Below are 57,671 nucleotides of genomic sequence, written 5' to 3'. Positions count from 1 at the left end.
TATTTTGTGGGGAGGAATGGAACATCTTTCAAACCCATGACAACATCGCGATCTCGAGGCTCGCGAGGCACGGCGCGCGCTGAGCGCTGCCACCATCGGGACCATGGGCATCGACATCGTTCCGCAACCGCTCCGCCGTCGTCTTCGCCGTGCGGTGCCGCCGATCGCGTGGCGGGATGAGGCGCTCGCCGTCCAGCGGGAACGCCTGGACGAGCTACGTGCGCGTGTGGACGAGCGCGACGGCACGATCGGCGATCTTCGTCGGAAGTTGCGCGAGCTGGAGCGCGAGCGGGTCGCCGAGCGGCCGCCGTCGTTCTGGAGCCTCCTCGAGCTGCTCCGCGCCGAGGCCACGTACGCCCCGGCCGCCGACCCGCACCGGTTGACCCCGCTTCGGCAGATGCCGTTCAAGCTGCGCAACTACATGCTGGCGCAATCGCACGGGATCGCTCACGCGGAGGTGCTGGGGGTGTGGAGCACTGCCGCTGAGATCGATCTCGCCGATCTCAGCGGCAGGATCGTGGTGAAGGGAGACGGTGGTGCCGGCGGGCAGGGTGTGCTGCTCCTCGACCGTGCCGGCGATGGGGGCTTCACAGAAATCGGAACCGATCGGACGTACCCGGCCGATGAGATCGGCCCCATACTGGGTGCTCGTCACGGTGTGCGTCCACCGTTCTTCGCCGAGCGCTTCATCCAGGCGGGGCCGGGCGGGCCGACGGTTCCCGTCGATGTGAAGTTCTTCAGCTTCTACGGAGAGGTCGGGCACGCGCTGTTGCGGAGGGTGTGGCCCGGCGCCGAAGGCACGACTGTGGAGTACCGGTACGTCGCAGCGGACGGTACGGACCTGGGTGAGGTCATGCCGGGGCAGCGGGTCGCTCCGGATGTTCCGCTACCCCCGGACTTCGCGGAGATGGTGCAGGTCGCGCGCCATCTCTCTCGTGCCGTGGGCCTGCCGTTCTGCCGGGTCGACCTGTACTCCGGCACTGATGGTCCGCTGCTCGGGGAGATCACCCGAGCACCCGGCGGGCGCCGCATCTATGAGCGGCACCACGATGAGCGCCTCGGCCGGCTATGGGTGGCGGCCCGCGCCCGGTTGTCGACCGACCTGGCCCGGGGGCGTCCGTTCGGTGCGCTGCACGGGCAGTACCCGGTCGAAGCGCTCTACCCCACGAGGAGCGCCGAGTCGCCCGCGTTCGTCCCGGGGGAGTGGCCGCTGGTCGTGGCGGACTGCCAGGACTGGTGCACACCGCAGTCGTGAACCTCGACATGCTGCCCGACGGCGGCCCACCGCGAGTGCTTGTGACATCGCCCACGTGTGTGAGTTTGGGTGCGAGCACGGAGTTCCGGTACAGTTTCACGTCGGCACGGCGTTCGCGTGACGAGTCCTCAGAGCACCTGTGAGGAGCCTCGGCGAGTGAAGGCCTTGACACCATGGGGTATGGTGTAATCGGCAGCACGACTGTTTCTGGTACAGTTAGTCTAGGTTCGAGTCCTGGTACCCCAGCGGAGAATCGTCCCGGGTCACTCCCCGGAGTCCGGTACGATTCTTTTTGTTTGCTCGGCCCCGTCGTCTAGTGGCCTAGGACGCCGCCCTCTCAAGGCGGTAGCGCCGGTTCGAATCCGGTCGGGGCTACATCCGAAGGCCCCCGCTCATCGAGCGGGGGCCTTCGTCGTCTCCTCAGATCCCCGGGCCCTCAGATCCCCTGCCGAACGCAACTCTGTGCGGCGTCAGAGCGCGCTGATGCCGCACAGGGTTGCGCTCGGCAAGAGGTGGGGTGGGTGTGTGGGGTGGGGCGCTGGTCAGAACTCCGAGAGCCGCGGCTGCGATCGGTCCTCGGTGGCTACCAGCACGTCCAGCAACATCCGCTCGAGCTCCAGGCGCTTCTCAGCGGCCTCCGGGGTACGCCAGAGGTTGATCTGCTCGTGCGGGTCATTCGCGAGGTCGTACAGTTCGCCGTCGCGTTCCCGTGCGGTCGAGGGCGGCCCATGATGCACCACGATCTTCCAGTCACCGCGGCGCAGCATGGTGGTGTGCACCGGTGGGTCGTAGGGCCAGCAACTGTCCCGATACTCCGAAAGCACCCAGTCCCGGTCCTCCCAGGCATCCTCGTCGGGCTCATCGTTGCGCCACAGGGGTGCCAGGTCCCGGCCCTGTTGCCGCGGCATTGCCTCCACCCCGGCGGCAGCGAGCAGCGTCGGAGCCAGGTCGATCCATTCCACGAGCTCATCTCGGACGGTACCGGCCGGGATGTGCTCGGGCCAGCGCACCAGCAGCGGCACCTTGAGCGAGCAGTCGAACATCATCGGGCCCTTGAGCAGCATCTGATGATCACCGAGCATCTCGCCGTGATCGCTGGTGAAGATCACGATCGTGTCCTCGGCCAATCCCTCCGCCTCGAGCGTGTCCAGGATGCGCCCCACCTCGTCGTCCACCAGCGTCACCATCGCGTAGTAGTGGGCGATGATGTCCTGGATCTCGTCCTCGGTATGGTCGACGAACCCGCGGGAGGATCCCGCATAGGAACTCTTCGACGCGTCCGTGTAGACCGCCGGCTTCGTCGACAGGTCAGACGTGACGGGCCGGGGGATCGAAGCGGCGTCGTACTGCGCGCGGTACTCCGGCGGCGACCCGAACCCGTGGTGCGGGTCGAAGAAGTTCACCACGAAGCAGAACGGCTTGTTCTTCTCCCGCCCGGTGGTGAGGTACTCGATCGTCTCCTCACCGATCCAGTGGGTGTAATGCTGCTCGGTCGGCAGATGATCGATCGCCGAGGCGCCACCGGTGGCTATCGTCTCCTCCAGCACGCCAGGGAATTTCTCCTCGAGCCAGCTGTGATAGTGGTTCGCCTCGCTGCGCACGTACGGGTCGTGGGACCACCGGAACACGCGGAACCCGTCGTCGATCCGCGGCTCGATGCGTCCGTACTGGGCGGCTCCGAGGTGGAACTTGCCCACCAGTCCGCAGTCGTACCCGGCATCGGTGAGCGACCGGGTGAAGAGCTGCTCATCGGGGTTGATATCCACCCCGTTCGCCCACAGTCCGTGGTTGTGCAGGTAGCGGCTCGTCATCAGGCTCGCCCGGGACGGCGCGCACACCGACGACTGCACGTAGCAGTTGGTGAACCTGGCGCCCTGGGCGGCGAGCCGGTCCAGGTGCGGGGTCCTGATGTGGGAGTTGCCGGCGGCGCCGAGAGCGTCCCAGCGTTGCTGGTCGGTACTGATGAGCAAGATGTTCGGGCGAGTCATTGTTCTCCGTGGTCGAGAGGTCGCATCGGTAGATGGGGCGGCTGGACTGCTAGTTCTTCACGGCACCGGCGATCCCTTCCACGAAGTGCCGCTGCAGCACGATGAACAGCAGCAAGATCGGCAGCAGCGAGAGTGAGGCGGCGGCCGCGAGGCCGGACCAGTCGGTGGAGTTGGTGCCCTCGAAGGCGAGCATCCCCACGGCAAGCGTGCGGTTCTGCGGCACCGAGAAGGTGAACACCAGCGGCAGGAAGAAGTTGTTCCAGGTGGCCAGGAATGTCAGCACCACCACGGTGGCCGTGATCGGACCGGACAGCGGCAGCATGATCCGGAAGAAGGTCCGCAGGAAACCGGCACCATCCATCAGGGCTGCCTCCTCCAGCTCCTTGGGCACCTGGGCGTAGAACCCGGCATAGAGCAGCACCGCAGCCACATGCCCACCACCGGCGAGGGCGAGGATCAGCCCGAGGTGGGAGTTGAGCAGCCCGAGCAGATCGCTGAGCTCGACCACGGGCACGATGAACAGCCCGGTGGGGATGAACATGGTGGCTGCGAGCACGCCGACGAGCAGCCGCCGTCCGACGAACCGGTACCGGGCGATCACGTAGCCGGCTGCGGCGCAACGCACCACCACGATCGCCACCGTGCCGACGGTCACGATGATCGAGTTCAGCATGTAACGGGCGAACCCGGCCTCGTCCCAGGCGCGGGAGTAGTTGTCCCAGTGCCACGTCTCAGGCCACAACGACAGGCCCGAGGAGAAGATGCCCATCGCGTCTTTCACCGAGGCCGAGACGATCCACAGCAGCGGGTACACCCAGGCCAGCGCGACCACGGCCAGGATCACCGTCTGGATCCACCGCGTGGTGTGGCGCGACAGGCCACGACGTCCGGGTGCACCATCCGTGGCGGAGGCGACCTCCGCCGTCGAGGATGTGGTGCGTTTCATCGGCGGGCCTCCTGACGTGCGCGAGCCAGCCGTGCCAGCAGCAGCATCGTTCCCACCACGATCACGGTAAGGATCCCGAACATCACACCGAGCGTGGCGGCGTAGCCGAGATTCGGGTTCGCTGCGGCGAACGCCTGCTCGTAGATGTAGACCTCGGTGACCAGGGTGGAGAAGAAGGGGCCGCCGCCGGTCATCGTGAGCACCAGGTCGAAGATCTGCATCGTCTCCACCACGGTGAGCAGCGTGATGATCACCACGAACGGCATCAGCAGCGGCAGGGTGATGTGCCGGAACCGGCCCCACGTTCCGGCACCGTCGATCTCGGCGGCCTCGTACAACTCCAGCGGGACCGTCTGCAATGCGGCGAGCCAGTAGATCAGCGTGATCCCCAGCCACTTCCAGATGTGGACCGCCATCACCGATTGCAGCGCCGTGTCCGAGCTGCCGAGGAAGTCGATCGGGGTGAGCCCGACCAGTTCCAGCAAGGCGTTCACCGGACCGGAGGAGGGATCGAGCACGAAGCCCATCACGATCCCGACGATCGCTGTGGTCGCCACGACGGGGATGAAGAACGCGGTTCGCAGAAGAGTGGCCAACGGCAGCTTCGGGTTGTTCAGCATGATCGCCAGCACGAGGGCCAGCGCCACGCGCACGGGCACGGTGACGGCGATGATGAGCATCGTCACGCCGACCGAGCGCCAGAACAACGGGTCGGCCAGCGCGCGCTCGTAGTTCGCCAGCCCGGTGAATGTGCGGTCCACCCCGAGGCCACGCCACTCCAACATCGAGTAGAAGATGCTGGAGATGCTCGGCCAGACGGTGTACATGCCGAACAGCACCACGGTGGGCAGCACGAAGACGTAGACCCACCAGCTCACCCGGCGGCGTGGACCGGCCGGGCGAGGGGCCGACGGCGTGGCTCGCCTCGGCGTTCGTTCTTCGGTGAGCAGTGTGGCCACGTCAGTACTGCTCCGGGGTGAAGTCGGTGCCGAGCTGGTAGTCGGCGAACACCCAGTCGTCGAGGGAGACCTCGACACCCTCGCCGGTCACGACGTCCAGCGCACGGTCGCGCTCGGCCGTGAGGGAGTCGCTGAAGGTGCTCAGCGCGTCGCGCGCGTTGTCGATATCGCCACCGAGGTAGCCCTGAACGATCTCGCCGAGGGTGGGGCGCACCTCCTCCATCTGGGCGATCACCGCGCCGACGCCTGGATTGCGCACGGCCGGGCTAGGGGCGAGGTGGCACTGCTGGGAGAAGATCTCGATCGCGCGGGTGTAGACCGGGTCCACGTCGGCCTCGGCGACGACGGACAGGTCTGCGGGCGGCTGGTCCATGTTCAACGCCAGGGCCTGCGCGAAGTCCGGCTGAGCGAGTAGGGAGAATAGTGCACTGACGTCCTCGGGGCGCCCCGAGGCAGCGGACTGCCAGAACTGACCTGCTGAGGGTCCGCGGGCAGTGACGCCGGCGCCGTCGGGCGTGGGCAGATTGGTCACCGCCACGTGGGGGAGGAATTCCGGGAACTGACCAGCAAGCACGCCGGCGTTCCAGGGGCCGTCGAAGAAGATCGCGGCCTCCCCGGCCGCCCAGCGGGCGCGGGCCTCGAGTGCGTCCAACGATGTGGAGGCCGGCAGCATCACACCGTCGGTGATCAGCGACTTGAGAAACTCGAGTGCGTCGAGGAACCCATCGCCGTGGTAGAGGTACTCACCGGTCGCAGCGTCGGTGACTTCCGCGGCACCCACCCCTGCGGTGTTGAACGCCAGGTTCGCACCCGCGCCCTGCGCGAGGTCGACGAGCTGCTCCTCGAGCCGACCGGTGAAGGCGAGAGTGCCGACCCAGGCGGGTTGGCCGGAGTCGGTGATCGCCCGGCACACCGCACGGAAGTCGTCCCAGGACACACCTGTCGCCTGCGGGTCACCACCGGCCGCCTCATAGGCATCAGCGTCGAACCAGCTCAGGCTCGAGTGCTGCTGGTGGGTGAAGATCGGCACCGCGTATACCTCGCCGCCGAAGGTGTGGACGCCCTCGAACAGTCGTCCGTCGGTCGCGGCTTGGGCATCGGCGTCCAGTGTGACCGGTGTGATCAGCTCCTGGTCCACGAGCGCGTTCGGTGGGATCCCGGTCAAGTTGCTGAACACGGCGGGCATCTGGTCGCTGCCGAGCGCGAGCTGGAGCGCCTGCCCCATTTCGTTCGGGTTGTAGACCGTGCGTTCCACCTCGCCGCCACCAGCATCGGCCCAGGTGTCGAATACTCCCTGCATGGCGCCCTCGAGCGGCTGGAAGTGGTCCCACCATTGCAGCGGCCCGCTGGTACCGCCGGACTCGGATCCGCCGGCAGTGCCGGATTCACTGGTGTCAGAGGTGGAGGAGCGGCTGCAACCGGCCAGGGCCGCAGCCAGCGCAGCAGCGGCGGAAGCACCGAGGACGGTGCGTCGGCTCGGGGTGATCATGGAATCTCCTTCGATGGGTACATCGTTGTACCGGTGGACGGTAGTCATGCCGAGATGAGTGGTCAACGGTGCTGACTGGGTGCTGTGAGGGTCTGCCGTATCGAGTGGAACTGCAGTGGAACTATCGATTGTGGATCATCGACGCGTCCTGTGTGGCGTGATGGAGCGGCTTCGATTGTGCCGCTTGCTAGCCTGATCCAGGATGAACTGTGTCAGTAATGGCTGGACGACAGGAGGGCTGTGGTGACCCGAGCGTCGACCCTGGTCATCAGACCAGGGGAGCATGACCGGGTGCGGGAGCTGGCCGAGAGCGGGCGGACCGCACAGGCGCTGCGTGCCCGCGCTGTCCTGCTTGCCGCGGAGGGTTGTTCGCACACCGAGATCGCGCAGCGCCTGGCCGTCTCGCGACAGAGTGTGGTGACGTGGCGTCGGCGATACGAGGAGTCCGGCCTGGCCGGGCTGGATGATCGGGACCGCTCCGGGCGCCCTGCAGTGATCGATCCGTGGGCCGCCGTGCAGCCGGCGCTCGTGCCCGCGCCGCACGGCAAGCGCTGGAGCTCACGTTCCCTCGCTGCGCACCTGGACGTCAGTCCGGCGACCGTGTCACGAGCGTGGCGCGCGCACGGGTTCACACCCGTGGACGGCGGTGCCGTGCGGCTGGGATCGGCACCGCCGATCCACGCCGCGAAGGTTGAACTGGTGGGGATCCACGCGGCCGGGCCGTTCGGCGTGGCGGCATTCCGGAGTCGGAACGAGCGACGGAGCGTGCCGGCGCGGCGAGGTCCTGGCGACCAGGGGCTCGGACCTGCGGACGTGGAGAGCGGGCGTGCGGATCCGGTGGCTGCGTTGCCTGAGCTGCTTGAGTCAGCTGCCCATGGTGCGAGGGACCCGGAGTTGTTGCACGCGTTCCTGCGCGGGCACGATGACTGCGAACTGCTCGTGACTCCCGGGGTGGCCGCGCTGGGTGTGTACCGCTGCCACAGCGTGGGCCAGTGGCAGGCGATGGTGCGGGTGCTGGCGGCGCTACACGGTCAGTGCGGTGGCCCCCGGTTGGAGCTCTCCACGGCACCGACTGTGCTGGGAAGCACCTCTCGGCGTCCAACATCTTCTGAATCGGCCCAGGTGACACCTCGCGTGACGATGCGCGAGGTGGCAGCGGACGCAGGGGTGTCGATCAAGACGGTCTCGAACGTCCTGACCGGCGCGAAGAAGGTGGAGTCTCAGACGCGGGGACGGGTGGAGGCCGCGATCGACCGGCTCGGCTACCAGGTCAACACCGCAGCACGGCAGCTGCGGACCGGCCGTCGCGGGCAGGTGGTGCTGGCCGTGCCGGAGTTTCGCGTGAACTACTTCGCCGAGCTCGCCGAACAGCTCATCGATGCCGGCGCAGAGCGTGACGTGAACATCCTCGTGCAGATGACGCGTGGGCGGCGAGAGCGCGAGCTGGAGATCGTGGCGGCAGCCCGCGGGCTGGCTGACGGCGTGATCATGGTGGCGCAGGGGATGAGCGAAGGCGACCTGCCCGAGCTCTCCGCGAGCGGTGCGTTCGTGCTGCTCGGGGAGAACGTCAGCGGAGCGTCCGTGGACCACATCACCATCAGTAATGCTGACGCCGCACGGACGGCGATGGAGCACCTGCTCGCCGCTGGTCGCCGGCAGGTGGTGCTCCTCGGGCTTGGCAGCAGCCCGGTCTCGGCGGCGAGAGTGCGAGGCTGCCGAGCGGCGGCGGCCTCATACGGTCTGCAGCTGGACAATCGCCTCCTCGTCCCGGCGGGGCCGTGGCATCGGGACGCGGGGGAGCGGGCCATGCTCGACTTCCTGGATCGTGGCGTGCCGTTCGACGCGATCGTCGGCTTCAACGACGAGCTCGCTCTCGGCGCTGCTCGCGCCCTGCTCACCCACGGTGTGCACGTTCCCAGCGATGTGGCGATCGTGGGATTCGACGACTCCGAGGACGCTGCCTACTCCACCCCGAGCATCACTTCGATCGCCCCCGACATGGCCCACATCGCGCGACGCGCGCTCGAACTGATCGACGAACGTCAGCGCGCGACCCGAACGCGCGCCCCTGTCCAGGTCACCGCGCCGTACACGCTGGCGGTACGGGAGTCGGCGCCGTGACAGTTTGCGGCGATGCGTCACCGCGTGCGGCACACCTCGGCCGCGAACCGCACCGACCGCTCCCGCAGGCCCGCCACCCGGTTCGCGACGAACCGTTCCCGATCGGCGTCGGTACTCGCCTCGGTACGGGTGGGACGCCGTCGGACGTTCTTCGAGCAGGCAAAATCGGTGCACACGAGGGTCCCGATGGTGTCGCCGCGGCGCCCGGCTGCGCCCGCGCGAGGGGCCACGTAGAGGCTCACGTCGTCCACGGCCACGATGTCCTCGCACCAGGCGCACATCGCCTTCCGACGGCGGCCGCCCGGTTCGGGCGCGCGCAGCAGCAGGGCGGTCGGAGCCTCGTCCAGCTCGAGGACGACGTAGGCATTGAGTGGCGCCTTCGGGTCGCGCCAGCCCAGGTATTCCAGGCGGTCCCAGCGGACGGCGTCGAGGTCGGGGAGTACGGCGCGATTGGCCTCGCCGCGGGTGGCGTTGACGAAGGCGCGACGAATCTTCTTCTCGGTCAGGGGATTCATGAGGGTCTTCTCCAGTCGGTGGGCATGGCTCAGCGCCGCGCCGTCACCGCCGGATCGATCTCAGCGGTGGGCGCGGGGACGGGCCAGCCTGGAGCAGGCCATGGCGGCCACCTCGGCTCCCGACGTTCGGCGTCCCATCGAATCCTCTCTTCGTTCCGCACGGGGTGTTTCCCGGCGGCGGTACGAGGCTACGCGCAGCCGCTGTGATCGTGCGAACGTTTTGTCCGGACGTTCGTCATCGCGCTACGCATCGACCCGCGCACGAGGGTTTGGTGCCGGCACCAGGGCGCCCATGTCCTCGCGCATGTGGTGTACCTGGGTGCGGAGGCGGTCGCGTAGTGCCGCGTGTTCGGGCAGGTGGGCGAGGTCGTGCCGCTCACTGATGTCGGAGTCCAGGTTGTAGAGCTCGACCCGGTCGTCTTCGAAGAACTCCACGAGTTTCCAGGGGCCTTCGCGGACGGCGGCCGAGGGTGTTCCGCCTTGGTTGGCGTAGTGCGGGTAGTGCCAGTGGATGGGTCCGCGTTCGAAGGGTTCGCCGCGCAGCAGGGGCAGGATGGATACGCCGTCGGTGTGTTGTTCCGGGTGGGCGGGGAGGCCGGCTGCTTCGAGGAGGGTGGGGTAGAGGTCGGGGGTGGTGGTCGGCTCGGTGGTGACGCCCGGGGTGACCACCTCGGGCCAGTGCACCAGGAGCGGCACGCGTAGGCCGCCGTCGTAGGTCCATCCCTTGCCTTCGGCCAGGGGTGCGTTGCAGGTGGGTGAGCCTTCTGCGGTGGCGAGGCCGCCGTTGTCGGAGGTGAAGATGACGATCGTGTTGGTGCCCTCGACCGCGGCCAGGAGGCGGCCGATGTTGGTGTCGAGGTTCTCCACCATCGCGGCGTAGGTGGGGTCGGACTGCAGGAGCCGGCGGCGCACGCGTTCGGGCTGCTTGTGCCAGGCGGGGTGCTGCTCGCCGTCGGCGAAGGTTTCGCACCTGTCCAGGCCGAGCCGGGCGGCCTTGGCCTGGTACTTGGCCACCAGCTCGGCCGGTGCCTGGATCGGAGTGTGGACGGCGTAGTGGGCCAGGTGCAGGAAGTAGGGGCGGTCTCCGGCGCCTTCGATCAGGCCGATGGCTTCGTCGGTGAGTCGGTCGGTGAGGTATTCCCCGTCTGGTCCGTCGGGCAAGGTGTGCAGCCCGTAGGGGGAGAAGTAGCCCTGGGGTGGTTGTCCCTTGCCGGTGCCGCCGATATTGATGTCGAAGCCGTGCGCCTCGGGGAGGGTGTGCGGAGTGGAGCCGAGGTGCCATTTGCCCACGTTCCAGGTCTGGTAGCCGCCGTCGCGTAGGGCGCGGGGCAGGGAGTATTCGCTGGTGGGTAGGCAGGCGAAGTAGGGCACGTCCTGGAGTTTCCCGACGGCGTGGCCTCCGATGTACTGGGTGACACCCACGCGTGCGGGGTACTTGCCCGAGAGCAGGCTCGCCCGGGTGGGCGAGCACACCGGTGCGGCCGCGTAGGCGTCGGTGAACCGCACGCCCTGGGTGGCGAGACGGTCCAGGACCGGAGTCTCGTAGAAACTGCTGCCGTAGCAGTCCAGATCCGCCCAGCCCAGATCGTCGACGAGCACGAGCACGATGTTCGGTGGGGCAGGGGATTCGGGTGAACGGGCATCGGTGACCATGAACCCTATGGTGCCCGACGGCGTCCGGTGCTCCGGTCAGGCCGGAGGTAGCCCCGTAGGGAAGCCGTCGATGCTGGCCCGGTTCTTGGTCTGCTGGTACTCGACCAGGCCGTCCTCGCCCTTCTTCGCGGCCCAGGAGTCCATCAATGGCCGTTCACTCTCGAACTCGTAGAAGGGCACCCCGTACCCGCAGGAGGTCTGCACCAGGTCGATGTCGAGCACGAAGATGTTCCGGGCTCCGCGCATCGGCGGGAAGAGGCCGTAGAGCTCGTCCCATTCGGCGTCCGGTTCGTGCACGGCGCGGGCGGTGCCGTACAGCCTCAGGATCATCGGCGCTCGCTCGAAGGAACAGAACATCACCGTCATCCGCGGGGTGTCCAGCAGGTGAGCCGCGGTCTCGTTGCCACTGCCCGTGCCGTTCAGCCACACCACCCGGGTCGGGGAGACGATCCGCAACGAGTCCAGGCCCTTGGGGGAGACGTTCACCCGCCCGTCGCGGGCTGCGGTGCCGACGAAGTACAGATGCTGAGCCTCGATGAAACGACGCAGGCGGTCGGTGATCTCGGGGTACTGGGTGGCCATAGGGACATTGTGGGACACAGCGCCGGCGCATATTTGTCTGGTAACTGGGTAACACGTACACTTGCTGGATGTTATGTGGTCGACAACGAGGAGTCGAACTGTGAGCCGTCCGAACGTGCTCCTGATTACCAGCGATCAGCAACACTGGGACACGATCGGGGCGTTCAACTCCGAGATCCACACGCCGAATCTGGATCGGTTGGTTCAGGAGGGGGCAGCGTTCTCGCGGACGTACTGCCCGAACCCGACGTGCACACCCACACGAGCGTCGCTGATCACGGGCAAGTACCCGAGCGAGCACGGCGCGTGGACGTTGGGCACGAGCCTGCCTGAGTCCGAGCCCACAATCGGCGCTCACCTCAGCGAGCGGGGCTATCGGACGGCGTTGGTCGGCAAGGCGCACTTCCAGCCGTTGCGGAGCACGGAGGAGTACCCGTCCCAGGAGGCGTACCCGCTGCTGCAGGACCTCGACTACTGGCGTGACTTCCACGGCCCGTACTACGGCTTCGACCACATCGAACTCGCCCGGAACCATACGGCCGAGTCGCACGTGGGTCAGCACTACGGAGTCTGGCTGACCGAGAAGTGCGGGGACGACTGGAAGCAGTACTTCCGAGCGCCTACAGGGACCATGCCCCACGAGGTCCAGCACACGTGGCCGATCCCCGAGGAGCTGCACTACAACACCTGGATCGCCGAGCGTACGAACGCGCTGCTGCAGAACTATCAGCGGGCCGGTGAGCCGTTCTTCCTGTGGTCGAGCTTCTTCGATCCGCACCCGCCGTACTTGGTGCCCGAGCCGTGGGACCGGATGTACGACCCGGACAAGATCACCATCCCGGATGGGATCGAGGGGGAGCACGAGCGCAATGCCCCGCACTTCGGGCTGGTGCGCACGCAGGAGCCGGACTTTAGTGAGTGGGAGGAGACCGGGCACAGGATCCACGGGTTCGAGTCCCACCTGCGGGACGAGGCTGAGCGACGGCGTCTGGTCGCGACCTACTACGGCATGGTGAGCATGCTCGATGCCTACGTGGGCAAGATCTTGGACGAGCTCGACCGGCTCGGACTGGCGGAGAACACGATCGTGGTGTTCAGCACCGACCACGGGCACCTGTTTGGCCAGCACGGGCTCCAGGCGAAGCGGCCGTTCCACTACGAGGACCTGCTGCGGGTCCCGTTGCTGGCGCGCGGCCCGGGGATCGCATGTGGTCACCAGACCTCGGCACTGCAGTCCCTGGTCGACTACGCGCCGACTGTGCTGGACATGATCGGTGAGGACGTGCCGGCCGAGATGACCGGCGTGAGCCAGAAGGCCGTCTGGTCGGGGGAAGTGGAGTCGGCACGTGAGCACGTGTTGTGCGAGTTCCATCATGAGCCGACCACGGTCAACCTGCGCACCTACATCGAAGACCGGTACAAGATCACCGTCTACCACGGCCGCGAGTACGGCGAGCTGTTCGACCTTGAGCGCGATCCTGGCGAGTTCCACAACCGGTGGGACGACCCAGACCATGCGGCCATCAAGTCCGACCTGCTGCTGCGCTTCGTCTGGGCCGAGATGGGGCGGGAGCCGATGCCGATGCCGCGGATCAGCGTGGCCTGACAGAGAGGTTGGGCGCACCATGCCCGCTGTGGGTGGGCACCGAAGAGAGGGAAGCAATGATGCAATCCAACGACTGGAGTACTGAGTTTCTACGACCCGACGATCAGATGCCCGCGGGCGGCGAAACGAGTTTCACGACGTCGATGAGCCGGCGAACGGTACTTGGTGCCGCCGGGGCGCTCGGCCTAGCCGGGCTGACCGCAGCATGTTCGGGCATGAGTTCGACGAACGACAGTAGCGGCGGTAGCGCTGGTACCGGAACGGTTCGAGTCTGGACCGTTCAGTCCGGACCTGAGACGGAGGCTTTCGAACGCGCACAGTTGGAAGCGTTCGGTCGGCGGAACCCGGACATCGGTGTTGAACTGCAGGTCCTTCCGCCGGAGCAGTTTGCCAACGCCATGCAACTCGCGTTCACGGGAGGTGAGGACATCCCCGACGTGTTCCGCCACTCTGCGGGTCAGGGAGTCCACCTGCGCAGCGCACTCGAACGCGGATGGGTTCGTCCGGTCACCGAGTTCATCACGGACGAGTTCGCGAGCAGGTTCCCCCATTGGGTGTACGACGGCGCGAGCGCACTGTACGTGGACGGGGAAGCGTACGGCGTCCCGCGAGCGGACACCTTTGCCAATGGCTCGCGTATGTTGTATTACAACGTCGACATCCTCGAACGTTTCGGATTCTCCGGGCCGCCTGAGACGTGGTCGGAGTTTCGCGAGATTGCTGCGAAGATCAGCACCGACGGCAACAATGCCGTTTACGGTACCGCGCTCGTGGGCGCGAACATTGCGTCGTTCCAGATCCTGCAGAACTTGGCCGGTCCCCAGCACTACCGCGATGATGCGGAAACCCCCATCAGCTTGCTGACCGGCGAACCGGCGATGTCCGAACCGTCGCTAGTGGAAACAGTGGAGTTGCTCCAGGCCATGAATCGCCAAGGGTCGTTCACGCCGGGGTGGGAGACGTGGGCGCCGTCCGATGCCATCCAGCAGATGGCCTCGGGCCGACTCGGCATGTACATCTTTCCGATCTTTCATGCGGCCCAACTGCGGCAGGCCAACCCTGACCTCAATCTGGGGATCGCCCGGCCGCCTGTGCCGGACGCCGGGCGATCTGGCTCGCGGGCACCCGCCGACACTGTGCTCCCGTGGTGGATGATGAGTGCCGAGGTGCGTGACCCGGAGGCGGCCTGGCGCCTCATGGACTTCTACGGGTCTGTCGAGTACCAACGCGCTGGATTTCTGGAGGAACAGCGGATCTCCATCATGCCGGGTGTCTATGACGGGATCGATGTCGACCAGGACACTCTTGCCATACGAGAGATCGCCCAAGACCTCGTGCGCCAGCGGCCATCCCCGTCTCGTCGCTCGCCGGAGGCCGACACCTTCTACGACACCCTGGTCGCCGATGCCCCTCGGCCCGCGCCGGCAGAGCTGTACGTGAACGCGATCGTCACCGAATCCGACTTTGCCGCGACAGCTGCTGAATACGACGAGGCAGTCACGCAACTCATCGACGAGAAGATCGCAGCAGGAGCTATTGACAGCATGGAGGCCTTCACATTCCCGGACTGGGACCCGCTCGAAGACTATGAAGGGTGACCACACCGCCATGAGAGCCATCGTCGTCATGTTCGACAGCCTCAACCGGCATTTCCTGGAACCGTACGGGACTGACTGGACGCACACACCGAACTTTCAGCGCCTCGCCGAACGTACAGTGACATTCGACCGCTGCTACGCCGGCAGTCTCCCGTGTATGCCGGCCCGGCGGGAGCTGCACACCGGACGGCACAACTTCCTGCACCGCTCCTGGGGCCCGCTCGAACCCTTCGACGACTCCATGCCCGAACTCCTCAAGGAGCACGGCATCTACACCCACCTGGTCACCGATCACCAGCACTACTTCGAAGACGGCGGGGCCACCTTTCACACCCGGTACAACAGCTGGGAGTTCTTCCGTGGGCAGGAGGGCGACCCCTGGAAGGGGCATGTCGGTGGTGTGGATGGCATCCCCACCGGGGACAAGCCGCCCAAACGTCGCCAGGACCGGATCAACCGCGAGTACCTCGTGACGGAGGCCGACCACCCCAGACCCGCACCTTCGACGCAGGCCTGGAGTTCATCGACACCAACAAGAACGAGGACGGCTGGTTCCTGCAGCTGGAGACATTCGACCCGCACGAGCCGTTCTTCTCGCACAAGCCCTACAAGGACCTCTACCCGCACGAGTACGACGGCCCGGAGTTCGACTGGCCGTCCTACGCCCCGGTCGCCGAACCCGGCGACCAGGTCGCTCACGCCCGCTACGAATATGCGGCGCTGCTGTCGATGTGCGACGAGTCGCTCGGGCGGGTCCTCGACGTGATGGACGAGAACCAGATGTGGGACGACACTCTCCTGATCGTCTGCACCGACCACGGGTATCTACTCGGTGAGAACGGCTGGTGGGCGAAGCTGGTGATGCCCTGGTATGACTCGCTCGTGCACACCCCGCTCTTCGTGTGGGACCCGCGATCCGGTGCCCACGGTGAGCGCCGCTCCAGCCTCGTCCAGACGATCGACATCGCGCCCACCCTGCTCGACTGGTTCGGCCTTGAGTCGACGCCGGACATGCAGGGTGTCCCCCTCGCTCGCACCGTGTCCGAGGATCAACCGGTCCGTGAAGCCGGGCTCTTCGGGTCCTTCGGAGCCCATGTCAACGTCACGGACGGGCGCTACGTGTACATGCGAGCCCCCGACGACCCGGCCGGTGAGGCGACTCTCCACGACTACACGATCATGCCGACGAGGATGAGAGGCCGGTTCAGCGTCGACGACCTCGCCGGTCTCGAGCTCGCGGAACCGTTCACCTTCACGAAAGGGCTCCGGACGCTGCGTGTTCCCGCCGAGGCCCACCCCGCCTGCAGCTTCGGCACCCTGCTCTTCGACCTGACCGCCGACCCCCGGCAACAGACGCCCATCACCGACCCCGAGATCGAACACCGCATGATCGGCCTCCTGCACGACCTCCTGGTCCGCAGTGACGCCCCGGACGAGCAGTTCGACCGGCTGGGACTTCCCCGGCCTGGTGAGGATCTGGACGGTTCCCCGCACTGGCTCCGAGCGCACCGCGGCAGGGACCGTGCCGTCCAGGAGGCGACCGAGATGAGCCACGAACGACGCGTGGCGCACGCCTTGGCCCGCCTCGCCCCCGGCGTCCTGGACTACCGATGGCTGAACAGCTCCGTACACCAGCTGACGGCCGACCCGGTGGCGGCACCCGTCATTCAGCGCCATGCCCCAGGAGCGCTCCGTGACGAGCTGCTCACCGTCGGGCCTGACATCACCCTGCTGGATCTCGCAGTCGCCAACCCCGAGTTGGTCAACCTCGAAAGCGTCCGAGCCGTGCTCGACGCCCTGTCCGCAGCATCGACCGCCGCGGTCAGCTGATCAGCCGTCAGCTGATCAGGCCAGGCGGTCCAGCTCGTCGAGGGGGACCGGATGCACGGGCGCCTCGCCTCGTGCGAACGCTGCCAGCTCGTCCAGTGCTGCGTCCGCGAGTCGCCGCACCTCCGTCGTCTGGGCTCCGGCCAGATGGGGGGTGAGTGTCACGTTCGGCAGGTCCCACAGCGGCGACCCGGGTGGGAGCGGCTCGGGCTCGGTGACGTCGAGGATGGCCGAGAGGCGGCCGCTGACGCACTCGCGTTCCAGGGCGGCCGGTTCGATCAGGCTGCCACGGGCGGTGTTGATCACGGTGCCGGCATCCGGAATGAGGGCGAGGCGTTCGGCGTCGAGCATGTGGCGCGTTGCCGGCGTGGCCGGAGCATGGACGCTGACGATGTCTGCTCGCCGAAGAAGGTCGTCGAGCTCGACCAGAGCCGCCCCGGCGTCATGCACGTCGTGGCGGTCCGCATACGGATCGGCCACCAGGACGTTCACGCCCAGGTTCCGAAGCAGGGCGACCACCCGTCGTCCGATGCGCGAGAACCCGATGATCCCCACCGTGCGTCCGTAGGCCGAGGCCAATGCAGTCGGACGAGTCTTCGTGGTGCGTTGGGCGCGGAACGTCTCGATGGTCGAGAAGACGCGCTTGGCGGCCATGATGACAGCGGCGAACGTGAACTCGGCGACAGGGATCGCGTTCGCCGCCGCGGCCGAGGTCACGATGATCCCGCGGTCCAGGCATTCCGGTGTGGCGATGGCCTTGACGGACCCGGCCGCGTGGGCGACCAGGCGAAGGCGCGGGGTCGCGTCCAGGACGTGATGGGTCAACTGCGGAGCGCCCCACCCGGTGATGAGGACCTCGACGACCTGCAACCAGTCCTTGGGAAGTTGGTCCGGGGAACTCACGCAACCATAGCCGCCGAGGTCGGCCACAGCCCGCAAACGTTGCTGTTGCACCGCTCCGAAGCCATTGCTCCAGGCGTGTTCGTTCATCACGACGGCAGTGCGGGGCTGCCGGTGGCCTGCGACCTCACCTTGACCTGAGGTACCCGTCGACTTCATACTAGCCAGGTTATCAGACAAACTGGTGACATGGTGATAGGAGTTCGCGGTTCGGATTCCGTGAGTCGATCGCTACGGCTGATGACGACCCTTCTGGAAATGAGTGTTGTCGGGCCGGATTCCTGAACGCCAGAGCCTTTGTCCTTGATGTCTCGATCTGTAATTGTGAAGACCGGAGAAGGGATAGTGATTACTGTGGAACCGTCCACCACGGCCGAAAGAGTGACGTACGGTGCTGCCTATTATCCAGAACAGCGCGCACAAGAGGAATGGGCTCAAGATCTCGGCCTGATGGCGCGCGCAGGAATGAACGCTGTGCGAATCGCGGAATTCTCCTGGAGCAGATTGGAGCCCCGTTCGGGAGACTACGACTTCCACTGGCTAGAACAGTTTCTCGATCTCGCCGCTGAAGCCGGTATTGGCGTCGTGCTCTCGCCACCGATGCGGACGGCTCCAGCGTGGCTCGTATCGGAGGAGCCAGAGATCATGGCGGTTGATTCGGACGGGACCAGGCTCGCCTATGGCGCGAGGTACACCTTCTGTGTCAACCATCCGCGACTTCGTCGGGCGGGCTGTGCCCTCGCCACGTGGCTCGCACGTCAGTTCGGTAGTCATCCGGCGGTGGCGGCATGGCACCTCGACAATGAGTATGGCGCCGACGTCGACTGCCACTGTGAGGTCTGTCGCGAGACCTGGACAGCCTGGTTGACCGTTCAGTACGCCTCCGTCGGTCAACTCAACGAGGCATGGGGAACAGTCTTCTGGGGACTCGAGTTCTCAGCCTTCGAACAGATCCCTACGCCAAGCCGGACTCTCAAGGAGCGCCGAAACCCTGGACATTGGCTCGCCTGGCGCAGGTTCCGATCGGCCAGCACTGTCGGTACTGTGGCCGAGCATGCGCAGGCTGTGCGAGCAGGTCATCCAGATGCCGTGATCACTACGAACGCCCAACCACCAAATCACTCGCGCGATTTCAACAACGCGACCGACTACTACGAACTCTATAAAGACCTAGACGTTGCGGGTACCAACTACTACCCCCCGTACGGCGACGAGTGGCGCCGATTAGAGGTCGCACTCGCCGCCTGCCGAAGTTACAAGGACGACGGCTTCGAGATATTCGAGCTGCGCAACGGGCCGCATGCAATTCCGGGTAGGTCTGGAAACTCTCCACAGCCCGGTGAGGTTGAACGTCTCGCCGTGCATGCGCTTTCGCACGGCGCCAATGGGCTGTACTTCTTCCGGTGGAATTTCTTTGGTCGGGGATTCGAGCAGTACCAAGGCAGTGTGCTGACGGCCGCCGACCGACCTGGCCGGATCTATGACGAGGTCAGCAGGGTGGGCCAACGGCTCGGAATCACCGCGTCTTCTCTGACGGACACGCGCGTCATCAGCCATGTAGCTGTGATGTACGACCCACAGGCGCGGTGGCTCGCTGAGTATGAGATCGGAGAACGCGGACCTGCGAGTATGTACCTGGACACGGTCCGTGCGTTGTTCAGCTCCATTCGCAACCTACGACGAAATGTGGACCTCGTGCCACCGCATGGAGCGTGGCAGCGCTATCAGGTTCTCGTCCTTCCCATGATGATGCTGATGGATGAGGATCTTGCTCAGCGGCTGACCCGATTCGTGCAGGACGGGGGGACCATTGTGTGCTTACCCCTTACTGGGGTACGCGACCTGGAGGCGGGTATTCATCATGGCCGTATCCAGACGACGATGGAACTACTGCTCGGTAGCACCAGGGACGAGTACGTGACCATTCCCCACGGTGAGGTCGTACTGTTCCGCTGGGCGGGAAGGACGTACCGTGGTCGGCACTATGCCGATCTCCCGCAACTCGAGCGTGCGACCGCCGCCGGAGATTTCGAGGGCGCGTGGTTCGCGGGCACGCCCTGCGTGATGGAAAATCACGTAGGAGGCGGCCGGGTGATGGCCATCGCGACCTTCCCTGATCCTGACTTCTATGCGTCCTTCTTCGAGCGGCTGTTCGAGGATGTGGCACTGCCACCCATCAGAGGAGTCGAAGCCCCACCTCTGGTGGACGTGGCGGAGCGTCGATCCGACAGGCGGCGTCTGGTCTTCCTCATCAACGGCTCTAGTGATGTGCAGACTGTCCATGTCTCAGGCGATGCCGAGGATGTCTGGAACGCCGCGCATGTCAACGGGGTTCTCGAACTTGTGCCCTTTGGGGTGGCAGTACTCGATTTCGGTCGTGCGTGACCGATCTGGTCGCAACTGTCAGCGTCACACGGACCTGGTGTGCAGGGATGGCGGAGATCGGTCTGCTGATCCGCGCTGAGTAGCCGATGCCATCGAGGGCGGCGTGGCGGGTCGTCGCAGGCGTTGCTCGTCCCCGCGCTCGCAAATGGACCCCAGGGCTGTCTGCTTGACCTGGGACGGCGACAGAAGACATACTAGCCCGGTTATCAGACAACCGGGCGACCCTGAGATATGAGGAGATGGTTCGATGAAGAGCCGCACAACCCTCGCAAGTGCAACGATCCTTGCCCTGACCTTCTCTGCAGCGACCGCTTCGATGGCGGGTGCAGATCTTCAAGCGAGCGGTGTGGAGGAAGTGCATGTCGCCACTGACGGCGATGATGCGGCCTCCGGGACGGCGACCGATCCGGTCGCGACTCTCGACCAGGCTCGTGACCTGGTGCGGGGGTCGATCTCGGACGGGATGGACGGTGACGTCAGCGTGATCGTGCATGGTGGTGACTACTACCGCGACGAGCCGCTCGAGCTCGACGAGCGTGACTCAGGGCGGGACGGCCATCAGGTGCTCTGGACCAGTGCGCCAGGGGAGGTAGCGCGGATCCACGGTGCCCGTGAGATTGCAGGTAGCTGGGAAGGTACCGACCACCCGGAGATCGTGCGGACCTCCCTCCCGGAGGTCGCGAGTGGGCAGTGGCGCTTCGACCAGCTTTTTGTCGACGGCGCACGTCAGACGAAGGCCCGGTACCCAGACGTCGGCTATCTCCATGGTCACGGTGGCGGCGAGCGAACCTCCTTCATGACCGACGCAGGTGACCTACCGGACTGGCAGGTCGTTCCAGGGGCGCAAGCGGTCGTGTGGAGCACCCCCTTCTTCGCAGATACGGCACCCATCGCATCGATCGATCCGAGCCAGAACCTCGTCACCCTAGAGTCCGAGACGCTGCGCAGTGGCGGCGGCCGGTACTACCTCCAGGGCTTCCGTGAAGCTCTCGACAGCCCGGGGGAGTTCTTCCTCGACGAGTTGGCGGGCTACCTCTACTACTGGCCGGAGTCTGCGGTGGAGGAGCTAACGATCACCGCACCGACGACGGACCGGGTGTTCGAACTCTCCGGTTCCGGACCGGACCAGCCCGTACAGAACGTCAGTCTGACCGGGCTGGAAGTGAGCACGTCAAGGTTCGCCGAGCGGTTCAGCGAGACGCATGACATCGAGTGGAACCGCCCGGCGCCTGCGAACACTCCTGCCCTCATCTACCTGGAGAACGCTCGGAACGTGACCATTGCGGACAACGTGCTGGAGAACGCCGGATTCAGCGCTGTGACAATGCACCTCTCGGCCACCGACAACGCCGTCTCCGGCAATGAGGTCAGCGGCTTCGGCTATCACGGTGTCCTCCTGATGGGCACGATCAGTGGAACGTTCGACGAGTCCGGTAATCAGGTCTACGACAACAAGCGCAACACGGTGGCCGATAACTACATCCATCACGGCGGAGTGCTCGTTGGGCACGGCGGTGGGATCTTCCTGCACCAGAGCGGCGAGAACGCGATCGAGCACAATGTCATTCACGATATGCCCCGCTACGGCATCGGGATGAAGGGGAACCGCGGACCGCACGTGAGTGACCAGCTCACGAGCCGTGACAACCTGATCCGCTACAACGATATCTCGCGCGTGCTGCAGGACAGTGACGACGCCGGCAGCATCACACTGACCACGGCGGGTACTGGCAACCTGGTGGAAGCGAACCGCATCCACGACATGGTGGCCGCCCGCTCCTCCAAGGGTCAGGCTTTCGGTGTCTATCTTGACAACAATGTGCAGGACACCATCGTCCGTCAGAACCTTGTGTTCGGTGCCGACACGCTGGCGAACGGTCCGGAGTACGGTCCGATCCATGCCAAGGGTCCTGGCAATGTGGTCACCGACAATGTGCTCGTCCAGGACGGCACGTATGGGTCGGGCTTCGGGATGCGTCTGTCTCAGCACGGCAACAATGACGCCGTCGACCATGAGTACTACCGCAACATCATCGTGGTGGAGACGCCCGGGGCGGCCTTCTACGAGTTCCAGAACTTCGAGGAGGAGAACCTGCTCGCATCGGATTTCAACCTGTTCTACGATCCCGATGGCGATTACGCAGTACGGGGAATCCCTGGCGTATCCGACCTGGACGACTGGCGGTTCTTCCTTGACTCCCGGTACGACCAGTCCTCCGTGGCGGCTGATCCCCTGTTCCGGGACCGTGCAGGCGAGGACTTCGTTCTAGCGCCGCAGTCACCCGCCTTCGAGCTGGGATTCCAGCAAGCGGACTACACACGCATCGGGACAACGGACCATGCCTCCTTCGAGGCGGGACCGCTCGATCGTATTGAGGTGAGCTCAGCCGGCAATCCCACTCGCGCCGACGTGCCCATCGGCGGCAGCGTCCCGCTGACAGTGGCGGCCCGGGACGCCGTCGGACTTCTCCTGCACGGCGCGAACGTCACCTACAGCAGTGCCGACGCGGCCATCGCCACGGTCGATTCACAGGGGCAGGTGAGTGGACAAGCGCAGGGGACGACCGCCGTCACTGTGACGGCCACCAGCGGAAGCGAGACGGAACAACGCACGATCCCGGTGTACGTGGGCGATGAGGTGAGCAGCATCGAGCTCCGCACCTCGGCGGCCGATCTGGCGATCGGTCAGCAGGCGGATCTTCGGCCGGTCGCCACGAATGCGTCCGGCACTGTGCACCTGCTGGACGCAGGCGAGGTCACCTTCAACGTCAGCGACGACGACGTGATCACTGTCGACAGCCAGGGGCGGATCGACGCCGTCGGAACGGGTACGGCGACCGTCACTGCCACGTACTCGGCAGGTGCAAGCTCCGTGTCCGGCGAAACCACGGTGCGTGTTCACGACCGGGTCATCGAGTCTGTCTCGGCATCGATGAGCGGACTCGGCCTGGATATCGGGACGACCACGACGCTCGACACCACAGCCACCTGGTCGGACGGGACAGCGATGGACCCGAACGAGGTGACCTACGAGTTCACCAGCCGGGAGCCGGACGTCGCGACCGTCGCCGCGGACGGCACGGTGACTGCTGTGGGTCCAGGCGCGGCACCGATTGTGGTGTCGGCTACCTGGAACGGGGTGGTGCGCCAGACGCAGGAGCTAGTTGCGGTTGTGGAGGATACCGCCTTGCCGGCTGGCTGGAACCGCACCGACGTGGGCACCTGGGCCTCCCCGGAGACCTATGTGGCTCACCACGATGGTGAATGGATCCTGAACAGCAATGCCCGCGATGCGTGGGGGACCGAGGACGGTGTGCTCTTCGTCCATCGCGAGCTCGACCTGGCGGACTATCCGGACGGGTTCTCCGTCACTGCGACTGTGCGTTCGGTTCGGCAAGCGCACCTGTTTTCCATGGGCGGTGTGATGATCCGCAACGACGTCGCCGCCGACGCTGCGACCGCGTCGCCGCGCATCCGACCTGCCGGCGCGATGCCGGTCGGGATCCGTTCGACTGATGGCGGGTCCACCTCCAACATCTCCGGCAACCCGGCGACGACCTTCCCAGCCACCATGCGCCTGACCTACCAGGCTGGCACCGTCACCAGCAGCTACCTCGACGGCGATACCTGGGTCAGCATGGGCGAGCGTGAGCTGGACCTCTCCGGGAGCGTGCAGGTGGGCATCTGGAGCGCCTCCGCGGATTCAACGGTCCTCAGCGAAGCGGTCTTCAGCGACGTGTATATCGAGGCGGGGGAACCTACCCCTGCAACCCCGCAGACCCGAACTGAACTGCGGGACGAGATTGCCGTGGCGATGGCGCGGTATGAGACCAGCACGAAAGGCAGAGCCGCGGGTGACTATCCGGCGCAGGCTCGGGCCGACCTGCTGGCAGAGATCACGGCTGCTGAGAGTGTGGCTGACTCTTCCGGGGCGACCGAGGGGCGCGTGCTGGCCGCGATCTCCGACCTGCAGTCCGCGATTCAGGCGTTCATCGACGCGCGGGTCCCGCCCCAGCTGCACGAGTTGACCTTCATCGACGACCCGATCGGTCAGACGCCGGACTCCGTCACGGAGGCGACGCCCACCCGCGGGACGGCGGTCGTCGAAGACGGCGGGTATGACGGCAGGAACAGCCTTGCCCTGACTGCGACGTCGACCAACTATGTGGTGCGTGCACCCCTTCCGGCACGAGACGGGCGTACGGACTACCTGATGCGTTTTCGTGCGGGACAGACCGATGCCCCCTTCATCGTCAGGCTCACGTCGGAAGACTCCGCTGAGCAGGCCATGCACCTATGGTTCGTCGGAGACGGCACGATCCGGCTCATCAATGGTGATGGAACTCAGTTGCGGCACCTGGGAACGTACTCGGCAAATCAGTGGCATGTGGTCAAGCTAGCCACCGATACCGGGGGCCAGACCTTTGATCTGGCCCTCGACGGCGAATCCCTAGTCACCGACGTGCCGTTCCGCCATGCGGTTGACGAGATCGCGATGGTGGAGTGGCGCGCGGCCCCCGGCCAGTACTGGATCGACAGCCTGGTGATGGCCGAGCCGGAGTCAGACGACGCCCTCGCATCCACCGTGCAGGTCGACGGCGTGACCGTGACGGGGTTCGATCCCCTGACCACCGAGTACGTCGTCCCGCTCGACCCCGGGCAGGAGTTCCCGGCAGTCACTGCTGAGAGCCGGCACGCCGGCGCTTTTGTCCACGTCGAGCCCGCGGCGCTCGATGACCGGCGAGCACGGGTCGTCGTCATCTCCGCCAGCCGCTCCGAGCACACGGTGTACACCGTCGACCTGCCATGCGGTACGCACACGGCTGACGAGGCCATCGTGCTCGACGGCACGGACACCGGGGTGGTCAACGCCGCGCGCGACGACGGCTGCACCTTTCTGGACGTCCTCGAATACGAAGAACCTTTCGATGATCACGGGGACTTCGTCGACACCGTCACGACACTCTCCACCCAATGGCACGACGACGGACTGATCAGCAGGACCGAGCGCCAGACCCTCATCGTCACCGCAGCACGATTCCGCAGCAGAGGAGAACATTCTCGATGACCCACCTACCCGCGATCCAGTTGTACACCGTCCGCGAGGCGATGGCCGAAGACCGGGCCAGTACGCTCCGACAGCTCGCGGACATGGGCTATGGCGCGATCGAGGTGCACCGCCCGACGGACGACCCAGCCGGGCTTCGTGCGTTGATTGAGGACCTTGGACTGAAGGTCTGCGCTGCCCACGCAGGGGACGCCGTCGGCAATCCGGAACCCGGCCCCGTGTTCGAGGCGATCGCCTCGCTCGGCACGGACCTGGCCGTGGTTCCCGGCGGACGACCGAAGGAGGACCGCAGCACCCGGGATGGGATCGAGCGGATCGCGGACGAGGTGAACCGGCTCCTGCCGTACGCGCAGGCCGCAGGGCTCCGTCTCGGCTACCACAACCACGATCACGAGCTCACCCGGATCGATGGGCAGTATGCGCTCGACCGGCTCCTGGACCAGGTTGATGACGAAATGTTCCTCGAGGTCGACACGTACTGGGCCGCCGCCGGTGGCGCTGATGTTTTGGAACTGCTTGGCCGGTACGGCGACCGGGTGAAGGTGCTCCATCTCAAGGACGGGCCCGGTGTGCGTGGTCCGGCGAACGTCGCCTTGGGCGAGGGGAGTCTCGCGGTTGCCGAGTACGTGGCTGCCGCACCCTATGCGTGGCGGGTGGTCGAGTTCGACAAGTGCGAGACCGACATCTTCGACGCCGTCGCCCGCAGCCACGACTACCTTGCTCGTCTGGCGAGCTGAAAGGACCCTCCATGTCTCTGGGAATCGGGATCATCGGGTGCGGGGTCATCTCCCGCAAGTACTTCGACACGTTCGACCGCCTGGATGCGGCACATGTGGCCAGGGTGGCCGATCGTGACGACAGTCGTGCACGAAGCATCGCTGAGCAGCGCGGATACCGGGTGTCCTCGGTCGAGGATTTGCTCGGCGCCGACAACGTCGATGCGGTCGTGAACCTCACGACGCCGAACGCCCATGCCGCGATTGCCCATGCGGTGATCAACGCCGGCAAGGCGGTCTTCAACGAGAAGCCGCTCGCAGCGACAACGAGCGAGGGCCGCGACCTGGTGGCCGCCGCATCGTCGGCTGGGGTCCGGCTCGGATGTGCTCCGGACACGGTGCTCGGTACTGGCACGCAGACAGCGCGGAAGGCGGTGGACGACGGACTGATCGGAACGCCGGTCGCAGCGACGGCGACCATGGCCGGCCCTGGGCCAGATCGGTGGCATCCGAATCCGGAGTTCTACTTCGTCCCCGGTGGCGGCCCACTGTTCGATATGGGCCCCTACTACATCGCCGCCCTCGTGCACATGCTCGGACCGGTCGCCGAGGTGTTCGGTACCGGAACCCGTCCACGGCAGCACCGCACCATCAGCTCGGGCGACCGGGCCGGCGAGTCCTTCCCGGTGCAGGTCGATACCCACGTCACCGGCGGGCTGGTCCACGCATCGGGTGCCGTTTCCACCATCGTGATGAGCTTCGACACGGCTGCTTCGCACGCTGTCCCGATCGAGGTGCACGGCTTGGAGGGTTCGCTCACGCTGGGGCCGCCGAACAAGGTCGCCGAACCGGTGCAGCTGCGCCTGCTGGGTGAGAAGGAGTGGTCGGTTCTGCCTGAGTCGGCCGGCTTCCAGGACTGCGCCCGCGGATACGGAGTGGTCGACATGATGGCCACCCCGCCAGGGAACGAACCGCGTGCCGGAGGTGCCCTAGGTCTCCATGTGCTCGACGTGATGGAAACCCTGCTCCGGGCAGGCGACGAGAAGCGGACACTCACTGTGGACAGCACCTGCGAGCGGCCCGCGCTCGTGCCGCTCACCGAGGAGCTGGCCGAGGCAGTGCCCGCGTGAGTGCACCTGCCTCCGCATTGACCGACGATGCGCTCGCATCCCTCGATCGCATCATTCGGCCCGCAACTGGTGACCTGCGGCATCCGTTCGTCGAGTCGTCGGCGAGCTATGCCAACCAGCTCTGGGACTGGGACTCCTACTTCACCCTCCTGGCGCTGACCCGGCTCGGTGTTCCAGACGTTCCGGTCCGAGCGTGCGTGGAGAACTTTCTTGACGCACAAGGCGAAGACGGGCACGTGCCGTACCGGTTGCTCACTGATTCGACAGCGGTCCGCCATCCTCCCCACCTCTCACCCCGCTCCGGGCCGGGGACCCGGGGACCGGATGCCTTGTACAACCCCGCCAAGCCGATACTCGCGCAGATGGCTCTGCTCGACGAGGCGCTGGGGACAGGCGAGTGGCTGGCCGCAACAGCTCCGAAGCTGGATCGCTACCTGGAACATTGGTCCGCCACGCAGTTCACTGACTGGGGGCTGTATGCGTGGAGGACCCACAAGGGAGATGGACCCGACAATCATCCGGCGCTGTACGGCCGCCCACCGAACTCTGTGCTCGGGGCAGACCTGAATTCCTACTTCGTACGTGAGTTCCGGGCGATGGAACAGATCTGGCGCATGCTCGATCAGCCGGACCGGGCGACTTCCTATGCTGCGCGAGCCGATGCTCTCGCGGAGCGGATCAACGCTGTGCTCTGGGACCCGGTGGACGAGTTCTACTACCACCACGACGCACTCGGCCAGACACCACCGACAGCAACATTGCCGGTGACGTGGACCGTGCCGCTGAAATTCCGTACCTGGACCTCACTGATGCCCCTGTGGGCCGGCGTGGCCACTGCTGACTTGGCCGAACGGGCGGTTGAGGCTGCGGCTGAAGACGGAGGGTTGATCTGTGACTACGGCATCCGGACTGTGACTTCACGTGATCCGATCTACAACACTCGCGTGAGTGGCAATCCGTCGAACTGGCAGGGCCCGGTGTGGATCGTGGCCAACTACGTCGTCTTCGAAGGGCTGCTCTCCTACGGCTACCGCAGACTTGCCCGGCGAGTGGCTGACGGTTCTGCGGCGTTGCTGCATGAAGACCTACGCAGGAACGGCCACTGGCACGAGTACTACGACGCCGAGACCGGGCGGGCGGAGAGCAATCCAGGCTTCATCGGATGGAACCTGACGGCGCTCATCATGCACGCCATGCTGGACGAGAGGGCGGACTGACCCGGACGGCGTGACTGCTGTTCGCCGACGAGTGTTGGGATGAACGTCCTGGCGTCACGCGCGCGCCGACGCGACGGCGGCATTCTGTCGTGGCCGGTCGTCCCCGGTGGAGGAGTCGCTCCACCCGATGCCGGGCGTCTGCGGCGCGGCGACCGTGCCGTCAGCGCGGATCTCGCCACCGGTCTGGATCGGGTTGCCCCACACTAGGGCCTCATAGTAGGTCGTATTCGGGATCGCCATGCACAGGTGCTGGTGCGCGATTCCCATCCCGTGCACCTCGGCTTTGAGGAGAAATGACTCAGCCAGGTGGGCGATCCGCATTGCCCCGGTGATGCCTCCCTTGAAGGTGGCGCTCGTGCGGACGTACGTGGCGCACCCGGTGGCGACGAAATCCGCCATGTTCATGTGCGCGCCGTCGCTGGTCTCACCGACCAGCAGCGGTACCCCGACGGCGTCCGACAGCCAGCGATGTGCCGTCACGTTGAACTCACGCATCGGCTCCTCGTACCAGAGGTACCCGGCGTCGCCAAGCGCCTTGCCCAGGTACACCGCGTCGGGGAAACTGAAGCCCGCGGAGCCGTCGTACATCAGCTCCACGTCGTCGCCGACGTGCTCGCGCAGCCGCCGGCACAGGTCGGCGTCCCTACGGGCGTCGCCCCAGGCGTGCAACTTGATGGCACGAAAGCCCCGGTCCAGGCACTGGTCGGCGACGTCGAGATACTCCTCGACCGAGTCGTAGGTGATCGTACTGGCGTAGGCAGGAATGCTCTCCCGGAACGTGCCGAGCAGCCGGTGCACAGGGAGGTTCGCGGCCTTGCCGGCGAGATCCCAGAGCGCAAGGTCGAGCAGTCCGAAGGCGTAGATCGGGATCTCCTCGACACGGTCGAGCTCCCACATCCGGTGCCAAAGGTACTCCCGGCTGAGTGCATTCGCGCCGATCAGTTCCTCGCGTAGGCGGCGCTCGACGACGTCCTTGACGATGACGCCACGTCTGGTGTGTGCCTCACCGATCACACCGTCAGAGGTCCAGACGCGCAGAACCCCGCCGACGAGCCGCGGCTCCGATCCGGGAAGGCCCTGCCGCCACTGGAACAACGGTTCGGCGTCCAGGTCGACCAGGTCGACGGTGACATCTGTGATGCGCATCATTCGTAGCGTCTCTCGTCAGAGGGAGGAGGTGTCCGCACACCGGCCGATAGGGCCTTCCGCAAGCGAACACATCACCGGTACACGCTCGCCAGGTTATCAGACAACCCGGCGAACTGGCATCTAGGGTTATCGCTGTCGATATGCTGGTGACCAGACAACCGGAGGAATGTTGAGTGAGGCTGCTGTCCGCTGCGGATGGTGGGGATGGGAGGCGGTCGTGAGTCGCGACGAAATGAGGGATCCCGGGGCGGGCCCGCGCCTGAGCGACGCCGACTTCTTCGGTGGCTGCCTCGATGTGGCCCGGCCGAGCATGCGAGACGTGGCCTCCGCGGCCGACAGGCAGGACTTCGCGACCGCACGGCGGATCTTCGCCGTTGCAGTGCGAGGTGAACTCCAGCCCGAGAAGTACCTGGCCTTGCCGCGGCAACCGCTTCCCCCGACGGCACTCGCACCGGATGAGTCGATCGCCGGCGCCGCCGAACGGATCGTGAGAGGTGAGTTGATCTCCTGTTCTCGGCCGCATCCCTTTCCAGGCGAGATCGACTGGACCCTGGATCCGACGCCGGAGGGGTATCGCGAATGGACGATGCAACTCAATCGCCACCCCGAATGGTCCATCCTCGCGCTGCGCTATCGAGAGACGGGAGACGAACGCTTCGCGGACTCCTTCGTGCGCATGTTCCTCGGATGGGTACGGCGAGTGCTCGTTCCGATCGATCGACCGGGAAACGAGACCACTACCTGGCGGACCATCGAGGCAGGCATCCGGATGGGGGCACACTGGCCTACGGCGATCCACGCGTTCCTGGCTTCGCCGGTGCTGACCGACGATGTGCTCGTCGACTGGTGCAAGTCCGTCTGGGAACACGGCCGACGACTCTGGCGCAGTCACCGGGCGAGGAATTGGCTCATCATGGAGATGAACGGTCTCGCTCAGATCGGCATTCTGTACCCGATGCTCTCTCACGCGCAGCAGTGGCGTGAATACGCTCTGGAACGGCTCGCTGCTGAGCTTGAATGCCAAGTGCACCCGGACGGCGTCCACGGTGAACTCTCCACGAACTACCACCAAGTCGTCGTGCGCAACTACGAGCAGGTACGCGATGTCGCCGATGCTTATGGGGTGTCCTGGCCAGAGGTCTTCGATCCGTGGTTGGAGTCGATGCACTCTGTCAATCTCGGCCTGATGCAACCGGATGGCTCCCTACCCGATCTCAATGACGGACGTCAACGTCCGGTGGCTCCACTGCTGCATCGGGCGGTGGCGAGGTACCCGCATCGCGCGGATCTGCGATGGGCACACACCGAAGGCAGGGACGGGCGGCCACCAGCCTGGACATCGGTTGCCTTCCCCCATGCCGGCTACTACGTCATGCGCACCGGTTGGGGGCAAGAAGCGGTCTGGGGACTGTTCGATGGCGGACCGTTCGGACTCGCACACCAACACGAGGACAAGCTCAATCTGCTCGTGCATGCGTACGGCCAGCCGATGCTCGTCGAAGCGGGCAACTACGCCTACGACGCCTCACCGATGCGGACGTATGTCCGTTCCACACGGGCACACAACACGATCCGCGTGGACGGCCAGGATCAGAATCGGGCGCAGCACTTCGACCGGGATGCCGTGGATCTGCAGGTGACGTCGCGAGCTCAGTGGGCCTCGAGTGCTCGCGTGGACGCGGTCGAGGCCACGTACGACGAGGGCTACGGCACCAATGGGTCACCCACTGTTCGGCACACTCGCCGGGTGTTCCTCATCAAGGCCGGGTTCGAAACGCTGGGGCCCATGTTTCTCGTCGTAGACCGGCTCCTGCCCGAGGACGACGCGCTGCACACCTACGAGATCCTGTGGCACTTGCGCGGCCGGGTGCAGGCCGAGGGGCTGGTCGTGGCGGGCACCAGCCGAGGCACGGCACGCCTAGCTGTGGCATCATCCGCCGTCGACGGTATGACGGTGCGGGTCGTCGCCGGTCAGCGTGAGCCGGAGTGGCAGGGTTGGGTCTCCGTAGGGACTCATCAGCAGGGCGAGTACGCGCCGATTCCGACGGCCATCTACGACGTTGCCGCTGCAGGACCCCTTCGCGTGGTCACGGTGCTCTATCCCTCGCCCCCGGGCGCGCCATGCGCCGTCCGAGGAGTGTGCGCCTCGACCGACGTGGCGGACACTGCGGTCCAGATCGCGACCGCGACCGGAGAATGGCTGCGTCTCGACGAGGAGACTCTCTTGTCCGAACGGGCACTCCACTCATAGCCCGGTCAGGTGCTGGGGATGTAGAGAGTTCGTGCGGTCGCGTGCACCTGCCGCGCGTCGCCGGAAACCTCTGCAACCAGCGAGAGACCGCGTCGCCAGGCGGCGTCGTAGTCGCCAGTCAGCAGGCACAACGGATAATTCGAACCGACGAGTGTTCGGCAAGGTCCGAAGATGTCTCGCACGAGTTGGGCACTGCGGTCGAGTGCACCGTCCGCGAGAGTGCTGCGCTCGGCGTGCACCATGGGGCCGGACACCTTGCACACGAGGCGTTCGTGCTGGGCCAGCCTGCGGAGGTGCCGTTCCCAGTCCGTCAGGTCCCCGGTCGCCAGCGGAGGGTTGCCGGCGTGATCGAGCACGAGCGTGAGATCGGGACGTTGCCGGCTCATCCGCACAGCGGCGTCCAGCTGATCGCCTCGGGCAAGAATCTCGAACAGCAGGTCGCGTTCGGCTAGCTCACGTAGTCCCGCGAGCACGTCGGTGCGCATCAACCAGTCGGGGTCCGGTTCGCGTTGCAGCGAGTGCCGGATCCCGCGCAGCGATCCTGGCGTCGCCATCAGGGCGTCCAGCTGTGCGCCCACATCCGGCGCCGTCAGGTCGACCCATCCGACGACGGCGGCCACCGTCGGGTCGGCTGCGGCAACGGCAAGCATGCGCCGGGTCTCGGCCACTGTCGGAAGTGACGGCACGCTCACCAGCGCGGTCACCTCGGTCCCTGCCGCGTGATCGCGGAAGTCTGCCGCGGTGAACGGTCGCCGCACCGGACCTTGGTGCTCACCGCGTACCCAGTCTGGGTCCTCGACCAGGTGGACATGCGTGTCGAGCACGTGCATCACGACTGCGTCGCAAGGGCCGCCCAGAGCGCCTCCGGCACAGCGTGCTCGGCGCTCGCGGTGTTCGCACGCACCTGCTCAGCAGTATTGGCCCCGATGATCACCGAAGTCACGGCAGGATCGGTGAACGGGTACTGAATGGCTGCGGCCGGGAGCGAGACCCCGTGCGCGGCGCAGAGCTGCCGGATACGGCGTGCACGTTCGCGGATCTGCTGCGATGCGGGCGCGTAGTCGAACCTGGCGTCGGGGTCGTCGGGTTCGGCGAGCACTCCGGTGTTGAACACACCCGCGGCGGCCACGCCGATCCCGAGGTCATTGCAGCGGGGGAGGAGCCACTCGGAGGCACTGCGATCCAGCAGCGTCCATCGACCGGCCAGCAGGATCACCTCAAGCTGGTTCTCGCCGACGAACGGGCGCGCGTAGTCGTGGTGGTTGATGCCAATCCCGATGGCATCGGTCAGCCCTTCCTCACGCATGCGTTCCAACTCGCGGTAGGCCGCCACACCGCCGTCCTCGGTGTTCTGTGGGTCGTGCAGGAGCAGCCGATCCACTCGTTCCAGGTGCAACCGCTCCAGGCTCTCCTCGAGTGAACGCCGCACGCCCGAGGGTGTGTAGTCGCCGACGGCGGCTCTCACCCCGTCCGGTCCGGTGCGTAGCCGTCGGCCCACCTTTGTCGACACACGGATCTGAGATCGTGGGACCTCGGTCAGTGCCTCGCCCAGGACCGACTCGGCAGCGCCGGCGTTGTACAGGGGTGCGACGTCGAAGGTGCGGATCCCGCAGTCCAGCGCGGCGTGGATGGTCGCGTGAGCGACCTCAGGCTCGGACCGGGGTAGGCCCAGCCAGGCGCAACCCAGCTCAAGCCGGGAGACCTGGGCGCGGGTCGTCGTCATCGGCTTCCCTCTGGCTCCGATCGCCCGCTGAGCCCGCTCATCTGGGGAACGAGGCGCCACCGGTAGGAGTCTGCCGGCTCGGTGAGCGCGGCCCATGTGGTGCGGATGTCCAGATCGGCGTGCATCTCCTCGATCTCGGCCCGCACGCGAGCCGGGTCCCATCCGTCCAGCACGAGGGCGGTCAGCTCGGCGAGCGTCCCGGCTTGGGCGGGGTCATCGGACAGGTCGTGCACCTCGTGTGGATCGGCCTCGAGATCGAACAGCTGCACGGGCTGACCGTCGTAGTAGGCGAGCTTGTACCGGCCACAGCGGACCATCCGCTGGATCGCTCCGTCGTCGGTGCAGTACTCCGAGTAGACCGTGTCCGGGACGTCTTCCGGTGCCTGACCCGTCAGGAGGCCGAGGAGTGAGCGTCCGTCGGCATTCGGCAGCGCTGGTGCGCCGGTGGCGGCCAGGACGGTGGCGGTCAGGTCGACCCCTCCGGCCGGTGCCCGGTGCACTGTGCCGGCCGGGATACGACCGGGCCAGGAGGCCAGGCACGGGACTTTCGCCGACTCGTCGTAGAAGGTCTGTTTCCACCACAGCTCGCGGTTGCCGAGGTGGTCCCCGTGGTCGGAGGTGTAGACGACGATCGTGTCTTGCGTCAGGCCCTCCTCCTCGAGCGTGTCCAGCACCTGTCCGATCATCACGTCCATGCGGTAGGTCAGCGCGTAGAACGCCGTACGGGCGCGGATCGCCTCCTCCTCGCAGACATCGGTGATCGCGGTCTGCTCCCGCCACCGCTGGTGGTGGGGGTGATCGGGCCGGACCTGGATCGGTGCCGCCCCCACCTTTCCCTCGAAGCGGGCGTAGTCCTCCGGGTCAGCCACGTACGGCTGGTGCGGCAGCATGTAGCCGACCGAGAGAGCGAACGGCTGATCGTCCCCTGCCCGCCGTCGGGCACCGAACTCGCGCAGGCTCTCCATGGCTGAGATCGTCACGTCCGTATCATGCTGCTGGTACGGGTGTCGCCCGGGGCCGGACCGGTCCACGCTGACCCGGGTCGGTCCGGCCGTGCCCATGAGGACGCCGAGGTCGGAAAGCTTGCCGCCGGGGTGATTGGGGGAGTGGTCACCCACCGTCCGCTCGGAGAAACCGAGCAACTGATCGGTGCCGATCGAGTGCAACCGGCCGACCAGCCGGGTGCGGTATCCGGCTGCCCCGAGAGCCTGCGGCCACGTCGCGATCGAGCCGGGAAGCGGGTGATCGTTCGTCCAGACGTGGTTGCGGTGCGGATGGCGTCCGCTGAGCATCGACATCCGGGACGGCACGCAGATCGGCGACGGGCAGTAGACATCGGTCAACTGGGCACCGCTCGCGGCCAGGCGATCGAGGTTCGGTGTCTCGGCCACCGGATCGCCGGCGCAGCCCAGCACGGTGCTCGTGTGCTGGTCGGACATCAGATAGAGCACGTTCGGTGGGCGCAACGTCGATTCTCCTCGGCGGTGGGGTGGGCGGTCAGTCGGTGAGCAGGAACGAGCGGGCATCGGCGTGCGCGGGGAGGCTACGGGCCCGTTCAGCAGTGGGTCGTCCGTGCTGACCATCCACTCACGCAGCATCGCGCGGAGCCGGTCGAGCGTGGCGCTGTGCTCGGGATCACCAGCCAGGTTCGTGAGTTCGAGTGGGTCGGTGTGCAGATCGAACAGTTCGATCGGTGGCGGGGCCTCGGCCAGTCGCTGATCGATCAGAGTGGAACGGGGACGCCAGGACTGGGTGGACCTCTGTGCGTGGCTGGAACACCGGTCGAAGTGCACGATCAGCTTGTGCCGGTCCGTGCGGATGCAGCGTTGCGGGTCGTAGAAGTCATGGAAGGTGAGCTCTCCGGCGATGGCATGGCGTGGTTCCCACGTCTGGCCCGAGAGCGCGGCGGTGAGGCTACGGCCATGTATGGCGTCCGGGATGTCCGTGCCGACCGCCTCCAGCAGTGTGGGAACCACGTCGACATTGCTCACCAGGCCCAGTACTGTGCGCCCACCGGTCCAGTTCAGGGCAGGGGCGCGCCAGATCAGTACCGTCTCCAGTCCGGAATCGCGCAAGGTGCCCTTGGCGCCGGGGAGGGCGAGCCCGTGATCCGTCGTGAACACCACGATCGTGCGCTCGGCGAGGCCCGTGTTCTTCAGGGTCTCGAGTATCCGTCCGATCGCCTGATCCGCATAGCGCACAGCGCCCTGCAGCTCGGCCATCTCGGTGCGCGTCCCGTCATCGTCTTGCAGATATCCGGGGATCGTGACACCGAGACTCTTGTCGGAATCGATGTATCCGCCGGTGAACCCCATGGCATCGCCCGGCTGCGGCTCTTGAAGGCGATGCGGTTCGAGCAGCCCTGCCTGCAGGTAGAACGGATGGGCGGGATCGGCCGCCCGTTCGGTGAGTATGTCGATCGTGGCGTCGGCGACCAACTCCGCGCGGCGGTCGTAGTGCGTGCCGCCGAGTGTGTCGACATGGTCGAAGCTCAGCTGGTCCGCGATCTCCGCGTCCGGAACTCGCTTCGACTCGTGGTGGATACCTGTGAGAGCGGTGTAGTAGCCGGCGTCTCGGAGGAGGGAGGCGAGGTGTTCTTCTTCGGCTCGTAGGTCCCACCCCTTGTGAGTCAGTCCCATGACGCCGGTGGCGTGCGGGTAGCGGCCCGTGAACAACGAGGCTCGTGAGGGGCTGCACTGCGGCGCCGTGCAGAAGGCGTCGGTGAACTGCACGCCGTCGGCCGCCAGGGCATCGATGGCCGGGGTCTGTACCGTTTCTACGCCAGCCGCACCGACGAATCTGCCGAGGTCGTGGCAGTGGAGCAGCAGGATGTTCAGTGGGTCGGTGTGGTCAGCCCTTGACGGCACCGGCGATCCCTTCGATGAAGTAGCGCTGCATGAATAGGAACACGATGATGATCGGCACGACCGAGATCACTGCGCCGGCGGCCAGGCCGGTCCAATCGATACTGTTCTCACCGAAGAAGGAGTACATCCCGACGCCGGTGGTTCGTAATTCTGGTGCGCCGAGGGTGAAGACGAGCGGGATGAGGAATGCCTGCCAGGCGCCGATGAAGTTAAAGATGAACACTGTCGCGCTCACGGGCATGGCGAGCGGGAGCATGATCTTCAGGAAGATTCTCCAGTAACCAGCACCATCGACGATCGCTGACTCCTCCAGCTCCTTGGGAATCTGCGAGAAGTAGCCCATGTACAGCAAGATGGCGACGACGCCCACCGATCCGGTCTCGGCGAGCACTACACCGAAGAGTGTGTTGTTCAGGCCCAGCAGGTTCACCAGGATGAACACCGGAAGGATCGTGTACCCCTTCGGGAGGAACATGGTGACCACGAGAACCCCGACCACGAGCTTCTTGCCAGGCATCGCACCGCGGCCGAGGGCGTAGCCGGCGAGAGCAGCCATAGCGACTGTCAGTCCGGCTGCCCCGACCGCCACCACGATGGAGTTGATCGTGTACTGGCCGAAGTTCGCCGTGTCCCAGGCGCGGATGAAGTTCTCCAAGGTCGCGTTCTCCGGGACGATGGAAAGGCCATTGGTGAAGACTTCACTGGCTGGCTTGAACGCGGTGGAGACCATCCACACGAAGGGGTAGGTCCACGCGAGGCAGATGGCGATGAGGACCACGTGGGTGGGTAGCAGGCGGAGCGAGCGCTTCCAACTGGACCTGCGGCCTGGGCGCGGCGCTGGGGCCAGGGAAGTGCCAAAAGGAGGAGCGGATGGACGCGTGGTGTCGGTCAGTGTGTTCATCGGACACTCTCCTTCGGTGTGACCTGCCCTGAGTCTCGCCGGCGGCGGCGAATAAGGAACATGGGAATCGTGCTGAGCAGCATCACGGCGAGCCCGAACAGGATTCCGACTGCGGATGCGAAGCCGAAGCGCGGCACCCCGTCTGGGTCGAAGGCGTAGCGGAAGATGTAGGTCTGGACGATATCGGTGGAGAAGTTCGGCCCTCCGTCGGTCATGACCTTCACGATGTCGAAGGCGTTCAAGCTGGTGACGAACGTCAGCAGGAGGATGACAATCCCGATCGGGGCGATGAGCGGCACGGTGATGCGGAAGAACTGTTGGCGCCGGTTTGCACCGTCGATGCGGGCTGCCTCATAGAGGTCGCCCGGAACCGTCTGGAGTGCTGCGAGCCAGTAGATGATCGTGATGCCGATGCCCTTCCACATGTCGATCACGAGCACCGTCGGAAGAGCCAGGTGGCGGCTCCCCAGGAAGTTGATCGGCCGGTCCAGGAATTCCCTGCTCAGCAGGAGTTCGTTGATCGGACCGCCGGAGGGGTTGAGGAGGATCGCGAACACGACGCCGACGACCGCGGTGGTGGTGACCACTGGCAGGAAGAGCAGGATTCGGTAGATGTTGCGCCCACGGAGCGCGCTGTTGTTGAGGACCACAGCCACGATCAACGCGAGAGGGAGCTGGACGAAGATCGCGAAGATCGCGAAGATCCCGGTGTTCTTGAAGGCGTTCCAGAAGTATGGATCGCTGAACGCGCTGGAGAAGTTGCGCAGCCCCACGAAATTCTCGAGCGGGCCGAAGCCTGACCAGTCGAACAAGGAGTAGACCCAGCTCGCGACCATCGGCCACAGGGTGAACCCGAAGAACATCACCACCATCGGACCCAGGAAGACGTAGTGCCACTTGTACTTCCACAGCCGCGCACCGAGCCGCGGAGCGTGTCGCGGCCCCAGGTGGGGCGGCCGCTGTTGCGTAGAGGACGCTGTCGTCACGTGGAGGGGCCTCTCATTCGTCGGTGAGCGGAGGGCGCGACCGCACGTGGTGGCGCCTGCCTGATGTCACGTTAACGGGTGACCGGACAACTTGCAATGAGAGGTCGATATCGTCGTGCGGGCTGCGCGGCTCGTTGTCGGTGCTGTCGCCGACCGACGGGTCTGGCGGGTTGACACCGCCGCCGATCATCCGGATGATGGGTCATCAGACAACCTGGCAAGCAGAAGCGTCTTGGTCGAGGAGGACCCATCCATGTCACGTTCGATTGAATCACCACGCCAAGGCGGCACGCTGAGTCGGCGTTCGTTGCTGCACGGCACCGGAGCGCTCGGGACTGCGGGTTTGCTGGCCGCCTGCGGGGGTGGCGGCGAAGGCGGCGGGACGAGTACCGGCGGCGGTGGCAACGGTGGCGGTGGCAAGACCGCTGTGAAGGTCTGGACCGTGCCTGAAGGGCCCTCTGACGAGCAGTTCCAGCGGGAGCAGTTCGACATCTTCATGGAGAACAACCCGGACATCGAGGTCGAACTGCAGTTCTTTGCCGGTGACGCGTACGGCAACGCGATGCAGCTGGCATACACCGGGGGCGCTGAGGATGCACCCGATGTCTTTCGACAGTCCGGTGCTGGCAATCTGCTGCTGCGTGATCTCGTGAGCCGGGGGTGGATCCAGCCTCTGGATGAGTTCGTCACCGACGACTTCAGCAGTCGGTTTCCGGACTGGGTCATGGACCCCGCCAGGAGTCCACTGTACGTCGACGGGGAACTCTACGGTGTGCCGCGACCTGACCCGCGCGTCCAGGCACTGCGGCCCATGTTCTACAACATCGACATCCTGGAAGACTTCGGGTATTCCGCGCCGCCTACAACATGGTCGGAATACCGGGAGATGGCGGAGCGGATCACCACGGACGGCGACCAGGCCGTCTACGGCACCGTCGGGAAGAACTTCCTGGTGCTGCAGCGCTTCGCCGGCCCGCATCCTCACGGTGGGGACAACCAGCCGGCGATCAGTCTGGTCGACGGAGAGCCGATGACGGCGGACTCGTCGTTCGCGGACGTGGTGGAGTTCGGACAAGCCATGCAGCGCGACGGTGTCTTCACCCCGGGATGGGAGTCCTGGGGTGGGACCGACGCCATCCAGCAGATGGCAGCCGGGCGGCTGGCGATGTACATGTACCCGATCTTCCACGCCAACGAGATCCGCAACGCCAACCCCGACATCAACCTCGGGATAGCAGCTCCGCCGATGCCTGATGACGGTATGGCTGGAACGCTCAAACCCAACAACAACGTGATGGGCTTCTGGTTCATGAACTCCGAGACCGAGGTCTCCGAAGCCGCGTGGCGAGTTCTCGACTTCTTCGGATCGGTGGAGTTCCAGCAGGCGGCGTTCCAGTCGGAACGTCAGATCTCGCTCATGCCCGCCGTCTACGACGGGATCGACGTCGATCCGGACACCGAGGCGTTCCGCTCCATCGCGGAGGAGATCGTTCGGATACACCCCGACCCATTCCTCGTGGACCCGGCCGCTGAGGAGTTCTACCGGCAGCTGGTGGAGAAGGGAGAACGTCCGTTTGCCAACGGCATCCTCGGGGTGCGTTGACGGACCCGAACGTGGACTACGAGGCGCAGGCCGCGGCGCATGACGAGCATCTTCAGGAACTGATCGACGCCACCCTCGAAGAAGGCATCATCGACTCCATGGAGCCCTTCATCAACCCCGACTGGGATCCGCTCGTCGATTACGAGATGTAGGAGAGCCAGGTGCCACCATTGCGACCTGCGGACGGCAGAACCCTGGCCGCCGTCGGCACCCGGTGGGCTGAGATGTCCATCGGGCCGAGATCACTCGATCGCGCGTCGACCACCATTGCGAGCGCGTTGGGCGGCATGGCCACCGAGGCGAACCGCTGGTGGGCTGGAATGCGGGCGAGCCCTCGCGGGCTCTGGGAGGACCTGCCGTTCTCCGTGGACTCCGATCGGGTTCGATCGGCGCGCATCACGAGTACCTACCAGCGCCTCGAACGGTTGGCGCTGGCCTACGCCACCCCGGCCAGCCCGCTCGGTGGAGAGCCGCGCCTGCTCGCTGACGTCATCGATGGCCTCGACTGGATGCATCGTCATGTCTACAACGCCGAGGCTGACGGGGCGGGGAACTGGTTCGACTGGGTGATCGGCGCACCACTGGCGCTGAATTCGACCACGATGCTCCTGCGGAACGACCTCGGTCCAGAGCGGGTGGAGCGGTACATGAATGCTGTGGAGCGGTTCGCTCCTGCGCCCAGCCGCACCGGGGCGAACCGCGCCTGGATCTGTGCTGTGGTGGTAGGGCGAAGTCTCCTCCTAGGAGACGAGTCGCACTTGCAGGGGCTCTACCGTGAGTTGCATCCGGTCCTGGACACCGTCGATTCCGGCGATGGATTCCACCACGATGGCTCGTTCATCCAGCACCACCGGTTCGCGTACACCGGCGGCTACGGTCGAGCGCTGCTACTCACGGTGGCGAGGCTGGTCTACGTGCTGCAGGGGAGCCCGTGGCAGTTGCCCGATTCTCTTGGACAGCTCCTGGCGGAGAGATGTCGGACGACGTTCGAACCATGGATCTTCCGAGGTTCCCTGATCGGAGCGGTCCGCGGCCGCAACATCGCCCGGCGCAACCAGCAAGACCGGGCCTCCGGTGCTGATGTGCTCCGCGGCATGCTGTGGGCAGCCGAGGCGGCACCAGATGACGCTGCGCGCGACCTTCGTGCGGCGGTGAAGGGGTCGCTCGTCTGGCACGCCGATGAACTCCTCACGTGGAGTTACGGCGGCCCTGTTCCTGGCAACGACATCGGCACCATCGCGCGAACTGAAGCGCTGCTTGCCGAGGACCAACTCCCGGCACGAAACCCGTGGGCGGGCACCCATCAGTTCCGGGCCATGGACCGGATGGTGCACCACCGGCCGGGTTTCGCTTTCGCCGTGGCGATGTCGTCGTCCCGGATTGCACGGTATGAGTCGATCAACCGCGAGAACCTCCGCGGGTGGCACACCGGCTCCGGGATGACCCAGCTATATGACAGTGATCTCTGGCAGTACGACGACCACTTCTGGGCCCTGGTCGATCCTCGGCGAATCCCGGGAACCACTGTTGCCATTCGGTCCCTTCCGGAGGCCCACGAGGCCGGAGAGGTAGCCACGAACGACTGGGCCGGCGGGACAGCGATCGGCGACGTCGGCGCCACCGGAATGGTGGTCGATGGCGGGCCAGGTGGGACCACAGCAGTGAAATCGTGGTTCACCCTGACTGATGTCATCGTGGCCCTCGGCGCCGGGATTCGGTCCGACAGCGGGCGACCTGTGGAGACGATCGTCGAGAATCGCAAGCTGACTGCAGGGCGCGGTGAACTCCTCGTCGACGGGCACGCTCTTGGGGACGGGCTCCAGCGGTTTACCAACGCGACGTGGGCGCATCTGTCGGACGGACAGAGCCACCAGGTCGGCTATGTCTTTCCGACCGGCGCCCGTCTGCGAGTCGAGCAGGGCACTCGGACAGGCCGGTGGTCGGACATCAACCAGCACCCGTCGATGGCCGATCACGAGGTCATCGAGCGTTCCTTTGTGACACTTTCCGTGGAGCATGGCATCGATCCGAACGACGATCAGTACGCCTATGTGCTTCTCCCGGGGGCGAGCGCCGCGGACGTGCGGGAGTTCGTGAGCCGGCCATCGATCGAGATCCTCGCCACTACGTCCGGTGTCCAGGCCGTTGCCGCCGGCAGTACCCAGGCCGTCAACGTATTCAGACGCGGCACATTCGGTATCGGCGGGCGGGACTATGCCGGGCCGATCAGTGCCGTCCGTATCGCGGGTGAACACGGTGAACGTGTCGCCACGATCGATCCCACGTGGCGCGACGGCTCAGCAACGTCAACGGAACCGACATAGGACGCGCAATTGATCCGGTCACCAGGTAACATCGCGACATGACGTTCCAACCCGTAGCACCAGCCCAGAGCCGATCGCAGCAGATCATGGCCCAGATCGAGTCCCAGATTCGCTCGGGTGCGATCAAGGTCGGGGAGAAGCTCGCCACCGAGAAGGAGCTCTCCGAGCAGTTCGGCGTGAGTCGCAGCGTGGTGCGCGAGGCCATCAAGTTGCTCGAGGCGATGGGCCTGGTGGTCTCCCGGCAGGGGAGTGGCAGCTACGTCCGCAACGACACCGGCACCGCCGTCTCCCGGTTGCTCTCGCTGTCGGTTTCCCCGAACGACCGTGGGGTCCAGGACCTCTTCGAGTTCCGCGAAGGGCTCGAACTGCTGTCGGCGCGTTGGGCCGCCGAACGGCGCCAGTCCGAGGACCTGGACGAGATCCGCACCCGCCTGGAGGAGAACCGCACGGCGGCCCGCGGGCACGACGCCGAGGGCTTCACGGTCAGTGACTGGCAGTTCCACTCCCGCATCGCCGAGGCCACCGGCAATCAATACCTCACCGTGGTCCTCAGCGCGGTTCGGGAGATGCAGCATGACGTCGTTGCCATGATGAGCTCGGACATCGGCTCGATGGAACGCGCGATCGGTGAGCACGAGCGGATCGTCGACGCGCTCGAACGTGGCGACGCCGCCGAGGCGGAGGAAGCCGCTCGCGCCCACATCGCCTCCACCCGCAAGAACATCGAGGAGATGCTGCACCGGGAGAGGTGAGCTCCGCCGTCGGGTGTGGCATGGCACACCGCACTGTGAGGCCCGCGGTTACCGTGGGGCCTTGGTCTCGAGAGAAGTCCATGGCAGGACACCACATCGCTCCGCCCACTCGTCGTAGGTGGTGGTCATGGTGGTGACACGTTGCGGTTCGTGATCGGCGAGGTCGCGGGTCTCGGTGCGGTCATCCGCGATGTTGTAGAGCTCCCAGGGCGCTCCATGTTCGGCGACAAGCTTCCAGTCGCCGGCGCGCACGGCGCGATTGCCTTCGTGCTCCCAGATGATCGGCTGCTCCCTGGACCAGGACTTGCCGTCGAAGACGCGGGTGAAGCTCTCTCCGGCCATCGGCGTCGTCTTGTGCTCGTTGTACTCGTCTGGGTAGTGGACCCCGGCTGCATCCAGGCAGCTGGCATAGATGTCGACGAGGTGGGTTGGTTCGTGCACGATTGACGGTTCGCTGATCCGATCCGGCCAGGAGACGATGCACGGGGTGGAGATGCCGCCCTCGTGGACCCAGCGCTTGAAACGCCTGAAGGGTGTATTGCTGGCGTGTGCCCAGGAGGCGTCGTAGCTCATGAAGGTGTCAGCCGGACCGGGACGCAGGCCGGCGATGTTGCCGATGCGCATGGGGCGTCCATCGCCGGTGGGAGTGCTGTACTTCGACTTCTCCGAGGGGATCGGTTCGGCGCAGCCACCGTTGTCGGAGAGGAAGATGATCAGCGTGTTGTCCTCCTGCCCGTGCCGGGCCAGTGTGTCAAGAACACGTCCGATGCCGCGATCCATTGATTCGATCTGGGCGGCGTATGCGGCCATCCGTGCGGCTTCCCAGTCGATATCGACCGCATCCGACCACGGCCGGGCGGCAGGGTCCTGCGGGACCTGCCAGCGTCGATCGATCAGTCCCAGGGCGGTCAACCTCTCGTGGCGGGCGCTGCGAATGGCGTCCCAGCCCTGACGGTAGTGACCCTCGTATCGTGTGATGTCCTCATCATGGGCGTGCAGGGGCCAGTGAGGTGCGGTGTAGGACAGGTACAGGAAGAAGGGCTGATCGTCCTGGCTCGCCAGGTCGACCATCTCGACGGCTTCAGCGCTGATCTCGTCGGTGAGGTAGAAGCCGGATGCTGGCGGTTCGATGAACTCGTCGTCTCGCATGAGCGTGCGCGGGTAGTAGTAACTGGCCGCGCCGGACATGATGCCGTAGAAGCGGTCGAAGCCCCGCTGGCGCGGCGTCGGGTATCCCGCTTCTCCAGGCTTCCAGGTGGCGGAGTCCAGAAGGTCGTAGTCGCCGCCGACGTGCCACTTGCCTGACATCAGCGTGGTATAGCCGTCGGCACGCAACGCCTCCGCCAGGGTGACGCACTGGTCGTTGAGGTACCCCTGGTAGGCCGGATAGCCGAGGTCCGTGACCATGTGCCCGATGCCGGCTTGGTGCGGATGCAGCCCGGTAAGCAGCGATGCGCGGGACGGGCAGCACCGTGCGGCGGTGTACATCTGCGTGAACCGAAGCCCCTTGCCGCCGAGACGATCAAGGTTGGGGGTATGGATCTCTGAGCCGAAGCACCCCAGGTCGGAAAAGCCCATGTCGTCGGCGAGGATCACGATGATGTTCGGCCGGTCGAGGTGTGTCATCCGTCAAGCTGCTCCTTGTCACTGGGCATAGTCCTAGCAGGCCGCGATGCTGCCGGCCGTCACGCGTAGGTCTCGGGAAAGTGGCAGGCGACCGGGTGCCCACCCCGTGCGGGCGCGACCAGCGCTGGCGGTTCGTCGGCGCACCGATCGACTGCCTTGGGGCATCGGGTCCGGAACGGGCATCCGGACGGCGGATCCGACGGGCTCGGCAGATCGCCCGTGAGGGGGGCGGCTCGCTTGTTCCGTGCGGCCAGGCTGGGGGAGGGGGCCGCTTGCTGCAGCGCCCTGGTGTACGGATGCTGCGGTCGTTCATAGATCTGCGAGCGGTCGCCGATCTCGACGATCCTCCCGAGGTACATGACCGCCACCCGGTGCGAGATGTGGCGGACGACCGCGAGGTCATGCGAGATGAACAGGTACGTCAACCCGAGCTCGGTCTGCAGCTCCTGGAGCAGGTTGACGATCTGGGCCTGGATCGAGACATCTAGGCTCGAGACGGGCTCGTCCAGGATGAGCAGCTTCGGTCGCAGCGCGAGCGCTCGAGCGATCCCCACCCGCTGGCGTTGGCCGCCGGAGAACTCCCGCGGATAACGATCTGCGTAGTCGCGCGACAAGCCGACCATGTCCAGGAGCTCGGCGACGCGTGCTCGTGTCGCTGCCGCGGTGAAGCCGTGGATGCGCAAGGGCTGGCCGATGATGGAGCGGATCGTTTTGCGTGGATTCAGCGAGGAGTACGGATCCTGGAAGACCAGCTGGACATCGCGACGCCATGCCTTCTGCTCGGCGCCTCGCAGTCCGGTGACGTCGCGACCGTCGAAGAGGATCCGGCCGTCCGTCGGCGTGTGCAGCCCGACGAGCAGCCGGGCTACCGTCGACTTTCCGCAGCCGGACTCTCCGACGAGTCCGAGGGTCTCACCCTGGTGCAGGTCGAGGTTGATGTCCGTCACGGCCTGCACCCGCTCGGAATTGCGGCCGAACAGCCCGCCGCGCAGCGAGAAGTGCTTCGACAGTCCGGAGATTCGGAGCACCGGCTCTGGCTCATCCGCCAGTGTCGTCGCCGACAGCATCGGTTCGGTTCCCGTCATGCCATTTCTCCTCTCGTGCCGGCGGTTGGCTCGCCCGCCAGGCTGATCCCCAACTCACCTTCGATGGTGTGGACGTAGCCGGCGACCTCGGCGCTGAAATGGCACCGGGCCAGGTGTCCGTCGTCGATCTCAAGCAGGTCGGGAGCCTCGATGCGGCACCGTTCCCGGCTACTGGCAAGGGGGCACCGTGGGTGGAAGGCGCACCCGGGCGGTCGCGCCGACAGTGTCGGCGGCTGGCCAGGGATGGGGACCAGATGCTCAGCGCGGGCTTCGACGCGCGGCACACTGGCCAGCAGACCGACCGTGTAGGGGTGGTGTGGTTCTCGGAACAGTCGTTCCAGCGGGGCTTGCTCGACGATCCGGCCGGAGTACATGACCGCCGCGCGGTCGACGTACTGGGCGACGATGCCTAGGTCGTGGGTGATCAAGATGGTGGCGGCGCCGGTCTCTTGCTTGGCGGCCTCGAGCACATCGAGCACCTGCGCCTGGATCGTCACGTCGAGCGCCGTCGTCGGTTCGTCGGCGATCAGTACCTTCGGCTGGTTTGCGATCGCGATCGCGATCATCACACGCTGGCGCATGCCGCCGGAGAACTCGTGCGGATACTGGTCCACCCGGGTCTGTGGACTCGGCACCCCGACCAGTCGCAGCAGATCGACCACGCGGCCGCGCGCGGCCCGGCGGCTGACCTTCGGATCGTGGGTCCAGATCGCTTCGCCGATCTGCCAGCCGATGGTCCGCACCGGGTTCAAGGAGGTCATCGGATCTTGGAAAACGACGCCGACGTCTCTGCCCCGAACACGCTGCAGCTGCCGTTTGGGCAGCCGCAGCAGATCCCTGCCGTCGAGCAGTACCTCGCCCGAGACAACGGTGTTGCGCGCAGGAAGCAGCCCCAACGCGGACATCATCGTCACGCTCTTGCCGGAGCCGGACTCACCGACGAGGCCGAGGGTCTCACCGGGGCGTAGCTCGAGGTCGATGCCGTCGACGGCACGGAGCATGCCGTCCGGCGTACGGAACTCAGTGACGAGATTGCGGATCGAGAGGACAGCGTCCATGGTCAGTTCCTCCCACGCTGTGGATCGAGCACCTCGCGGAGTGCATCGGACAGGAAATTCAGAGCGATCAGCAGCACCGCGAGCACCAGACCGGGGAAGAATCCGAACCAGGGCGCCTCCCGGAGGAACCCGCGGCCCTCGTCGAGCATCGAACCCCACGAGGCATCCGGTGGCTGGGTGCCGAGCCCGAGGAAGGACAGTGCGCTCTCCATCAGAATGGCGAATCCCATCGAGACACTCACCTGCACCAGCACCGGTGCCAGGCAGTTCGGGAGTACGTCGCCGAACGCGATGCGCCAGCCCGACGCGCCGCTCACCTTCGCCGCCTGGACATACTCGAGCTGGCGTTCGCGCAGCGCCTGAGAGCGCACCAGCCGGGCAAAGATCGGGACGTTGATGATGGCGACCGCCCATATCACTGAGCTCAGGCTCGGGCCCGCAATGGCCACCACGAGAACCCCCAGCAAGATGCCCGGGTAGGCCAGCACCACATCCCAGGCGCGGCCGGTCACCTGGTCAACCCACCCGCCGAAGTACCCGGAGATCAGACCGGCGATGGTGCCGATCGTCGCGCCGACGCCGACTGACACGAGCCCGACGATCAGGGAGACCCGGGTCCCGTGTACCAGCCGGCTGAAGATGTCCCGGCCGAACTGGTCGGTACCGAGAATGAACTCTCCGCCCGGAGGCGCCAGCCGCGGCCCGATCTGCGCCTCGGGGGCGAACGATGTGATCAGCGGCGCCGCGAGGGCGGTCGCGACGAGGAGCCCGACGACCACGAGACCGAAGGCACCCGTGGGTTTGCGTAGCAATCGGCGGAACGCCCCCTGCGGTTTGCGCTTCGGCGCGGGCGCCATGGTGCGGGTGGTCTGCACGGCTTGAGCTGTCATCAGGTGCTCCGTCCGGTCAAGAGGCGAACGCGCGGGTCGACAGCGCCATACAACAGATCGACGATCAGGTTGATCACCACGAAGATGACCACCAGCAGGAGCATGACGCCCTGGACGACGCTGTAGTCGCGGTTGCTGATCGAGTCGACCAGTAACCGTCCGATGCCGGGCCAGGCGAAGACCGTCTCGATGACGATCGAGCCGCCGAGCAACCTGCCGAACTGGATGCCAAGGATCGTCAGTACCGGGATCAGCGCATTGCGCAGCACGTGTTGCGTCACGACGAGATGCGGACGTACCCCCTTGGCTTCGGCGGTACGGATGTAGTCCTCACCGAAGACCTCGAGCATCGACGAACGCATGAACCGTGCCAGGACGGCCGCCGTGTTCACCGACAGTGCCAGCGCTGGCAGCAGGATGAAGCTGGCTGCCTGCAACGGATCCTCGGCGAACGAGACGTAGCCGCCCGGAGGAAGAATCCCCAGGTAAAGCGCGCCGCCCAGGATCAGCAGAATGCCGACCCAGAACTCCGGCACGGCGATACTCACCGCACTGGTCGAGGAGATCATCCAGTCGATGGGGCGACTCTCGAACACCGCCGCGAGTACCCCGCCCAGAAAGCCCAGCACAACTGAGATCAGCAGCGCGGCCACTGCCAACTGGACGGTGGCTGGCAGCCGAGATGCGATGAGCTCGCTGACTGCAAGGTTGGAGATGTAGGAAGTGCCGAAGTCTCCGGTGAACACGTTGCCGAGCCAGACGAAGAACTGATTCCACAGTGGCTCGTCGAGGCCCAAATTCGTCCGCACCGAAGCCACCGCCTCTGGCGTCGCATCCGGCCCGGCGATGACCAGCGCAGGATCGCCGGGAACTAGATGGACGATGAGGAAGATCCCGATGCTGGAGATGAGCAGGACCGGTAGCGCCTGGATGGCGCGTTGCACGATGTACCTGGTCACCTGGGGTACCTCCCAGCCTCTCTCGCTGTGACCCTCCGCGCGGACCGCGTCATTCTGTGACGTACGCGGATCGCAGGACGAGTCCGCCGCCGACCCTGGACGTGATCCCTCCGGCGCCGGCGACGGCGGAGAAGCGCGGGGCCGAGGAGATGGGCAGCATGAACGATTCGTCCAGCATGTAGTCGGTGAGTGCGGACACGGTGGCATCCTGATCGGTCTCGGTCAGCGCGAGGATGGCGTCGTTCACCAGCTCCTGGTGCCGTGGATCGTCGACGTTGGAGAAGTTCCGGTCCGGCGTCAGAGGTCGGGAGATGGTGAACGCATAGGCCGGGTGGAACCCGTCGACACCGTAGATGTTGGCGGCGAGGTCCTGATACGTGCCCGTCGTGGCGAGTTCCGCCCACTCGGCGGCCTCGACGCTGCGCACCGTGAGCTCCACTCCGATCTCGGCCAGGTCAGCCTGAAGGATCGTTGCCATGTCCTCCAGCTCCGGGAACGAGGCGTTGGTGACGATCTCGATCTCCAGATCCTCAGCCCCAGCCTCGGCGAGTAACTGTTCTGCCCTGTTCAGATCCTGGTCATAGGTGCGCGCGGCCTGTTCGTCGTGGGCGGGCGATCTGGTCGGCCAGAAGATCGAGGTCGGCTCCACGTAGCCCTCCATCACCTCGCTGGCGAAGCGCTCGCGGTCGATCGCGTAGTTGATCGCCTGCCGTACTCGTGCATCACTGAGGGCATCGGACGTGGTATTGGCCGTGATGTAGAACATGTCCACCGGATCGTTGACCACTTCAATGCCCTGCCCCTCCAACCGGCTGGCGTCGGTAGCAACGATGCCTTCGGCCACGTTGATCGCGCCGCTCTCCACCTGGGTGGCGAGCGATTGTGCGTCACCGACGACGGTCGTTTCGATGCGGTCGAGTAGCGGCTCTTCGCCCCAGAACCCTTCGTTCTTGATCAGGGTGAGGCTGTTGCCGGGCGACCAGTCCTCCAGTTCGTACGGTCCGGTGCCGTTCGCCGTCTGCTCGGCGTCCGGACCTTCGACCGTCTCCTGGTCGACGATGGCCATGAAGTTGAACATGTCAAAGATGCCCGGTGTCGGCTGGGAGAGGGTCAGGCTGAGCGTGTAGTCGTCCGGTGTCTCCATGTCGGTGATCAGGTTCGACAGCCCGGAGAGCTGCGTCGCCCCGACTTCGGGGTCCCGGACGCGCTCGATCGTGTAGACGACGTCGGCCGCGGTGAGCGGCTTGCCGTCGTGAAATGTGACATCCTCGCGTAGGTCGAAGGTGACCTGGGTGTAGTCGTCGTTGACCTCCCACGACTCCGCCAGCGACGGGTGCGGTTCGAGGTCCTCGTCGTACTCGATCAATCGGTCGTAGACGTTGTTCAGCAACAGGTAGTTGTTGGCTCGGATGTGATTGCCGTCTAGCGACAGGACGTCGCCGAGGCGGCCAATCGTGAGCGTCCCGCCGTCCACCGGATCGACGCTCGGTGGGCCGCCTTGTTCGCCGCCTGACTCGACTGGTGCGCAGGCGCCCACGACCGCCAATGTCAGCGCCAAGCCGGCGAGCGCTCCCGGATGTGCCGGGCGCAGCCGACGGGGCCGACGCCCTCGGTCGTTGCTGGGATTCTTCATGGAGATGCCCTTCGTCATGATGGTGTGTTCATTCAAGAGGTCGTGCTGCTGTCGTTGGACGCCGGTTGCCGAGCGGCGTGCGACCCGTCGCAGTCGTGAGGCTTGGCGCCTTTGCACGATCAGGCTGGATAGAAGGTGACGGTATGAGTGGTGCCGAGGCTGCCGGCCGTGTCGACCGTGAAGTTCGCCGAGGCACCGAGGGAGTTCACGGTGACGGTGTCATCGGCGGAGAACGACCCGAACCCGGAGATGGCGACGTCGACACTCACGCTCGCCAACTCCTGGGTCGGGTCCGAGAGAGCGACCGTCAGCGGGCTAGCGCCCTGTTGTTCCACGCCGAGCACGACGAGAGAGCAGCCGGCATCGACGGTGAGGTCTCCGATCGATCCGGCGCTCCACCGGTTGGCGAGCAGCACATCCCGGTAGGCGCCGCGGACAGCCTGGAGATCGCTCGTGTTGGTGATCGTGTCCAGCTTCATGTTCTGCGCGCGCTGTGCGGTCTGGGCTGGGGTGGCGCCGGGAAGCAGAATGTAGGTGTATCCGGCACTGTCCGGCTGCACGCCGTGGTCAAGCCACATCGTGACATACCGCCGGGTGATCGGATCGGTCGGTGCCGTGCCGTGGAGGTTCCCGATATCGGCCCAGGCGCCCGTGCGTTCTTCACGGAGCGCGTGCAGTGTGGCCCCACCTGGGAAGATGTAGCCGCCGACACCCTGAAGGTGCGCCCAGGTGGCGGTTCCCGAGAAGGTCCACCCCAGGCTCCCGGGCTGGGTGACCCCGTCGATCGTCAGCGCGTTGGTTCCGTCAGGGCCCAGGTTGCGGTTCTCGACCACGGTCTCCACCCGGTGGTTGGGCTCACTACCGGTGATGCCGGCACCGAACGCGACGACCAGGTTCTTGAAGCACATCCAGGACTTCTTGGCCCGCAACGGCGACTTTCTTGCCTCGAGGTCCTGACCGACCGCGGCGAGCTCCTCCTCGAAGACCGCGCCACCTGCCCAGGATGCCTGAACGGGTGCGGGAGCGCCGATGCTGTACTGAGGAAGCGGCACGGTGTCGATTGTGGTGCCGGGCAGCCGATAGAGGTCGACCGTCGGCCAGAAGTTGTCCGAGTACTGCGCGTTGTCGGAGTTGTAGAGGTACGTCATGCCGTCGCCGGTGTGCCAACCTTTGAGGTTCTCGGCATTCATCGACTCGTAGTATGCGACGCGTTTGCTGGACATCGAGATCCCCAAGGCCCAGCCAGGGCGCCGGTGGACCGCCCGGGCCATGCCCGGGAAGAGGCTGTGTCCGTCCGGTTCCCCGGTGGAGGCGACCGATCCGTCCGCGAGGAGCTGTTTGAACAGTGCAACCTGAGGGACCTTCCCATCGATGAACGGGCTCTCATAGGTGTGCCGGTACAACCAGCCCTTGCACATCCCGCGCCATCGCTGTGCCGTGCTGGCGTCTGCGGCGTCGGCCAGGCGCAGCATGCTCTCCATCACAAGCCGGGCGCGATCGTGACCACGCTGATTGAACCGGCTGATCGCACGACCGCGAACCAGGTCCAGCATCTGGCCGTCGTAGACCATGGGCGCGTAGGTGTGATCGACGGTATCGAAGACGAACTGCTGATGGGCGCTGGTGAGCTCCCAGGGGGTCCCGGCCAGCAGCGCCATCTGCTTCGAGATGCCGAGATTGTCACGTCCGCCGAGTAGCTCGATTCCGTAGCTGCCGGTGTACGCGACATCGAGATGCTGGATGAACGATCCGTCCTCGTAATACCCGTCGGCACTGGTCACAAACTGGAACACCGGCGCGAGCGCGTCCCGGGCTGTCTGGATCCTCGCGGTGTTGTCGCTGATCACGCCGCTCACCAGGACCGATTGGCATACGTTGACCCGGTTCGCACCGGTCATGTTGGGCGTCGGAACGAAATGATCGATCGCGGCCGCGTATCGGCTCAGCGCCTCGGCCGGGATGTTGTCGTACAGCAGAACGCAGGTGTTGCCGAGAGCGTGCGGCCCGGAGATCTTGAGATGGAACCAACTGCCGAACGGTTCCTGGGTGTCGTTGTAGATCTCCACGTTCGCGGTCTCCAAGCCCGCCAGCACGTCGGCGAGGACGTCTGGGTCCCCTTCGTGAGCTGAGCCAATGGTGCTGAACGCTGTCGCCATCCGTTCCAGGCGCTGAAAGGTGTCTCGCATCCACGACGACGCAGTCCTGTCACCCGCGGTCAACGGGAGATCGGTGAACACGCGGTCGCGGCCTGCGGTGCGGTCGACGAGTGCGACGTGATCGGCGACATCGGAGTCCAGTCGGGCCACAGCCGCGGCCAGATCGGAATCGGTCGTGTCATAGGAGCCGCCGGTCAGCAACTCCTTCCAAGCCGTTCGCAGCGCAGCGATCGCGGCTTCGCTGGTCGTCAGCGGCGTCGCACGTGCCGCCGGGGCAGCGGAGAAGGTCGGTAAGACAGCAGCGACGGCCGCTGCGCCGCCAGTCGTTGCGAGAAAGTGCCGTCGTGTCCACTCATGTCTTGCCTCATCCTCGGCCATGAGAACTCCTACCTGACGTCGTCGTCGGTTGTGTGTACGGACTGTTCGATAGCCGGCGAGCACGCCAGGTCAGCACATGCTGGTACCGGTACCATCCGTTATAGTGGTACCGGTACCAGCCAGGTGTCAACAGGGAGTCGGGAGCGTGATGGTCTCGTTAGATTCGGCCGATGCTGTTCGTGGTGTGCGACACCGCGCGCGTTATGCTGACGGATTCCGAGGTCGGAAATGAGGAGGCCGAGCATGTCCGAGCGGCCGGCGACGATCCGTGACGTCGCCCGCGTGGCCGGAGTCGGGACCACGACGGTGTCGCGTGTGATCAACGATCGACCGAATGTGAAGCCGGAGACCGCGCGGCGCATCGAGGAAGCGATCAAGACCCTCGGGTTCCGGCCCAACCGGCTAGCCAACAGTTTCCGGAACCGCAGCCTCTCGATGATCGGGATGGTGGTCCCCGACCCGACCCCCACGGTGTTCTCCGCCATCGCTGACAGCGTCGACGAGTTCGCCGAGGAACACGGGATGGTTGTCGTCACCGCGAAGTCTCGCCGAGATGCCCGTCGCGAACGTGCCCTGGTCAGTGCCTTTGTCGAGAAGGGGGCCGACGGCATCCTGCTCGTCACCGACGACGACGACCACCGGTACCTCGAAGCAGACCTTGCGCGCGGCTACCCCTTGGTCTTCGTCCTCGATCCGCCAAATGGCGTAGAGGCGCCCGCCGTCGTGGGTGATGATCGCGGAGGAGCGCGTGAAGCGACCCAGCACCTCCTCGCGCATGGTCACGGCCGAATCGGCCTGGTCGGCAGCACGGCCAAACCGTCGACGGCGGAGCGGGTCGAGGGCTACAAAGCTGCGCTGGCCGAGAATGGAATCGCGGTCGATGCGAACCTGATCAGGACCCAACCTGTGAGTACCGACCACGGTTACACCGCGACGCGGGACCTGCTGTCCCTGCCCGATCCACCAACAGCTCTCTTCAGCACCAACTACCCAGCCACGATGGGCGTACTCAAGGCGCTGCGTGAGCATCCTTCTCCGATCGGATTGGTGTGCTACGGCGAGTTCGAAGCCGCGACACTCCTCAGCCCTGGAGTTACCGTCGTGACCTCTGATCCGCATGTCATAGGCCAGCAGGCAGTACAGCTCCTGCTCGATCAGATCGGCGGGAACGGCCCGCGGGCTGCTCGAGTGACCGTTCCGCCTTATCTGGTACCGCGGGGCTCTGGGGAACTCCGTCGAGATCAGTCGTCAGGGCCTTTCGTGGGCTCTGGTGATCCCGATCGTGTCTCTCACATCGAGTCACAGCTCCGCTCGAATGCGCTCCAGGAGGGGCTGGCTGACTGACTGGGCGGCTTCTCTCCGGATCTGAAGCCACCGGCAACCAGTGCTGCACCGGGAGAGGTGAGCTCCACCGTCGGGTGTGGCGGCATGGCTCACCGAGCCTGTCAGGATGCCCGGTTACCGTAGGCCCATGGTCACCACGATGGCGTACCGTCGCCGCTCCCGGACGATGTCCGGCGTTGCTGCGCTCGTCACTGCATCGCTGCTGCTGGTCGCCTGCAGCGACGACGACCCCGAGCCCGACGAGTCGGCCAATCCCGAGTTGGATGCGGCAGCCGCGCTCGCTGAGGCGCTGACCACGGGGGAGTTCGCGGATGCGCCACTCACCGAGGACGACCGCACCCTCGCCGCTGAGCAGTCCGAGGAAGTGCTCGGCGAGCTGACGGCGCTCGCCTCGCCCGCCATCGAGGTCACCTGGTCCTCGAGCGTCTACGAGGAGGACGACGCCGAGGGGGTGCTGGCAGCCGATGCCGCCCTCACCTGGACCTGGGACATTCCCGGCTCCGACGAGGACTGGTCGTACCCATCCTCGGTGCACCTGACCTCCGCCGACGACGGCCCCTGGCTCGCGCAGTGGTCGCGCGACCTGCTCGCCCCCGACCTGGGCGAGAACGGTGTGGTCACCGTGGAGCAGAGCGACGCCGAGCGCGGCGACATCCTTGGCCGTGACGACGAGGTGCTGGTGACTGCGCGGGAGGTCTACCGGATCGGCATCGACAAGACCTACATCGAGTCCGACCAGTGGGAAGACGATGCGATCGCGCTCGGCGAGGCACTGGAGATGGAGGACCCCCAGGCCTATGCCGACCGGGTGCTCGCCGCCGGGGACCGGGCCTTCGTGGTCGCGACGGTGGTCCCGCAGGACGATCCGGACACGGACATGGGCTCAGTGCGGGGCATCGAGGGCGTGAACCTGGTGGCTGACGAGCGCCAGCAGGGGCCGACCCAGTACTTCGCGTACTCGATCCTCGGCGGGGTGGGTGAGGCGACGTCGGAGATCATCGAGGGCTCCGACGGCGCCATCGAGCAGGGCGACCGGGTCGGGGTCTCCGGACTGCAGCTCGCCTATGACGAGCAGTTGCGCGGGTTCGGCGGCCTGACGATCTCGGTCACCTCCGGGGACGAGTCCACCGAGGTCTACACCTCCGAAGCAGTGCAGGGCGAGCCCCTGCGCACCACCTTCGACCTGGAACTGCAGCAACGCGCCGAACAGATCGTGGATGGGCTGGAGGTACCCGCCGGATTGGTGGCGATCGAACCGTCCACCGGCAACGTGCTCGCTGCCTCGTCCAGTGCCGCCAGCAACGGCTGGTCCACGGCCACGCTCGGGCAGTACGCGCCGGGATCCACCTTCAAGGTGGTCACGCTCCTGGCGCTGCTCCGCGCGGGGATGAGCCTCGACGACACGGTCTCGTGCACCGAGAACCTCACCGTGAGCGGACGCGAGTTCGACAACTATCCCGGCTATCCGGAGTCCTCGATCGGCGACATCCCCCTCGAGGAGGCGATCGCGCAGTCCTGCAACACGGCTCTGATGTCGGTACGGGACCAGATCACCGCCGCCGACCTGGCCGATGCCGCTGCCAGCCTGGGGCTGGGGCGCGGGGAGGATGTCGCGCTCGGTTACCCGGTATGGCTCGGCTCGGTTCCCACCGAGGCCGAGGGCACCCTGCACGCTGCCGACCTCATCGGTCAGGGGCAGGTGCTCGCTTCACCACTGGCGATGGCAGGCGTTGCCGCCTCCATCAGTGCCGGAGAGGTGGTCACCCCGGTGCTGGTGGACACCGACGAGTACCGGGAGGGTGCCGCGCAGGCGGTCGAGGACGTGCCCACCCCGCTCACCGAGACCGAGGCGACGCTGCTGCGGCAGGCGATGCGCGCCGTCGTGACCGACGGTACGGCGAGCCAGCCGCTCGCGGACGTGACCGACAACGGCGACCTCATCGCCAAGACCGGGACGGCCGAGTACGACGGCGGAACGCACGCCTGGATGATCGCCGCGCGTGGGGATGTGGCCGTGGCCGTGTTCTTGGAGGAAGGATCAGACGGCGCAGGGGCAGCCGGGCCGTTGATGGCGGAGTTCCTCGGCAGCTCCTGATCCTCGGCGACGTGACGGCACGATCCTTCTGACGGGCCAAGACCACGCGGTACCCGTTGGGAAGTTCGTGGTGCCCACCGGGCCTCACGTCCTCGCAAGCGCCGCTGGAACGTCCGCCTCCCGGGCCGCGACCGGACTCGACTCACCTGAGGGAGACGGTCGTGCCGAGCAGTGCGGCGGCCGGTGCTCGGCGGGCGTCGGACCGGTGCCCTGCCCGGCACCATGCTGCCTGCGCCTGCACGATGCTGATCGCGGCAGCCGGCGAGAGTGGCCGACCGGGCGCGCTCGGCCGGTCGGTCGGATTCGCTCCGTGGACTGTTGACGCGATCATGTGCTCCAGGGCGGTCCACTGCTCTGCGGTCGGGGCGGCGCACAGCGACCCGGCGATGGACATCCTGCCGAGTGTGTCGCCCTCGTGGCCGATGAAGTCGGCCCAGGTCCCCGCCTTGATGTGTTTGGTGAAGCTGATCCGTGAGACCGCTGAGAACGGGATGGTGCGACGACGGGTGCGCAGGGACCTCTCGGCAGTGCGGATCTCGAGCCGTGGCAGGCCAACGGCACGTACGAGAATGATCAGCACACCGATGCCGACGCCAGGCAGCCCGAAGGTGGCACCACCCGGTGCGCGGTCATACGTTCCGACGATCGCGACCAGTGTGACCAGCGCCGTGATCCCCATGACCAACCAGAACGACCACCCGACCCCGCGATTACAGCGCACGCTGGGTGGCACGTGCAGTGGTTCGGTCACCGAATCTCCCTCCGACGCACCAGCGACAGGCTCCATGACCTCGGATGGCTAGTCGTTGTCTCCCGTACGCAGCACGTCGCTGAGCCGATTCGCGGCGGCCATCACGGCGTTCGCGTGCAGCCGTCCCGGCTGGCGGGTCATCCGCTCGATCGGCCCGGAGACCGACACCGCGGCGATCACCCGGCCGGACGGGCCACGCACCGGAGCCGACACCGAGGCCACGCCGACCTCGCGCTCGCTCACGCTCTGCGCCCAGCCTCTCCGGCGCACGCCGGAGAGGATCGTGGCAGTGAACTTCGCGCCGTGCAGGCCGCGGTGCAGCCGATCCGGCTCCTCCCAGGCGAGCAGCACCTGGGCGGCCGACCCGGCGAGCATGGAGAGGGTGGCTCCGACCGGGATGGAGTCCCGCAGCCCCATTTGCTTCTCCGCCGCGGCCACGCAGATGCGCTGGTCGCTCTGCCGCCGGAACAGCTGGGCGCTCTCCCCGGTGTGGTCGCGTAGGGCGAGCAGCACCGAACCGGCCGCGGCGAGCAACCGATCCTCACCGGCCGCCGAGGCAAGCTCGGCCAGGCGCGGTCCGAGGATGAACCGGCCCTGCATGTCCCGGGAGACGAACCGGTGGTGCTCCAGCGCTACGGCCAGGCGGTGGGCGGTCGGGCGGGCGAGATGGGTCGCGGCGACCAGTTGTGCCAGCGTCGCCGGGCCGGCCTCAAGGGCTCCCAGGACGATCGCGGCTTTGTCGAGAACGCCGACTCCGCTAGAGTTGTCCATAGGTCGATATTGCCATCTCACACCGTGAGATATCAAGTCTTGGTCATCGACCCTCTCGGAAAGGCCCACCACCCACCGGGCCGAACGATCGATAGAAGGTGACGTGTCATGGTCGGAACGCTGGCCGAGAAGGTGTGGAAGGACCATGTGGTCCGTCAGGGAGAGGGCGGCGCGCCCGACCTCCTCTACATCGACCTACACCTCGTGCATGAGGTGACGAGCCCGCAGGCGTTTGAGGGCCTGCGCCTGGCCGGGCGCCCGGTCCGCCGGCCGGACCTGACGCTAGCCACCGAGGACCACAACACCCCCACGCTCGACATCGACCTGCCGATCGCGGACCTGACCAGCCGCACCCAGATCGACACCCTCCGCAAGAACGCCGAGGAGTTCGGCGTGCGGATCCACTCCCTGGGC

The 57,671-nt window shown here is 66.0% G+C and carries 41 protein-coding genes, 2 tRNA genes and 1 pseudogene (1 of these 44 cut by a window edge); 21 read left to right on the top strand and 23 right to left on the bottom strand.

All coding sequences use genetic code 11. The features are described 5' to 3' along the window. Positions 1 to 103: 103 nt before the first annotated feature. The 3 genes from BLU77_RS09910 (at position 104) to BLU77_RS09900 (ending at position 1,630) form a co-directional block, all read left to right on the top strand. Positions 104 to 1,255, top strand: coding sequence for an ATP-grasp fold amidoligase family protein (locus BLU77_RS09910; RefSeq protein WP_089772774.1), 1,152 nt, complete (start codon positions 104 to 106; stop codon positions 1,253 to 1,255). A 174-nt stretch (positions 1,256 to 1,429) separates the two neighbouring features. Then, a tRNA-Gln gene (locus BLU77_RS09905) sits at positions 1,430 to 1,501 on the top strand. Positions 1,502 to 1,557: 56 nt separating this feature from the next. Continuing rightward, a tRNA-Glu gene (locus BLU77_RS09900) sits at positions 1,558 to 1,630 on the top strand. 167 nt (positions 1,631 to 1,797) lie between these two features. On the opposite strand, the gene BLU77_RS09895 is transcribed toward BLU77_RS09900, so the two are convergent. The 4 genes from BLU77_RS09895 to BLU77_RS09880 are packed head-to-tail and all read right to left on the bottom strand — an operon-like array spanning position 1,798 to position 6,637. Next, complete coding sequence (locus BLU77_RS09895; protein ID WP_089772773.1) at positions 1,798 to 3,243, bottom strand: sulfatase family protein; 1,446 nt, start codon at positions 3,241 to 3,243, stop codon at positions 1,798 to 1,800. Between the two features lie 49 nt (positions 3,244 to 3,292). Beyond that, positions 3,293 to 4,189, bottom strand: a complete 897-nt coding sequence (locus BLU77_RS09890; protein ID WP_175477021.1) for a carbohydrate ABC transporter permease — start codon at positions 4,187 to 4,189, stop codon at positions 3,293 to 3,295. Next, positions 4,186 to 5,148 carry a carbohydrate ABC transporter permease gene (locus BLU77_RS09885; protein ID WP_245708753.1) on the bottom strand — a complete coding sequence of 321 codons (963 nt, stop codon included), beginning with the start codon at positions 5,146 to 5,148 and terminating at the stop codon, positions 4,186 to 4,188. Before BLU77_RS09885 ends, BLU77_RS09890 begins: the two co-directional genes overlap by 4 nt. Position 5,149: 1 nt before the next feature. Then, positions 5,150 to 6,637 (bottom strand): ABC transporter substrate-binding protein, encoded by a 1,488-nt coding sequence (locus tag BLU77_RS09880; RefSeq protein ID WP_175477020.1) that lies wholly within the window; start codon positions 6,635 to 6,637, stop codon positions 5,150 to 5,152. A 243-nt stretch (positions 6,638 to 6,880) separates the two neighbouring features. Between BLU77_RS09880 and BLU77_RS09875 the strand changes: the two genes are divergently transcribed. Further along, positions 6,881 to 8,758, top strand: a complete 1,878-nt coding sequence (locus tag BLU77_RS09875) for a substrate-binding domain-containing protein (RefSeq protein ID WP_139177717.1) — start codon at positions 6,881 to 6,883, stop codon at positions 8,756 to 8,758. Between the two features lie 17 nt (positions 8,759 to 8,775). Here BLU77_RS09875 and BLU77_RS09870 read toward each other — a convergent pair whose 3' ends face one another. The 3 genes from BLU77_RS09870 to BLU77_RS09860 form a co-directional block, all read right to left on the bottom strand. Then, positions 8,776 to 9,273 (bottom strand): FBP domain-containing protein, encoded by a 498-nt coding sequence (locus BLU77_RS09870; RefSeq protein ID WP_089772770.1) that lies wholly within the window; start codon positions 9,271 to 9,273, stop codon positions 8,776 to 8,778. A 243-nt stretch (positions 9,274 to 9,516) separates the two neighbouring features. After that, complete coding sequence (locus tag BLU77_RS09865) at positions 9,517 to 10,926, bottom strand: sulfatase (protein WP_089772769.1); 1,410 nt, start codon at positions 10,924 to 10,926, stop codon at positions 9,517 to 9,519. Positions 10,927 to 10,962: 36 nt separating this feature from the next. Next, entirely contained in the window at positions 10,963 to 11,508 is a 546-nt protein-coding gene (locus tag BLU77_RS09860; RefSeq protein ID WP_089772768.1) for a pyridoxamine 5'-phosphate oxidase family protein, read from the bottom strand. Positions 11,509 to 11,608: 100 nt separating this feature from the next. Between BLU77_RS09860 and BLU77_RS09855 the strand changes: the two genes are divergently transcribed. The 4 genes and pseudogenes from BLU77_RS09855 (at position 11,609) to BLU77_RS09845 (ending at position 16,542) form a co-directional block, all read left to right on the top strand. After that, positions 11,609 to 13,114, top strand: a complete 1,506-nt coding sequence (locus BLU77_RS09855) for a sulfatase family protein (RefSeq protein WP_217632395.1) — start codon at positions 11,609 to 11,611, stop codon at positions 13,112 to 13,114. Positions 13,115 to 13,173: 59 nt separating this feature from the next. Beyond that, complete coding sequence (locus BLU77_RS09850; protein ID WP_175477019.1) at positions 13,174 to 14,712, top strand: ABC transporter substrate-binding protein; 1,539 nt, start codon at positions 13,174 to 13,176, stop codon at positions 14,710 to 14,712. After that, positions 14,702 to 14,962: pseudogene (locus tag BLU77_RS22910) on the top strand (sulfatase-like hydrolase/transferase); the annotation flags it as partial. The gene BLU77_RS09850 and the pseudogene BLU77_RS22910, both read left to right, overlap by 11 nt. Then, positions 14,866 to 16,542, top strand: coding sequence for a sulfatase (locus BLU77_RS09845; protein WP_281242095.1), 1,677 nt, complete (start codon positions 14,866 to 14,868; stop codon positions 16,540 to 16,542). The pseudogene BLU77_RS22910 and the gene BLU77_RS09845, both read left to right, overlap by 97 nt. 15 nt (positions 16,543 to 16,557) lie before the next feature. Here BLU77_RS09845 and BLU77_RS09840 read toward each other — a convergent pair whose 3' ends face one another. Next, the gene (locus BLU77_RS09840; RefSeq protein ID WP_245708752.1) at positions 16,558 to 17,598 is read right to left on the bottom strand and encodes a hydroxyacid dehydrogenase; all 1,041 of its coding nucleotides are present in this window, start codon (positions 17,596 to 17,598) and stop codon (positions 16,558 to 16,560) included. 195 nt (positions 17,599 to 17,793) lie between these two features. Here BLU77_RS09840 and BLU77_RS09835 point away from each other — a divergent pair, with 195 nt between their 5' ends. From BLU77_RS09835 to BLU77_RS09815, 5 genes are all read left to right on the top strand, one after another. Next, positions 17,794 to 19,824 (top strand): beta-galactosidase, encoded by a 2,031-nt coding sequence (locus BLU77_RS09835; RefSeq protein ID WP_175477018.1) that lies wholly within the window; start codon positions 17,794 to 17,796, stop codon positions 19,822 to 19,824. A gap of 247 nt (positions 19,825 to 20,071) precedes the next feature. After that, the gene (locus BLU77_RS09830) at positions 20,072 to 24,892 is read left to right on the top strand and encodes an Ig-like domain-containing protein (RefSeq protein WP_089772763.1); all 4,821 of its coding nucleotides are present in this window, start codon (positions 20,072 to 20,074) and stop codon (positions 24,890 to 24,892) included. Then, a complete protein-coding gene (locus BLU77_RS09825) occupies positions 24,889 to 25,629 on the top strand; it encodes a sugar phosphate isomerase/epimerase family protein (protein ID WP_089772762.1) in 741 nt (246 codons plus the stop codon). The genes BLU77_RS09830 and BLU77_RS09825 overlap by 4 nt, the downstream gene beginning before the upstream one ends. 11 nt (positions 25,630 to 25,640) lie before the next feature. Beyond that, the gene (locus BLU77_RS09820; protein WP_089772761.1) at positions 25,641 to 26,738 is read left to right on the top strand and encodes a Gfo/Idh/MocA family protein; all 1,098 of its coding nucleotides are present in this window, start codon (positions 25,641 to 25,643) and stop codon (positions 26,736 to 26,738) included. Continuing rightward, positions 26,735 to 27,955 carry an MGH1-like glycoside hydrolase domain-containing protein gene (locus BLU77_RS09815; protein ID WP_175477017.1) on the top strand — a complete coding sequence of 407 codons (1,221 nt, stop codon included), beginning with the start codon at positions 26,735 to 26,737 and terminating at the stop codon, positions 27,953 to 27,955. The genes BLU77_RS09820 and BLU77_RS09815 overlap by 4 nt, the downstream gene beginning before the upstream one ends. A gap of 54 nt (positions 27,956 to 28,009) precedes the next feature. Here BLU77_RS09815 and BLU77_RS09810 read toward each other — a convergent pair whose 3' ends face one another. Then, positions 28,010 to 29,101, bottom strand: a complete 1,092-nt coding sequence (locus BLU77_RS09810) for an enolase C-terminal domain-like protein (RefSeq protein WP_089773119.1) — start codon at positions 29,099 to 29,101, stop codon at positions 28,010 to 28,012. Positions 29,102 to 29,321: 220 nt separating this feature from the next. Between BLU77_RS09810 and BLU77_RS09805 the strand changes: the two genes are divergently transcribed. Then, the gene (locus BLU77_RS09805) at positions 29,322 to 31,355 is read left to right on the top strand and encodes an alginate lyase family protein (RefSeq protein WP_175477016.1); all 2,034 of its coding nucleotides are present in this window, start codon (positions 29,322 to 29,324) and stop codon (positions 31,353 to 31,355) included. Positions 31,356 to 31,360: 5 nt separating this feature from the next. On the opposite strand, the gene BLU77_RS09800 is transcribed toward BLU77_RS09805, so the two are convergent. From BLU77_RS09800 to BLU77_RS09780, 5 genes are read right to left on the bottom strand one after another with little or no spacing between them, the layout of a single operon-like run. Further along, positions 31,361 to 32,185, bottom strand: a complete 825-nt coding sequence (locus BLU77_RS09800; RefSeq protein ID WP_089772758.1) for an amidohydrolase family protein — start codon at positions 32,183 to 32,185, stop codon at positions 31,361 to 31,363. Then, the gene (locus BLU77_RS09795; protein ID WP_175477015.1) at positions 32,185 to 33,078 is read right to left on the bottom strand and encodes an aldo/keto reductase; all 894 of its coding nucleotides are present in this window, start codon (positions 33,076 to 33,078) and stop codon (positions 32,185 to 32,187) included. Before BLU77_RS09795 ends, BLU77_RS09800 begins: the two co-directional genes overlap by 1 nt. Continuing rightward, a complete protein-coding gene (locus tag BLU77_RS09790; RefSeq protein ID WP_089772756.1) occupies positions 33,075 to 35,945 on the bottom strand; it encodes a sulfatase-like hydrolase/transferase in 2,871 nt (956 codons plus the stop codon). Before BLU77_RS09790 ends, BLU77_RS09795 begins: the two co-directional genes overlap by 4 nt. Continuing rightward, on the bottom strand, positions 35,929 to 36,846 hold the full coding sequence (locus BLU77_RS09785) for a carbohydrate ABC transporter permease (protein ID WP_089772755.1): 918 nt from the start codon (positions 36,844 to 36,846) through the stop codon (positions 35,929 to 35,931). Before BLU77_RS09785 ends, BLU77_RS09790 begins: the two co-directional genes overlap by 17 nt. Beyond that, complete coding sequence (locus BLU77_RS09780; protein ID WP_245708751.1) at positions 36,843 to 37,832, bottom strand: carbohydrate ABC transporter permease; 990 nt, start codon at positions 37,830 to 37,832, stop codon at positions 36,843 to 36,845. Before BLU77_RS09780 ends, BLU77_RS09785 begins: the two co-directional genes overlap by 4 nt. Positions 37,833 to 38,085: 253 nt before the next feature. On the opposite strand from BLU77_RS09780, the gene BLU77_RS09775 reads away from it, so the two are divergent. The 4 genes from BLU77_RS09775 to BLU77_RS09765 are packed head-to-tail and all read left to right on the top strand — an operon-like array spanning position 38,086 to position 42,511. Next, positions 38,086 to 39,435, top strand: coding sequence for an ABC transporter substrate-binding protein (locus BLU77_RS09775; protein WP_089772754.1), 1,350 nt, complete (start codon positions 38,086 to 38,088; stop codon positions 39,433 to 39,435). An 11-nt stretch (positions 39,436 to 39,446) separates the two neighbouring features. Continuing rightward, positions 39,447 to 39,587, top strand: coding sequence for a hypothetical protein (locus BLU77_RS22030; protein WP_175477014.1), 141 nt, complete (start codon positions 39,447 to 39,449; stop codon positions 39,585 to 39,587). Between the two features lie 9 nt (positions 39,588 to 39,596). After that, complete coding sequence (locus BLU77_RS09770) at positions 39,597 to 41,759, top strand: polysaccharide lyase 8 family protein (protein ID WP_139177713.1); 2,163 nt, start codon at positions 39,597 to 39,599, stop codon at positions 41,757 to 41,759. Positions 41,760 to 41,797: 38 nt separating this feature from the next. After that, positions 41,798 to 42,511, top strand: a complete 714-nt coding sequence (locus tag BLU77_RS09765; RefSeq protein ID WP_089772752.1) for a FadR/GntR family transcriptional regulator — start codon at positions 41,798 to 41,800, stop codon at positions 42,509 to 42,511. A gap of 48 nt (positions 42,512 to 42,559) precedes the next feature. On the opposite strand, the gene BLU77_RS09760 is transcribed toward BLU77_RS09765, so the two are convergent. From BLU77_RS09760 to BLU77_RS09730, 7 genes are all read right to left on the bottom strand, one after another. After that, complete coding sequence (locus BLU77_RS09760) at positions 42,560 to 44,137, bottom strand: arylsulfatase (protein ID WP_089772751.1); 1,578 nt, start codon at positions 44,135 to 44,137, stop codon at positions 42,560 to 42,562. Between the two features lie 59 nt (positions 44,138 to 44,196). Continuing rightward, positions 44,197 to 45,222, bottom strand: coding sequence for an ABC transporter ATP-binding protein (locus BLU77_RS09755; protein WP_089772750.1), 1,026 nt, complete (start codon positions 45,220 to 45,222; stop codon positions 44,197 to 44,199). After that, a complete protein-coding gene (locus BLU77_RS09750) occupies positions 45,219 to 46,280 on the bottom strand; it encodes an ABC transporter ATP-binding protein (RefSeq protein WP_089772749.1) in 1,062 nt (353 codons plus the stop codon). The genes BLU77_RS09755 and BLU77_RS09750 overlap by 4 nt, the downstream gene beginning before the upstream one ends. A 2-nt stretch (positions 46,281 to 46,282) precedes the next feature. Further along, positions 46,283 to 47,170 carry an ABC transporter permease gene (locus BLU77_RS09745; protein WP_217632394.1) on the bottom strand — a complete coding sequence of 296 codons (888 nt, stop codon included), beginning with the start codon at positions 47,168 to 47,170 and terminating at the stop codon, positions 46,283 to 46,285. Further along, the gene (locus tag BLU77_RS09740; RefSeq protein ID WP_217632393.1) at positions 47,170 to 48,114 is read right to left on the bottom strand and encodes an ABC transporter permease; all 945 of its coding nucleotides are present in this window, start codon (positions 48,112 to 48,114) and stop codon (positions 47,170 to 47,172) included. The genes BLU77_RS09745 and BLU77_RS09740 overlap by 1 nt, the downstream gene beginning before the upstream one ends. Before the next feature lie 64 nt (positions 48,115 to 48,178). Next, positions 48,179 to 49,780, bottom strand: coding sequence for an ABC transporter substrate-binding protein (locus BLU77_RS09735; RefSeq protein WP_089772747.1), 1,602 nt, complete (start codon positions 49,778 to 49,780; stop codon positions 48,179 to 48,181). 101 nt (positions 49,781 to 49,881) lie between these two features. Then, positions 49,882 to 52,296, bottom strand: coding sequence for a polysaccharide lyase 8 family protein (locus BLU77_RS09730; protein ID WP_089772746.1), 2,415 nt, complete (start codon positions 52,294 to 52,296; stop codon positions 49,882 to 49,884). Positions 52,297 to 52,524: 228 nt separating this feature from the next. Between BLU77_RS09730 and BLU77_RS09725 the strand changes: the two genes are divergently transcribed. After that, positions 52,525 to 53,640 (top strand): substrate-binding domain-containing protein, encoded by a 1,116-nt coding sequence (locus BLU77_RS09725; RefSeq protein WP_089772745.1) that lies wholly within the window; start codon positions 52,525 to 52,527, stop codon positions 53,638 to 53,640. Positions 53,641 to 53,767: 127 nt separating this feature from the next. After that, the gene (locus BLU77_RS09720) at positions 53,768 to 55,735 is read left to right on the top strand and encodes a penicillin-binding transpeptidase domain-containing protein (RefSeq protein ID WP_175477012.1); all 1,968 of its coding nucleotides are present in this window, start codon (positions 53,768 to 53,770) and stop codon (positions 55,733 to 55,735) included. Between the two features lie 142 nt (positions 55,736 to 55,877). Here the strand turns inward: BLU77_RS09720 and BLU77_RS09715 are convergent, their stop codons facing one another. Together BLU77_RS09715 and BLU77_RS09710 are read right to left on the bottom strand one after the other, a co-directional pair. Continuing rightward, complete coding sequence (locus BLU77_RS09715) at positions 55,878 to 56,486, bottom strand: hypothetical protein (RefSeq protein WP_139177711.1); 609 nt, start codon at positions 56,484 to 56,486, stop codon at positions 55,878 to 55,880. A gap of 48 nt (positions 56,487 to 56,534) precedes the next feature. Further along, complete coding sequence (locus BLU77_RS09710) at positions 56,535 to 57,257, bottom strand: IclR family transcriptional regulator (RefSeq protein ID WP_089772742.1); 723 nt, start codon at positions 57,255 to 57,257, stop codon at positions 56,535 to 56,537. A gap of 108 nt (positions 57,258 to 57,365) precedes the next feature. On the opposite strand from BLU77_RS09710, the gene leuC reads away from it, so the two are divergent. Further along, positions 57,366 to 57,671 carry the 5' portion of a 3-isopropylmalate dehydratase large subunit gene (gene leuC, locus BLU77_RS09705; RefSeq protein WP_089772741.1) on the top strand. Its footprint extends 1,176 nt past the window's final position, so 306 of the gene's 1,482 nt are visible here — the first part of the coding sequence; its start codon is at positions 57,366 to 57,368; the stop codon falls past the right edge of the window.

The organism is Ruania alba, from assembly GCF_900105765.1.
GTDB classification, from domain to species: Bacteria; Actinomycetota; Actinomycetes; order Actinomycetales; family Beutenbergiaceae; genus Ruania; species Ruania alba.
Note: the sequence above shows the minus strand (reverse complement) of the source record. Positions and strands in the feature narration are given on the sequence as shown.

Coding starts and splice junctions, on each gene's coding strand:
- BLU77_RS09720 (WP_175477012.1), top strand. CDS start 53,768: ATGGTCACCACGATGGCGTACCGTCGCCGCTCCCGGACGATGTCCGGC.
- BLU77_RS09710 (WP_089772742.1), bottom strand. CDS start 57,257: ATGGACAACTCTAGCGGAGTCGGCGTTCTCGACAAAGCCGCGATCGTC.
- BLU77_RS09860 (WP_089772768.1), bottom strand. CDS start 11,508: ATGGCCACCCAGTACCCCGAGATCACCGACCGCCTGCGTCGTTTCATC.
- BLU77_RS09870 (WP_089772770.1), bottom strand. CDS start 9,273: ATGAATCCCCTGACCGAGAAGAAGATTCGTCGCGCCTTCGTCAACGCC.
- BLU77_RS09825 (WP_089772762.1), top strand. CDS start 24,889: ATGACCCACCTACCCGCGATCCAGTTGTACACCGTCCGCGAGGCGATG.
- BLU77_RS09725 (WP_089772745.1), top strand. CDS start 52,525: ATGAGGAGGCCGAGCATGTCCGAGCGGCCGGCGACGATCCGTGACGTC.
- BLU77_RS09810 (WP_089773119.1), bottom strand. CDS start 29,101: ATGCGCATCACAGATGTCACCGTCGACCTGGTCGACCTGGACGCCGAA.
- BLU77_RS09895 (WP_089772773.1), bottom strand. CDS start 3,243: ATGACTCGCCCGAACATCTTGCTCATCAGTACCGACCAGCAACGCTGG.
- BLU77_RS09795 (WP_175477015.1), bottom strand. CDS start 33,078: ATGACGACGACCCGCGCCCAGGTCTCCCGGCTTGAGCTGGGTTGCGCC.
- BLU77_RS09750 (WP_089772749.1), bottom strand. CDS start 46,280: ATGGACGCTGTCCTCTCGATCCGCAATCTCGTCACTGAGTTCCGTACG.
- BLU77_RS09745 (WP_217632394.1), bottom strand. CDS start 47,170: ATGACAGCTCAAGCCGTGCAGACCACCCGCACCATGGCGCCCGCGCCG.
- BLU77_RS09735 (WP_089772747.1), bottom strand. CDS start 49,780: ATGACGAAGGGCATCTCCATGAAGAATCCCAGCAACGACCGAGGGCGT.
- BLU77_RS09880 (WP_175477020.1), bottom strand. CDS start 6,637: ATGATCACCCCGAGCCGACGCACCGTCCTCGGTGCTTCCGCCGCTGCT.
- BLU77_RS09890 (WP_175477021.1), bottom strand. CDS start 4,189: ATGAAACGCACCACATCCTCGACGGCGGAGGTCGCCTCCGCCACGGAT.
- BLU77_RS09760 (WP_089772751.1), bottom strand. CDS start 44,137: ATGACACACCTCGACCGGCCGAACATCATCGTGATCCTCGCCGACGAC.
- BLU77_RS09755 (WP_089772750.1), bottom strand. CDS start 45,222: ATGACGGGAACCGAACCGATGCTGTCGGCGACGACACTGGCGGATGAG.
- BLU77_RS09910 (WP_089772774.1), top strand. CDS start 104: ATGGGCATCGACATCGTTCCGCAACCGCTCCGCCGTCGTCTTCGCCGT.
- BLU77_RS09775 (WP_089772754.1), top strand. CDS start 38,086: ATGTCACGTTCGATTGAATCACCACGCCAAGGCGGCACGCTGAGTCGG.
- BLU77_RS09850 (WP_175477019.1), top strand. CDS start 13,174: ATGCAATCCAACGACTGGAGTACTGAGTTTCTACGACCCGACGATCAG.
- BLU77_RS09865 (WP_089772769.1), bottom strand. CDS start 10,926: ATGGTCACCGATGCCCGTTCACCCGAATCCCCTGCCCCACCGAACATC.
- BLU77_RS09830 (WP_089772763.1), top strand. CDS start 20,072: ATGAAGAGCCGCACAACCCTCGCAAGTGCAACGATCCTTGCCCTGACC.
- BLU77_RS09765 (WP_089772752.1), top strand. CDS start 41,798: ATGACGTTCCAACCCGTAGCACCAGCCCAGAGCCGATCGCAGCAGATC.
- BLU77_RS09785 (WP_089772755.1), bottom strand. CDS start 36,846: ATGAACACACTGACCGACACCACGCGTCCATCCGCTCCTCCTTTTGGC.
- BLU77_RS09730 (WP_089772746.1), bottom strand. CDS start 52,296: ATGGCCGAGGATGAGGCAAGACATGAGTGGACACGACGGCACTTTCTC.
- BLU77_RS09840 (WP_245708752.1), bottom strand. CDS start 17,598: ATGAAGTCGACGGGTACCTCAGGTCAAGGTGAGGTCGCAGGCCACCGG.
- BLU77_RS09800 (WP_089772758.1), bottom strand. CDS start 32,185: ATGCACGTGCTCGACACGCATGTCCACCTGGTCGAGGACCCAGACTGG.
- BLU77_RS09820 (WP_089772761.1), top strand. CDS start 25,641: ATGTCTCTGGGAATCGGGATCATCGGGTGCGGGGTCATCTCCCGCAAG.